Annotated in this window: 54 protein-coding genes (2 of these 54 running past the window's edge); 18 read left to right on the forward strand and 36 right to left on the reverse strand. The window is 70.8% G+C overall.

The genetic code is table 11. The features are described 5' to 3' along the window. Together ABZ386_RS23080 and ABZ386_RS23085 are read left to right on the forward strand one after the other, a co-directional pair. Positions 1 to 153, forward strand: the final stretch of a protein-coding gene (locus tag ABZ386_RS23080; protein WP_114255349.1) for an AIM24 family protein. 648 nt of this gene lie to the left of the window's left edge; only the last 153 of its 801 coding nucleotides appear in the window; its start codon lies off the left edge, out of view; the stop codon is at positions 151 to 153. 116 nt (positions 154 to 269) lie between these two features. Further along, positions 270 to 746: a MarR family transcriptional regulator gene (locus ABZ386_RS23085; protein ID WP_031116423.1), complete on the forward strand. Its 477-nt coding sequence runs from the start codon at positions 270 to 272 to the stop codon at positions 744 to 746. A 32-nt stretch (positions 747 to 778) separates the two neighbouring features. On the opposite strand, the gene ABZ386_RS23090 is transcribed toward ABZ386_RS23085, so the two are convergent. Next, positions 779 to 2209 carry a HAMP domain-containing sensor histidine kinase gene (locus ABZ386_RS23090; protein ID WP_351342513.1) on the reverse strand — a complete coding sequence of 477 codons (1431 nt, stop codon included), beginning with the start codon at positions 2207 to 2209 and terminating at the stop codon, positions 779 to 781. After that, on the reverse strand, positions 2206 to 2874 hold the full coding sequence (locus ABZ386_RS23095) for a response regulator transcription factor (RefSeq protein ID WP_114255346.1): 669 nt from the start codon (positions 2872 to 2874) through the stop codon (positions 2206 to 2208). Before ABZ386_RS23095 ends, ABZ386_RS23090 begins: the two co-directional genes overlap by 4 nt. A 116-nt stretch (positions 2875 to 2990) precedes the next feature. On the opposite strand from ABZ386_RS23095, the gene ABZ386_RS23100 reads away from it, so the two are divergent. Next, a complete protein-coding gene (locus ABZ386_RS23100) occupies positions 2991 to 3638 on the forward strand; it encodes a PepSY domain-containing protein (protein WP_358965704.1) in 648 nt (215 codons plus the stop codon). A gap of 341 nt (positions 3639 to 3979) precedes the next feature. Here the strand turns inward: ABZ386_RS23100 and meaB are convergent, their stop codons facing one another. Together meaB and ABZ386_RS23110 are read right to left on the reverse strand one after the other, a co-directional pair. After that, the gene (gene meaB, locus ABZ386_RS23105) at positions 3980 to 4936 is read right to left on the reverse strand and encodes a methylmalonyl Co-A mutase-associated GTPase MeaB (RefSeq protein WP_114255344.1); all 957 of its coding nucleotides are present in this window, start codon (positions 4934 to 4936) and stop codon (positions 3980 to 3982) included. Positions 4937 to 4985: 49 nt separating this feature from the next. After that, positions 4986 to 6185, reverse strand: a complete 1200-nt coding sequence (locus tag ABZ386_RS23110; RefSeq protein ID WP_198678287.1) for an acetyl-CoA C-acetyltransferase — start codon at positions 6183 to 6185, stop codon at positions 4986 to 4988. Between the two features lie 148 nt (positions 6186 to 6333). On the opposite strand from ABZ386_RS23110, the gene mce reads away from it, so the two are divergent. The 7 genes from mce (at position 6334) to ABZ386_RS23145 (ending at position 16314) form a co-directional block, all read left to right on the forward strand. Continuing rightward, a complete protein-coding gene (gene mce, locus ABZ386_RS23115; protein WP_094055890.1) occupies positions 6334 to 6774 on the forward strand; it encodes a methylmalonyl-CoA epimerase in 441 nt (146 codons plus the stop codon). A gap of 232 nt (positions 6775 to 7006) precedes the next feature. Then, positions 7007 to 10954, forward strand: a complete 3948-nt coding sequence (gene scy, locus ABZ386_RS23120; protein ID WP_358965706.1) for a polarized growth protein Scy — start codon at positions 7007 to 7009, stop codon at positions 10952 to 10954. A 183-nt stretch (positions 10955 to 11137) separates the two neighbouring features. After that, positions 11138 to 12073, forward strand: a complete 936-nt coding sequence (locus ABZ386_RS23125; protein ID WP_010040099.1) for a cellulose-binding protein — start codon at positions 11138 to 11140, stop codon at positions 12071 to 12073. 86 nt (positions 12074 to 12159) lie between these two features. Then, the gene (locus tag ABZ386_RS23130) at positions 12160 to 13119 is read left to right on the forward strand and encodes an ABC transporter ATP-binding protein (RefSeq protein WP_351342502.1); all 960 of its coding nucleotides are present in this window, start codon (positions 12160 to 12162) and stop codon (positions 13117 to 13119) included. Positions 13120 to 13121: 2 nt separating this feature from the next. After that, on the forward strand, positions 13122 to 13892 hold the full coding sequence (locus tag ABZ386_RS23135) for an ABC transporter permease (RefSeq protein ID WP_351342500.1): 771 nt from the start codon (positions 13122 to 13124) through the stop codon (positions 13890 to 13892). A gap of 122 nt (positions 13893 to 14014) precedes the next feature. Next, a complete protein-coding gene (locus ABZ386_RS23140) occupies positions 14015 to 15436 on the forward strand; it encodes an ATP-binding cassette domain-containing protein (protein WP_351342497.1) in 1422 nt (473 codons plus the stop codon). Then, positions 15433 to 16314 carry an ABC transporter permease subunit gene (locus ABZ386_RS23145; RefSeq protein ID WP_351342495.1) on the forward strand — a complete coding sequence of 294 codons (882 nt, stop codon included), beginning with the start codon at positions 15433 to 15435 and terminating at the stop codon, positions 16312 to 16314. Before ABZ386_RS23140 ends, ABZ386_RS23145 begins: the two co-directional genes overlap by 4 nt. 21 nt (positions 16315 to 16335) lie before the next feature. Here ABZ386_RS23145 and ABZ386_RS23150 read toward each other — a convergent pair whose 3' ends face one another. Beyond that, positions 16336 to 16665 (reverse strand): ATP/GTP-binding protein, encoded by a 330-nt coding sequence (locus tag ABZ386_RS23150; RefSeq protein WP_358965708.1) that lies wholly within the window; start codon positions 16663 to 16665, stop codon positions 16336 to 16338. 255 nt (positions 16666 to 16920) lie between these two features. On the opposite strand from ABZ386_RS23150, the gene ABZ386_RS23155 reads away from it, so the two are divergent. Beyond that, positions 16921 to 17949 carry an LLM class flavin-dependent oxidoreductase gene (locus ABZ386_RS23155; RefSeq protein WP_351342493.1) on the forward strand — a complete coding sequence of 343 codons (1029 nt, stop codon included), beginning with the start codon at positions 16921 to 16923 and terminating at the stop codon, positions 17947 to 17949. Between the two features lie 84 nt (positions 17950 to 18033). Here the strand turns inward: ABZ386_RS23155 and ABZ386_RS23160 are convergent, their stop codons facing one another. After that, positions 18034 to 18426, reverse strand: a complete 393-nt coding sequence (locus ABZ386_RS23160) for an SCO5389 family protein (RefSeq protein ID WP_010040113.1) — start codon at positions 18424 to 18426, stop codon at positions 18034 to 18036. A 252-nt stretch (positions 18427 to 18678) separates the two neighbouring features. On the opposite strand from ABZ386_RS23160, the gene nucS reads away from it, so the two are divergent. Further along, on the forward strand, positions 18679 to 19350 hold the full coding sequence (gene nucS, locus ABZ386_RS23165) for an endonuclease NucS (RefSeq protein WP_198678284.1): 672 nt from the start codon (positions 18679 to 18681) through the stop codon (positions 19348 to 19350). 56 nt (positions 19351 to 19406) lie between these two features. On the opposite strand, the gene ABZ386_RS23170 is transcribed toward nucS, so the two are convergent. From ABZ386_RS23170 to ABZ386_RS23185, 4 genes are all read right to left on the reverse strand, one after another. Continuing rightward, on the reverse strand, positions 19407 to 21890 hold the full coding sequence (locus tag ABZ386_RS23170) for an ATP-binding protein (RefSeq protein ID WP_358965709.1): 2484 nt from the start codon (positions 21888 to 21890) through the stop codon (positions 19407 to 19409). 267 nt (positions 21891 to 22157) lie between these two features. Beyond that, complete coding sequence (locus tag ABZ386_RS23175; protein ID WP_358965711.1) at positions 22158 to 22481, reverse strand: STAS domain-containing protein; 324 nt, start codon at positions 22479 to 22481, stop codon at positions 22158 to 22160. Positions 22482 to 22630: 149 nt separating this feature from the next. After that, positions 22631 to 23479, reverse strand: a complete 849-nt coding sequence (locus ABZ386_RS23180; protein ID WP_358965713.1) for a 3-hydroxyacyl-CoA dehydrogenase family protein — start codon at positions 23477 to 23479, stop codon at positions 22631 to 22633. Positions 23480 to 23604: 125 nt separating this feature from the next. Then, positions 23605 to 24246, reverse strand: coding sequence for a TetR/AcrR family transcriptional regulator (locus ABZ386_RS23185; protein WP_114255335.1), 642 nt, complete (start codon positions 24244 to 24246; stop codon positions 23605 to 23607). Positions 24247 to 24325: 79 nt separating this feature from the next. Between ABZ386_RS23185 and ABZ386_RS23190 the strand changes: the two genes are divergently transcribed. Genes ABZ386_RS23190 through ABZ386_RS23200 form a run of 3 tightly spaced genes read left to right on the forward strand, consistent with a single transcriptional unit; the run spans position 24326 to position 26451 of the window. Then, entirely contained in the window at positions 24326 to 25108 is a 783-nt protein-coding gene (locus ABZ386_RS23190; protein WP_355718425.1) for an ATP-binding cassette domain-containing protein, read from the forward strand. A 7-nt stretch (positions 25109 to 25115) separates the two neighbouring features. Then, positions 25116 to 25865: an ABC transporter permease gene (locus ABZ386_RS23195; protein ID WP_351342483.1), complete on the forward strand. Its 750-nt coding sequence runs from the start codon at positions 25116 to 25118 to the stop codon at positions 25863 to 25865. Between the two features lie 13 nt (positions 25866 to 25878). Beyond that, positions 25879 to 26451, forward strand: a complete 573-nt coding sequence (locus tag ABZ386_RS23200; protein WP_358965714.1) for a cob(I)yrinic acid a,c-diamide adenosyltransferase — start codon at positions 25879 to 25881, stop codon at positions 26449 to 26451. Here ABZ386_RS23200 and ABZ386_RS23205 read toward each other — a convergent pair. Next, positions 26448 to 26636, reverse strand: a complete 189-nt coding sequence (locus ABZ386_RS23205) for a DUF5708 family protein (protein ID WP_358965716.1) — start codon at positions 26634 to 26636, stop codon at positions 26448 to 26450. The two genes, ABZ386_RS23200 and ABZ386_RS23205, sit on opposite strands and share 4 nt — an antisense overlap. Further along, on the reverse strand, positions 26633 to 27211 hold the full coding sequence (locus ABZ386_RS23210; RefSeq protein ID WP_114255330.1) for a hypothetical protein: 579 nt from the start codon (positions 27209 to 27211) through the stop codon (positions 26633 to 26635). The genes ABZ386_RS23205 and ABZ386_RS23210 overlap by 4 nt, the downstream gene beginning before the upstream one ends. A gap of 152 nt (positions 27212 to 27363) precedes the next feature. On the opposite strand from ABZ386_RS23210, the gene ABZ386_RS23215 reads away from it, so the two are divergent. The 3 genes from ABZ386_RS23215 (at position 27364) to ABZ386_RS23225 (ending at position 31135) form a co-directional block, all read left to right on the forward strand. Then, positions 27364 to 28548: a histidine kinase gene (locus tag ABZ386_RS23215; protein ID WP_358965717.1), complete on the forward strand. Its 1185-nt coding sequence runs from the start codon at positions 27364 to 27366 to the stop codon at positions 28546 to 28548. Continuing rightward, positions 28545 to 29186, forward strand: coding sequence for a response regulator transcription factor (locus ABZ386_RS23220; protein ID WP_114255328.1), 642 nt, complete (start codon positions 28545 to 28547; stop codon positions 29184 to 29186). The genes ABZ386_RS23215 and ABZ386_RS23220 overlap by 4 nt, the downstream gene beginning before the upstream one ends. A 122-nt stretch (positions 29187 to 29308) precedes the next feature. Continuing rightward, positions 29309 to 31135, forward strand: a complete 1827-nt coding sequence (locus ABZ386_RS23225) for a glycoside hydrolase family 18 chitinase (protein ID WP_356615328.1) — start codon at positions 29309 to 29311, stop codon at positions 31133 to 31135. Between the two features lie 14 nt (positions 31136 to 31149). Here the strand turns inward: ABZ386_RS23225 and ABZ386_RS23230 are convergent, their stop codons facing one another. The 24 genes from ABZ386_RS23230 to lysA all read right to left on the reverse strand — a co-directional run. Continuing rightward, positions 31150 to 31596 (reverse strand): DUF2550 domain-containing protein, encoded by a 447-nt coding sequence (locus ABZ386_RS23230; RefSeq protein WP_351342469.1) that lies wholly within the window; start codon positions 31594 to 31596, stop codon positions 31150 to 31152. 130 nt (positions 31597 to 31726) lie between these two features. Beyond that, entirely contained in the window at positions 31727 to 32104 is a 378-nt protein-coding gene (locus ABZ386_RS23235) for a F0F1 ATP synthase subunit epsilon (RefSeq protein ID WP_033312984.1), read from the reverse strand. 111 nt (positions 32105 to 32215) lie between these two features. Further along, positions 32216 to 33652 carry a F0F1 ATP synthase subunit beta gene (gene atpD, locus ABZ386_RS23240; protein WP_351342467.1) on the reverse strand — a complete coding sequence of 479 codons (1437 nt, stop codon included), beginning with the start codon at positions 33650 to 33652 and terminating at the stop codon, positions 32216 to 32218. A gap of 3 nt (positions 33653 to 33655) precedes the next feature. Beyond that, entirely contained in the window at positions 33656 to 34570 is a 915-nt protein-coding gene (locus ABZ386_RS23245; protein ID WP_351342465.1) for a F0F1 ATP synthase subunit gamma, read from the reverse strand. A 20-nt stretch (positions 34571 to 34590) separates the two neighbouring features. Next, on the reverse strand, positions 34591 to 36180 hold the full coding sequence (gene atpA / locus ABZ386_RS23250) for a F0F1 ATP synthase subunit alpha (RefSeq protein ID WP_351342463.1): 1590 nt from the start codon (positions 36178 to 36180) through the stop codon (positions 34591 to 34593). A 124-nt stretch (positions 36181 to 36304) separates the two neighbouring features. Then, positions 36305 to 37120 carry a F0F1 ATP synthase subunit delta gene (locus ABZ386_RS23255; protein WP_351342461.1) on the reverse strand — a complete coding sequence of 272 codons (816 nt, stop codon included), beginning with the start codon at positions 37118 to 37120 and terminating at the stop codon, positions 36305 to 36307. Beyond that, complete coding sequence (locus ABZ386_RS23260) at positions 37117 to 37665, reverse strand: F0F1 ATP synthase subunit B (protein WP_031117488.1); 549 nt, start codon at positions 37663 to 37665, stop codon at positions 37117 to 37119. Before ABZ386_RS23260 ends, ABZ386_RS23255 begins: the two co-directional genes overlap by 4 nt. 41 nt (positions 37666 to 37706) lie before the next feature. Continuing rightward, entirely contained in the window at positions 37707 to 37940 is a 234-nt protein-coding gene (gene atpE, locus ABZ386_RS23265; protein ID WP_031485821.1) for an ATP synthase F0 subunit C, read from the reverse strand. A gap of 74 nt (positions 37941 to 38014) precedes the next feature. Then, positions 38015 to 38785 carry a F0F1 ATP synthase subunit A gene (gene atpB / locus ABZ386_RS23270; protein WP_351342617.1) on the reverse strand — a complete coding sequence of 257 codons (771 nt, stop codon included), beginning with the start codon at positions 38783 to 38785 and terminating at the stop codon, positions 38015 to 38017. Between the two features lie 273 nt (positions 38786 to 39058). Continuing rightward, positions 39059 to 39496, reverse strand: coding sequence for a hypothetical protein (locus ABZ386_RS23275; protein ID WP_355718395.1), 438 nt, complete (start codon positions 39494 to 39496; stop codon positions 39059 to 39061). A 298-nt stretch (positions 39497 to 39794) separates the two neighbouring features. Continuing rightward, positions 39795 to 41138, reverse strand: coding sequence for an MraY family glycosyltransferase (locus ABZ386_RS23280; RefSeq protein WP_351342456.1), 1344 nt, complete (start codon positions 41136 to 41138; stop codon positions 39795 to 39797). Positions 41139 to 41267: 129 nt separating this feature from the next. Next, on the reverse strand, positions 41268 to 42506 hold the full coding sequence (glyA, locus tag ABZ386_RS23285; protein WP_356615326.1) for a serine hydroxymethyltransferase: 1239 nt from the start codon (positions 42504 to 42506) through the stop codon (positions 41268 to 41270). 87 nt (positions 42507 to 42593) lie between these two features. After that, on the reverse strand, positions 42594 to 43274 hold the full coding sequence (locus ABZ386_RS23290) for a protein-tyrosine-phosphatase (RefSeq protein ID WP_351342452.1): 681 nt from the start codon (positions 43272 to 43274) through the stop codon (positions 42594 to 42596). Continuing rightward, entirely contained in the window at positions 43271 to 43918 is a 648-nt protein-coding gene (locus tag ABZ386_RS23295) for an L-threonylcarbamoyladenylate synthase (protein WP_114255317.1), read from the reverse strand. The genes ABZ386_RS23290 and ABZ386_RS23295 overlap by 4 nt, the downstream gene beginning before the upstream one ends. A 106-nt stretch (positions 43919 to 44024) precedes the next feature. Then, positions 44025 to 44870: a peptide chain release factor N(5)-glutamine methyltransferase gene (prmC, locus tag ABZ386_RS23300; RefSeq protein WP_114255316.1), complete on the reverse strand. Its 846-nt coding sequence runs from the start codon at positions 44868 to 44870 to the stop codon at positions 44025 to 44027. 190 nt (positions 44871 to 45060) lie between these two features. Further along, entirely contained in the window at positions 45061 to 46128 is a 1068-nt protein-coding gene (gene prfA, locus ABZ386_RS23305) for a peptide chain release factor 1 (protein ID WP_351342449.1), read from the reverse strand. A 108-nt stretch (positions 46129 to 46236) separates the two neighbouring features. Then, on the reverse strand, positions 46237 to 46458 hold the full coding sequence (gene rpmE / locus ABZ386_RS23310) for a 50S ribosomal protein L31 (RefSeq protein ID WP_003992975.1): 222 nt from the start codon (positions 46456 to 46458) through the stop codon (positions 46237 to 46239). A gap of 185 nt (positions 46459 to 46643) precedes the next feature. Beyond that, a complete protein-coding gene (locus tag ABZ386_RS23315; protein ID WP_356501857.1) occupies positions 46644 to 47780 on the reverse strand; it encodes an LCP family protein in 1137 nt (378 codons plus the stop codon). Positions 47781 to 47986: 206 nt separating this feature from the next. Next, the gene (locus tag ABZ386_RS23320) at positions 47987 to 49780 is read right to left on the reverse strand and encodes a trypsin-like serine protease (protein WP_358965719.1); all 1794 of its coding nucleotides are present in this window, start codon (positions 49778 to 49780) and stop codon (positions 47987 to 47989) included. A 135-nt stretch (positions 49781 to 49915) separates the two neighbouring features. After that, a complete protein-coding gene (rho, locus tag ABZ386_RS23325) occupies positions 49916 to 51931 on the reverse strand; it encodes a transcription termination factor Rho (RefSeq protein WP_351342442.1) in 2016 nt (671 codons plus the stop codon). Positions 51932 to 52330: 399 nt separating this feature from the next. After that, on the reverse strand, positions 52331 to 53248 hold the full coding sequence (gene thrB, locus ABZ386_RS23330; protein WP_114255312.1) for a homoserine kinase: 918 nt from the start codon (positions 53246 to 53248) through the stop codon (positions 52331 to 52333). 360 nt (positions 53249 to 53608) lie between these two features. Further along, complete coding sequence (thrC, locus tag ABZ386_RS23335; protein ID WP_114255311.1) at positions 53609 to 54667, reverse strand: threonine synthase; 1059 nt, start codon at positions 54665 to 54667, stop codon at positions 53609 to 53611. Positions 54668 to 54673: 6 nt separating this feature from the next. Then, positions 54674 to 55966: a homoserine dehydrogenase gene (locus ABZ386_RS23340; RefSeq protein ID WP_351342439.1), complete on the reverse strand. Its 1293-nt coding sequence runs from the start codon at positions 55964 to 55966 to the stop codon at positions 54674 to 54676. A 153-nt stretch (positions 55967 to 56119) separates the two neighbouring features. After that, positions 56120 to 56508, reverse strand: partial view of a diaminopimelate decarboxylase gene (gene lysA, locus ABZ386_RS23345; RefSeq protein WP_351342437.1) — the 3' end only. It continues 1003 nt past the right edge of the window; only the last 389 of its 1392 coding nucleotides appear in the window; the start codon falls outside the window, past its right edge; it ends in the stop codon at positions 56120 to 56122.

A 56508-nucleotide genomic window follows, 5' to 3' on the forward strand; every position in this document is an offset into this window, starting at 1 on the left:
TCCGAGACCCTGATGGCCGAGCAGGCCACGGGAGCCGTTCCGCACCAGGCCGGCGTGCCCGGCGGCGGGGCGCACAGCCCCCAGGCCGGGCAGTCCGGGGTACCGCGTCTTCCCGGACAGCTGGGGGACCTCCAGCGTCGCTTCGGGCTGTGAGCGGTAGTCTGCGGAGTGTGACATCGAACGCCTGCGCACCAACGTTCGGCAGGCGTGCGCCGTCACACGAAAACCCTCACTAGTTCGCCTTTCAACCTTTTAGGTAGACTTCATTCATGGAGACCGAGACGGCCACTCGCTGGCTGACCGATGCGGAGCAGTGCGCCTGGCGCACCCACCTGGAGGTCAACAGGCTGTTGACGTACCAGCTCGAGAAGGACCTGCAGCCGTTCGGCCTGACAATGAACGACTACGAGATCCTGGTGAACCTCTCCGAGTCCGAGGACCAGCGGATGCGGATGAGCGACCTCGCCTCCGCCACCCTCCAGTCCAAGAGCCGCCTCTCGCACCAGATCACGCGCATGGAGAACGCGAACCTGGTCCGGCGGGAGAACTGCGAGTCGGACCGCCGGGGGCTCTACGCCGTCCTCACCGAGCACGGCATGGCGACGATGCAGAAGGTCGCGCCCCACCACGTGGCGTCCGTGCGCAGGCACTTCATCGACCTGCTGTCCCCGGAGGCCCTGACGGAGCTCGACAAGGCCCTCAAGCCCATCGCGGAGCACCTGCGCGGCCAGCGCGGACGCCCGTAACCCGGACGGGCCACCGGCGCGCCCTGCGGCCGCTATGCGAGCGGCAGGCGGAGTTCGAACAGGGCTCCGCCTGCGGGCCCCTGTCCGGCCGTCAGCGTGCCGCCGTGCCGTACGGCCACGTCCCGGGCGATGGCGAGCCCCAGCCCGGCACCGCCGTCGTCGCGGCTGCGGGCGGCGTCCAGCCGTACGAACCGCTCGAAGATCCGCTCCCGGTCGGCCTCGGGCACACCGTCCCCGTCGTCCGCCACTCCGACGACGGCCCGGTCCCCCTCCCGCCGCACGCTCACGGTGACGGCCTCCCGGGCATGCCGCTGGGCGTTGTCGAGCAGATTGGCCAGCACCCGCCCCAACTGCCCCCGCGATCCGGCCACCTCCACCGGCTCCGCGTCCACCGTCACACCCGTCCGCCCCTCGGCCTCCTCCCGGGCCAGCCCGGCGAGATCCACCTTCGCGTCGCCCAGCCGCTCCCCGGCGTCCAGCCGCGCGAGCAGCAGCAGATCGGCGGCGAGCCGCTGGAGCCGCACGGTGTCCTCCACGGCCCCGTCGAGGTCCAGCAGTTCGGGATGGGCGGCGGCCACCTCCAGCTGCGTCCGCAGCGAGGCGATGGGGCTGCGCAGCTCGTGGGAGGCGTCGGCGACGAAGCGCCGCTGCCGCTCCACGGACTTCTCCAGGGCGGCGAGCGTCTCGTTGGTGGTGCTGGCGAGGCGGGCGATCTCGTCGTGCGTGTCGGGCTCGGGGACGCGCCGCGCGAGGTCCTCGGACTGGGTGATCGCGGCCATCTCGCGCCGGATGCCCTCCACCGGCCGCAGGGCCCGCCGGGTGACCAGCCAGGTCACGCCCGCGACGACGCCCAGCAGCAGCGGGAACCCGATCAGCATCACCGTCAGCGCGCTCTGCACGGCCCCGTGCTCGGCGGCCAGCGGGGCACCGGCGAAGACCTTGAGCTGCCCCCGGTCGTGGGTCTCCACCTCCACGGCGGCGAACCGGTAGTCCTCCGTCTCCCCGTCGACCGTCGCCGACCCGTTCCGGAAGACGCTCTCCCCGGAGATCTCCCCGGGTTCGAGGGCCTCGCCGGAGCCGGAGTCATCGGCGTCGTCATCGGCGTCGTTGTCGGCGTCCCCGCGCGGCACCGCGGCCGGCGGCTGCGCCTTCACCCGCTCGCTGTCCGTACCGCTGATCCGCTCCAGGTCCTCACTGACCGCGACCAGCCGCTTGTCCTCGTCGAGGACCTGCACCGGCCCGACGTCCCCGTCCAGGCCCGACAGCTTGTCGTACGGCGTCCCGGCGGCGAGCTCGGAGGCGACCGCCCGCGCGGAGCGCTCCGCCTGCGTACCGGCCTCGCCCATCAGGTTCGACCGCAGGGACAGCAGCACGGCGGCCCCCGCCGCGACGAGCGCCACCGCGACCACGAGCGTCGCCGCCAGCGTGGCCCGCGCCCGGACGGACCCGAACAGCCGCCTCACGGCGAGGTCTCCAGCCGGTACCCGGCCCCGCGCACGGTTCGGATCAGCCCCGGCCGCAGCTTGCGCCGCAGGGTGCTGATGTACACCTCGACGATGTTCGGGTCGCCCTCGTACGCGAAGTCCCAGACGTGCTCCAGGATCTCGGACTTGGACACCACCTCGCCGGCCCGCAGCACGAGCTGCTCCAGCACGGAGAACTCCTTGGCGGTGAGGGCGATCTCGTCCTCACCGAGGAACACCCGGCGGGCCGCGGTGTCGACCTTCAGGTCCCCGTGCACATGCACGGGCGAGGCCCCCGCGCCCACGCCGCGCCGCCGCAGCAGCGCCTTGATCCGGGCGACGAGCACGACGTACGAGAACGGCTTGGTCAGATAGTCGTCCGCGCCCGTGTCGAGCCCCTCGGCCTCGTCGTACTCGCCGTCCTTGGCGGTCAGCATCAGGATCGGCACCTCGTGCCCGGCGGCGCGCAGGGCGGCGCAGACCCGGTAGCCGTTGAGCCCCGGCAGCATGATGTCGAGGATGACCAGGTCGTACGTCCCCTCCGAGGCCCGGTGCAGCCCCTCCCGACCGTCGTGGACGACGTCCACGGCGTACCCCTCGGCCGTCAGGCCCCTGGCGAGCGACAGGGCCAGCCGCTTCTCGTCCTCCACGATCAACAGGCGCATGAGTAAAGAGTGGCAAAGGGAACCTGAAGATCCCTTCAGGGGGTTTCAGGTTCCTCTCAGCCTCGTTCAGCCAGAGTCGAAGACGTCGAAAACGAAACGACTCGGGAGGAATCCGCATGAAGCGCAACATCGTGATCGCCGCTGTGACCGCCGCCGCTCTGATCGGAGGCGGTACGGCCACGGCCCTGGCGACCACGGGAGACGACGAGGGCTCGGCGCGGCAGGCGGCCAACACCCGGCTGTCGGACGACGCCCACGACGACCAGGACGGCCCGGACGCGCAGGACGACCGCGACGACGACGCGGCGCGGGCGGCCTCCTCGGACGTCACGGCCGCCGAGGCCATCGCCTCCGCGCTGAAGCACACGTCGGGCACGGTGGTGTCCGCCGAGCTGGACGACGAGGACGACAGCGCCAAGGTGGTCTGGAAGGTCGACGTCCTGTCCGGCGACAACACCTGGCACAGCGTGAGCGTCGACCCGTCCAACGGCAAGGTCCTCGGTTCGCACGCCGACGACGAGGACGACACGGCGCAGGTGCGGGCGGCTCTGAAGGGCTCCTCGGTGACGGCCGAGGAGGCCGCGAAGGCCGCCGCCGGCAAGGGCGTGGTGACGTCCGTCGACCTGGACGAGGACGGCAGGAACAAGTCCTGGGAGGCCGAGACCCACAAGTCCGGCGGCGCCGAGCAGGACTGGAGGATCGACCTGAACACGGGCAAGGTCACGGCGGACCGTACCGATGCCCAGGACGACGACCAGGACTGACATCTCACTGCCAGATTTCAACCGCCCCGGCGTCCGTGCTGACGCCGGGGCGATGCGCGCCTCGGCGCAACGAGGTGCCGCCGCGCCCACCCGCGCCGCCCCTGGCGGCACGCATGCCCGCGGCTAAGACAGCCAGCTGGGCGGCAGCCACGACGTACCCGCACTCGCCGTACTACGGAAGGGGACGTGTCGGGGGGTGTCCGCCCGCAGCGGTTGGCGCGTCAACACCAGTGAGTCGGTGCCCCACCCCATCGCGCCGTTCCGAGGACGGACACCCCCCGGCGCGGCCCCGACCCACTCCCGGCGATCAGGCGAAGACGCGCACCCACGGTCGGCGCCGCTCAGCCCTCCGTCAACCCCGCCACCAGCTCATCAGCCGCCCGGTACGGATCCAGCTCCCCCGCCACGATCCGCTCGGCCAGCGCCCCCAGCCGCCGATCCCCGTGCAGGTCCCCGATCCGCTCCCGCAGCGCCGTCACCGCGATCGTCTCGACCTCCCTCGCCGCACGAGCGGCACGCCGCTCCGCGAGCACCCCCCGCTCCTCCATCCACGCCCGGTGCTTCTCCAGCGCCTCGACGACCTCGTCCACGCCCTCGCCCCGCGCGGCGACGGTCTTCACGATCGGCGGACGCCAGTCCCCGGGCCCTCGCGCCTCCCCCAGCCCCAGCATGTGGTTCAGCTCGCGGGCCGTCGCATCGGCCCCGTCCCGGTCGGCCTTGTTCACGACGTACACGTCCCCGATCTCCAGGATCCCGGCCTTGGCCGCCTGGATCCCGTCCCCCATCCCCGGCGCGAGCAGCACCACGGACGTGTCCGCCTGCGAGGCGATCTCCACCTCGGACTGCCCGACCCCCACCGTCTCGACGAGGATCACGTCGCACCCGGCCGCGTCCAGCACCCGGATCGCCTGGGGCGCGGCCCACGCCAGCCCGCCCAGATGCCCGCGTGTGGCCATGGAGCGGATGTACACGCCCGGGTCGGACGCGTGCTCCGACATCCGCACCCGGTCCCCGAGCAGCGCACCGCCGGAGAACGGGGACGACGGGTCGACGGCCAGCACGCCGACCCGCTTGTCCTGCTTGCGGTACGCGGAGACCAGCGCCGAGGTCGACGTCGACTTGCCGACCCCGGGCGACCCGGTCAGCCCCACCACGTACGCCCCGCCGGTCAGCGGCGCCAGCGCCGCCATGACCTCCCGGAGCTGCGGGGACGCCCCCTCCACCAGCGAGATCAGCCGGGCGACGGCCCGCGGCCGCCCCTCCCTGGCCTGGGCCACCAGCGTGGAGACGTCCTGCATCACAGCTCCGTTCAGATCAGGGACGTACCGGGAAGGGACGTACCGAAACTCAGGCCTTGGGCACGCGCACGATCAGCGCGTCACCCTGACCACCGCCACCGCACAGCGCGGCCGCACCCACGCCGCCGCCCCGCCGCTTCAGCTCCAGCGCCAGATGCAGCACGAGCCGCGCACCGGACATCCCGATCGGGTGACCCAGGGCAATGGCACCGCCGTTGACATTCACCTTTTCGGTGGACACCCCGAGGTCCTTCATGGACTGCACGGCCACCGCCGCGAACGCCTCGTTGATCTCGATGAGGTCGAGGTCCGAAACCTCCAGCCCCTCCTTCTTCAGGGCGTGCAGGATCGCGTTGGACGGCTGCGACTGCAGCGAGTTGTCCGGCCCGGCCACGTTCCCGTGGGCGCCGATCTCGGCGATCCACTCCAGGCCGAGCTCCTGCGCCTTGGCCTTGCTCATCACGACCACGGCGGCGGCGCCGTCGGAGATCTGCGAGGCGGAACCGGCCGTGATCGTGCCGTCCTTGGAGAACGCCGGACGCAGCTTCCCGAGCGACTCCACGGTCGTGTCGCCGCGAATGCCCTCGTCCTTGCTGAACAGCACCGGGTCGCCCTTGCGCTGCGGGATCTCGACCGGCGTGATCTCGGCCTCGAACAGGCCGTTCTTCTGCGCGGCGGCGGCCCGCTGGTGCGACAGCGCGGCGATCTCGTCCTGCTCGGCGCGCCCGATGCCGAGGCGCGTGTTGTGCTTCTCCGTCGACTCGCCCATGGCGACGCCGTCGAAGGAGTCGGTCAGGCCGTCGTACGCCATGGCGTCGAGCATCTGGACCGCGCCGTACTTGAAGCCCTCGCGGGACTTGGGCAGCAGGTGCGGGGCGTTGGTCATGGACTCCTGACCGCCCGCGACGACCACGTCGAACTCACCCGCGCGGATCAGCTGGTCGGCGAGCGCGATCGCGTCGAGCCCGGACAGACAGACCTTGTTGATGGTCAGCGCCGGCACGTTCATCGGGATGCCCGCCTTGACCGCGGCCTGGCGCGCCGGGATCTGCCCCGCCCCGGCCTGGAGCACCTGGCCCATGATCACGTACTGCACCTGGTCGCCACCGATCCCCGCACGGTCGAGGGCGGCCTTGATCGCGAAGCCGCCGAGATCGGCTCCGGAGAAGGACTTCAGCGATCCGAGCAACCGCCCCATGGGCGTACGCGCGCCCGAGACGATCACCGAGCTGGTCGTAGCAGAAGACATGAGCTGCGATCCCCTTACCGGCTGCACAGCCGAGGAGTGAACGAGGGTTTACTTCGAATGTACTGACCGGTACTCCACCCCGTCATCGGGCTGTCGGTGTGATCGCGCGCACGTTGCGTAACCACCCCGGGAGCGCTGCACTGAATCCATGCTGACGCGAATCGACCACATCGGAATCGCCTGTTTCGACCTCGACAAGACCGTCGAGTTCTACCGTGCCACCTACGGCTTCGAGGTGTTCCACTCCGAGGTCAACGAGGAGCAGGGCGTGCGCGAGGCCATGCTCAAGATCAACGAGACGTCCGACGGCGGCGCCTCCTACCTGCAGCTTCTGGAGCCGACCCGCGAGGACTCCACCGTCGCGAAGTGGCTGGCGAAGAACGGGGAGGGCGTCCACCACATCGCCTTCGGTACGGCGGACGTGGACGCCGAGTCCGCGGACATCCGCGACAAGGGCGTACGCGTGCTGTACGAAGAGCCCCGACGCGGTTCCATGGGGTCACGGATCACCTTCCTGCACCCCAAGGACTGCCATGGCGTACTGACAGAACTGGTCACTTCGGCGCCTGTTGAGTCACCTGAGCACTGACCCTCGTACATAGGGGCCGGTAGGGTTGGGTGCGGTCGCCGCTCAGCCAGGGTGACCGCGGTCCCGCCGTGCGACGGCAGGACCACCGGGGTCCGGGTTTCGGGGGAAGAGCGTCGGGGCAGCAGCCTCTGCTCCGCCGATGATCTGACACCATTCCCCGGGGGCCCCGTTCGGCGGATGGACGGAGCTCGTTCGGAAAGAGTTGCGACCAGGGGACGGATGGGACCGCGCAGTGCGGGGCTACGAGAGCCAGGAGCGAGAGCCGGCGGCTGACGTCGACCACCTCTCTCGGTTCGAAGCCGAGATGAAGCGGCTGAAGACCGAACGGGAAAAGGCGATCCAGCACGCCGAGGACCTCGGCTACCAGGTCGAGGTGCTGCGCGCCAAGCTGCACGAGGCGCGGCGCACCATCATGTCCCGGCCCTCCTTCGACGGGGGCGACATCGGCTGGCAGGCCGAGCAGTTGCTGCGCAACGCGCAGATGCAGGCCGACCAGATCCGCGCGGACGCCGACCGCGAGCTGAGCGAGGCCCGGGCCCAGACCCAGCGGATCCTCCAGGAGCACGCCGAGCAGGCGGCCCGCCTCCAGGCGGAGCTGCACCAGGAGGCGGTGACCCGCCGCCAGCAACTGGACCAGGAGCTGGCCGAGCGCCGCCAGACGGTCGAGTCGCACGTCAACGAGAACGTGGCGTGGGCCGAGCAGCTGCGCGCCCGCACCGAGCAGCAGGCCCGCCGGCTGCTGGAGGAGTCCCGCGCCGAGGCCGAGCAGGCCCTGGCCACCGCCCGCGCGGAGGCCGAGCGGCTGACGACCGAGGCCCGGCAGCGGCTGACGGGCGCGGCCGAGGAGGCCCGCGCCGAGGCCGAGCAGATCCTGCGCCGCGCCCGCACGGACGCCGAGCGCCTGCTCAACGCCGCCTCCACACAGGCCCAGGAGGCCACCGACCACGCCGAGCAGCTGCGGACGTCCACCGCCTCGGAGTCGGAGTCGGCGCGCCGCCGGGCCCAGGAGCTGAGCAAGGCCGCCGAGCAGCGGATGGCCGAGGCCGAGGAGGCGCTGCGCAAGGCGCAGGCCGAGTCGGAGAAGCTGGTCGCGGAGGCCAAGGAGGCCGCCGCCAAGGCCCTGGCGAGCGCCGAGGCCGCCAACGAGACACGCACGCGCACGGCCAAGGAGCAGGTCGCCCGGCTGGTCGAGGAGGCCACGAAGGAGGCCGAGAGCACCAAGTCCGAGGCGGAGCAGATCGTCGCGGACGCCCGTGCCGAGGCCGAGAAGATCGTCACCGAGGCCGCCGAGAAGGCCCGCACGCTCACCGCCGAGGAGACCGCGACCCAGCTGTCCAAGGCGGCCCGGACGGCCGAGGAGGTCCTCACCAAGGCGTCGGAGGACGCCAAGAAGACCACCAAGGCCGCCGCCGAGGAGGCTGAGCGGATCCGCAAGGAGGCCGAGGCCGAGGCGGACCGGCTGCGCGCCGAGGCGCACGACATCGCCGAGCAGCTCAAGGGCGCGGCGAAGGACGACACCAAGGAGTACCGCGCCAAGACGGTCGAGCTGCAGGAGGAGGCCCGCCGGCTGCGCGGCGAGGCCGAGCAGCTGCGGGCGGACGCCGTCGAAGAGGGCGAGAAGATCCGCGCCGAGGCCCGCAAGGAGGCCGTGGCGCAGATCGAGGAGGCGGCGAAGTCCGCCGAGGAACTGCTCGCCAAGGCCAAGGCGGACGCGGACGAGCTGCGCACGACCGCCCAGACGGACAGCGAGAAGGTCCGCACCGAGGCGATCGAGCGGGCGACGACCCTGCGCCGGCAGGCCGAGGAGACCCTCCAGCGCACCCGGCAGGAGGCCGAGCGGCACCGCGAGGAGGTCATCGAGCAGGCCGAGGCCCTCAAGGCGGAGGCCGAGCGCGCGGCGCGGGAGCTGCAGGAGGAGACCGAGCGGGCCATGGAGGCCCGCCGCGCGGAGGCCGCCGAGGAGCTGACGCGGCTCCAGACGGACGCCGAGGAGCGGCTGGCCGCGGCCGAGCAGGCCCTGTCGGACGCCCGTGAGGAGGCCGCGCGGATCCGCCGCGAGGCCGCCGAGGAGAACGAACGGCTGCGCGCCGAGGCCGCCGAGCGGATCCGTACGCTCCAGCAGCAGGCCGAGGCGGAGGCCGAGCGGCTGCGCGACGAGGCCGCGTCGGACGCGTCCGCGGCCCGTGCCGAGGGCGAGGCCGTCGCCGTACGCCTGCGGTCGGAGGCCGCGAGCGAGGCCGAGCGGCTGAAGTCGGAGGCGCAGGAGAGCGCCGACCGGATGCGCGCGGAGGCGCAGGCGGCCGCCGAGCGGCTCGGCGCGGAGGCGTCCGAGACGCTGGCCGCCGCCCAGGAGGAGGCCAACCGGCGCCGCCGCGAGGCCGAGGAACTCCTCGGCAGCGCCCGGCAGGAGGCCGACCAGGAGCGCGAGCGGGCCCGCGAGCAGAGCGAGGAACTGCTGGCCTCGGCGCGCAAGCGCGTGGAGGAGGCGCAGACCGAGGCCGTCCGGCTGGTCGAGGAGGCCGACCGGCGCGCCACGGAGATGGTGTCCGCGGCCGAGCAGCACGCGCAGCAGGTCCGGGACTCCGTCGCGGGGCTGCACGAGCAGGCGCAGGAGGAGATCGCCGGGCTGCGCTCCGCCGCCGAGCACGCGGCGGACCGTACGCGGCGGGAGGCGCAGGAGGAGGCGGACCGGGTCCGTTCCGACGCCTACGCCGAGCGGGAGCGGGCGAGCGAGGACGCCGGCCGGCTGCGCCGTGAGGCCCATGAGGAGTCCGAGGCCGCCAAGGCGCTCGCCGAGCGGACGATGTCCGAGGCGATCGCGGAGGCGGAGCGGATCCGCACGGAGGTCGCCGAGCACGCCCAGCGGGTGCGCACGGAGGCGTCGGACACCATCGCCGAGGCCGAGCAGAGCGCCGCGCGCACCCGGGCGGACGCCCGCGAGGACGCCAACCGCATCCGCTCGGACGCGGCGACGCAGGCGGACACCCTCATCACCGAGGCGCGCAACGAGGCGGAGCGGCTCACCACCGAGACGGTCCAGGAGACCGACCGGCTGCGGATGGAGACGGTCACCGAGGCCGAGCGGGTCCGTACGGAGGCCCTCTCCGAGGCCGAGCGGGTCCGTTCCGAGGCGGCGGCGGAGGCCGAGCGGCTGCGGGCCGAGTCGGTCGCCAAGGCCGACCAGCTGATCGGGGAGGCCACCGGCGAGGCGGAGCGGCTGCGCGCCGAGGCCGCCGAGACGGTCGGCTCCGCGCAGCAGCACGCCGAGCGGGTCCGCTCCGAGGCCGAGCGCGTCAAGGCCGACGCGGAGGCGGAGGCGGAGCGGCTCGTCGCGTCCGCGCGCGAGGAAACCGACCGGACGCTGGACGAGGCCCGCAAGGACGCCAACAAGCGGCGCTCCGAGGCGGCCGAGCAGGTCGACAAGCTCATCTCGGAGACCACGGCCGAGGCGGACAAGCTGCTGACCGAGGCGCAGCAGCAGGCGCACAAGACCACCGCGGAGGCCGAGGCGCAGGCCGACACGATGGTGGGCGCGGCCCGTACGGAGGCCGACCGGCTCGTGTCCGAGGCGACGGTCGAGGGCAACTCCCTGGTGGAGAAGGCCCGGACGGACGCGGACGAGCTGCTGGTCGGCGCGCGCCGGGACGCCACGCAGATTAGGGAGCGCGCCGAGGAGCTGCGCGACCGCATCACCTCGGAGATCGAGGAGCTGCACGAGCGGGCCCGCCGCGAGTCCGCCGAGACGATGAAGTCGGCGGGCGACCGCTGCGACGCGCTCGTCAAGGCGGCCGAGGAGCAGCTCGCGAAGGCGCAGGCGAAGGCCAAGGAGATCGTGTCGGAGGCCAACTCCGAGGCGGGCAAGGTCCGGATCGCCGCCGTGAAGAAGGCCGAGGGCCTGCTCAAGGAGGCCGAGCAGAAGAAGACCACGCTGATCCGGGAGGCCGAGGAGCTCAAGGCCGAGGCGATCCGCGAGGCCAAGCGCACGGTCGAGGAGGGCAAGCGCGAGCTGGAGGTCCTGGTCCGCCGCCGGGAGGACATCAACGCCGAGATCTCCCGTGTCCAGGACGTCCTGGAGGCGTTGGAGTCCTTCGAGGCCCCGTCCGCGTCCAAGGACAGCGGAGTCAAGGCAGGTGCAACCGTCGGCGCACCCCGTTCGGGTGGCAAGTCCTCGGATAGCTAGCGAACCGGGGCGAATCCGGTGTGTGCTGGGGCCTTTGACCAAGTCTTTGGCAAGCAGTCCTGCGGTCCGCCACCCAAAAGGGGTCTCATTTTGCAGACCAAACGCGCATCCGCTCGATGACACACCGTTTCGGCCCCTAGGATTCCACCTATCACCTCACCGGTCTCATTCGACAGGAACCCCATGAGCGACACTTCCCCCTACGGCTTCGAGCTTGTGCGGCGTGGGTACGACCGCGCTCAGGTGGACGAACGTATCTCCAAGCTCGTCTCCGACCGTGACAGCGCTCTCGCCCGCATCACCGCTCTGGAAAAGCGCATCGAGGAGCTCCACCTCGAGACGCAGAACGCCCAGGCCCAGATCAGCGACGCCGAGCCGTCGTACGCGGGTCTCGGCGCGCGCGTGGAGAAGATCCTCCGCCTCGCCGAGGAAGAGGCGAAGGACCTGCGCGAGGAGGCCCGGCGCGCGGCGGAGCAGCACCGCGAGCTCGCCGAGTCGGCGGCCCAGCAGGTGCGCAACGACGCCGAGTCGTACTCCGCGGAGCGCAAGGCCAAGGCCGAGGACGAGGGCCTGCGGATCGTCGAGAAGGCCAAGAGTGACGCCGCGCAGCTGCGGGCCGAGGCGCAGAAGGACGCGCAGTCCAAGCGCGAGGAGGCGGACGCCCTCTTCGAGGAGACCCGCGCCAAGGCCGCGCAGGCCGCCGCCGACTTCGAGACGAACCTCGCCAAGCGCCGCGAGCAGTCCGAGCGCGACCTGGCCTCCCGTCAGGCCAAGGCCGAGAAGCGCCTCGCCGAGATCGAGCACCGCGCCGAGCAGCTCCGCCTCGAGGCGGAGAAGCTGCGCACGGACGCCGAGCGCCGCGCCCGCCAGACGGTGGAGACGGCCCAGCGCCAGGCCGAGGACATCGTGGCCGACGCCAACGCCAAGGCCGACCGCATCCGTTCGGAATCCGAGCGCGAGCTGGCCGCCCTCACCAACCGCCGCGACTCCATCAACGCGCAGCTGACGAACGTCCGCGAGATGCTCGCGACGCTCACGGGCGCCGCGGTGGCCGCCGCCGGCACGCCGGCCGAGGACGAGCCGATCTCCCGTGGGGTTCCGGCCCAGCAGTCCCGGTAACAGCCCGGCATACGGAGTCTGAATCTCCGCAAAGCCCTCTGCCGCTCGGGTGGCAGAGGGCTTTGTCCCGTTCTAGCGTGGCGGGCATGATTGAGCTGGAGGGGCTGACCAAGCGGTACGGCGAGAAGGTGGCGGTCAACAACCTGTCCTTCACCGTCAGACCGGGCATCGTCACCGGTTTCCTCGGGCCGAACGGCGCGGGGAAGTCCACGACCATGCGGATGATCCTGGGTCTCGACCACCCGACCGCCGGCGACGTCCGGATCGACGGCAAGCACTACCAGCAGCTGAAGGACCCGCTGACGTACATCGGCGCCCTGCTGGAGGCCAAGGCCTGGCACGGCGGGCGCAGCGCCTACAACCACCTGCTGTGCCTCGCGCAGAGCAACGGCATCCCGAGGCAGCGGGTGGGCGAGGTGCTGGAGACGGTCGGGCTGACGTCGGTCGCGAAGAAGAAGACCAAGGGCTTCTCGATGGGCATGGGGCAGCGGCTCGGCATCGCGGCCGCGCTCCTCGGCGATCCGCGGATCCTGATGTTCGACGAGCCGGTCAACGGCCTCGACCCCGAGGGCATCCACTGGATCCGCACCCTGATGAAGTCGCTGGCCGCGCAGGGCCGGACCGTGTTCGTCTCCTCCCATCTGATGAGCGAGATGGCGCTGACGGCCGACCACCTCGTCGTCATCGGGCAGGGGCGGCTCCTCGCGGACACCTCCATGTCCGACTTCATCGCGCGCAACTCGCGGTCGTACGTCCGGGTGCGCAGCCCGCAGCGGGAGCGGCTGCTCGACGTGCTGCACCAGGCGGGGGTGGTCGCCGTCGAGAGCGGCGAGGGCGTGCTGGAGGTGGACGGCGACAAGGCCGAGCACGTCGGCGAGCTGGCGGCGCAGCACGGGATCACGCTGCACGAGCTGAGCCCGCAACAGGCCTCGCTGGAAGAGGCGTTCATGCGGCTGACGGCGGAGTCGGTGGAGTACCACGCACACAGCGGGACGAGCGCCGCGCCGCCACCGCAGCAGTGGGGCGACGGCTGGGGGAGGAACTGAGCATGGCGGTGACCCAGGTCGTACGGTCGGAGTGGACCAAGATCCGGTCGGTGGCGTCCACGGTGTGGACACTCTCGCTGGTGGTGGTCGTGACGGTCGCGCTCGGCATGCTGATCTCGGCCCTGTCGAAGAACGAGTTCGACTCCATGGGCGCGCAGCAGCGGGCGGAGTTCGACCCGACGTTCATCAGCTTCGCCGGGATGAGTCTCGGCCAGCTCGCGATGATCGTGTTCGGGGTGCTGGTAGTGTCGAACGAGTACAGCACCGGCATGATCCGCACCTCGCTGGCCGCCGTGCCGCAGCGCGGCTCCTTCCTGTTCAGCAAGATCGCGGTGGCCACCGCGCTCGCCCTCCTGGTCGGCCTCGTCACCAGCTTCGCCGCCTTCTTCCTGGGGCAGGCGATGCTGGGTGAGCACCGGGCGGAGATCGGCGACCCGGGGGTGCTGCGGGCCGTGTTCGGCGGCGGCCTCTACATGGCCCTGATCGCGATGTTCTCCATGGGCGTCGCCGCGATGCTGCGCTCGCCGATGCTGTCGCTGGGCATCCTGATGCCGTTCTTCTTCCTGATCTCCAACATCCTCGGGAACGTCGACGCGACGAAGAAGGTCGGCCGGTTCCTGCCCGACCAGGCCGGCAGCAGGATCATGCAGGTGGTCCCGCCCCTCGACGACGACACGCCGTACGGGCCGTGGGGCGGCCTCGGGATCATGGGGCTGTGGGTGCTCGCGGCGCTCGTCGGCGGCTATGTGCTGCTGAAGAAACGGGATGCCTAGGGGCGCAGGCTTGGCGTGACCTTTTACCTGCTCTTGGGCGGAACCGTCAGCGCCTCGATATCCTCCTAACCCTTACGGGGGCGTGTGCCCCGCTGTCCTGAACCTTGCGATGGGTGCGGAGCATGATCGAAGCAGTCGGCCTGACGAAGCGCTACGGCGACAAGACCGCTGTGTACAACCTTTCCTTCCAGGTGCGTCCCGGCGCCGTCACGGGCTTCCTCGGGCCGAACGGCTCGGGCAAGTCGACGACGATGCGGATGATCCTCGGGCTGGACAACCCCACCAGCGGTCACGTCACGATCGGCGGCTATCCGTACCGCAGGCTGCCCAACGCCCCCCGCCAGGTCGGCGCGCTGCTGGACGCCAAGGCGGTGCACGGCGGCCGCGCCGCCCGCAACCACCTGCTGTGCCTGGCCCAGCTGTCGGGCATCCCGGCGCGGCGGGTGGACGAGGTGCTCGGGGTCGTCGGGCTGCAGGACGTGGCCAGGAAGCGGTCCAAGGGCTTCTCCCTCGGCATGGGGCAGCGGCTCGGCATCGCCGCGGCGCTGCTCGGCGACCCGCAGGTGCTGCTGTTCGACGAGCCGGTCAACGGGCTCGACCCCGAGGGCATCCTCTGGGTGCGCAACCTGATGAAGGCGCTCGCGGCGGAGGGCCGTACGGTCTTCGTCTCCTCCCACCTGATGAGCGAGATGGCGCTGACCGCCGACCACCTCATCGTCATCGGGCGCGGGCAGTTGCTCGCCGACATGAGCGTGACGGACTTCATCTCCGCGAACTCCGCCGACTTCGCGCGCGTCCGGACGCCCGACACCGAGCCGCAGCAGCGCGAGAAGCTGTCGGCCGCGCTCACCGAGTCGGGCGGTCACGTGCTGCCCGAGCAGGACGGCGCGCTGCGGGTGACGGGGCTGCCGCTCCCCCGCATCAGCGACATCGCGCACGACCACGACGTACGGCTGTGGGAGCTGTCGCCGCACCAGGCCTCGCTGGAGGAGGCGTACATGCGGATGACGCAGGGCGCCGTCGACTACCGCTCCACCATCGACCAGAAGGAAGGGCTCCAGCAGCCGCTGCCGCCCGGCGCGCAGCCGCCGATGCCGGTGCCGGGCCAGGGCCAGCCCGGCTGGTACGCCCCGCCGCCGCCCCAGCAGGGCGGGCAGCCGTTCCCGATGCCACCGCAGAGCGCCCCGGGCCAGGCCCCGGCGGGCCCGTACGGCACCCCCGGGACCCCGGGCGCCCCGGCCGCCTCCGGCACGGCCACCCCCAACCCGTACGCCCAGCCTGCGCCTCAGGCACCGCAGGGCACCGCGCAGGCCGCACGGCAGGCACAGCAGGCCCCCGCGCAGCCCGCGCCCCAGGCGGCGCAGGGCGCCGCCCAGCCCGCGCCCAAGGCGTCCCAGGCACCGCAGCCGCCCGCGCAACCCGCGCCGCAGCCCCCCGCGTCCCAGCCGGGCGCCGCACCGGCGTCCGCCGGCCCCGTCCAGCCCGCCGCGGCGCCCGCCGCCGCCCCGACCTCCGATCTGACCAAGCCCGAGGACGCCCGATGAGCAGCCCCCAGCCCCAGATGCCGCAGGCCGCGCCCGCCTGGCATGCGGCGCCCGGTTCCGCCCCGTACGCCGGCGGCCCCGGCTACACCTCGCCGATCCCGGTCGTGCGCACGCACCTCGGGCACGCCATCGCCTCCGAGTGGACGAAGATCCGGTCGGTGCGCTCCACGATGTGGACGCTCGGCGTGTTCGTCCTGCTCGTCGTCGGCATCGGCACGCTGACCGGCGTGGTGGTGGCCGACTCCGACCCGGCCCTGGACGGCGACAGCCCGCTCGGCCTGGGCTTCTTCGGTCTGCTGCTCGGCAGCATGTGCATCATCACGCTGGGCGTGCTGACCACGGCCTCGGAGTACGGCACGGGCATGGTCCGCACCACGATGGTGGCGTGCCCGAGCCGCGGCCGGGTGCTGACCGCGAAGGCCGTGGTGTTCTTCCTGGTCGCGTTCGTGGTGACGCTGGTGTCCGCGTCCCTCGTCGCCTTCCTGCACGTGGCGATGCTGGAGGGAAGCGGCGCCAAGGACCCCTCCGGCGGGGAGTGGCTCAAGGGCACGGTCGGCATCGCGGCCTACGTCGCGCTGCTGGGCCTGCTCTCGCTCGCCGTCGGCTCGATCATCCGGCACTCGGCGGGCGCCATCACCATCATGATCGGCGCCGTGCTCGCCCCGCTGGTGATCGCGCTGTTCATGTTCTCCCAGTCGCTGGAGGACGTCCGTCAGGCCCTGTTCGAGTACTCCATCCCGAACCAGCTGAGCGTCTTCTACGCCAACTCCCTCAGCCAGTCCGGCCCGTCCGGCTGGGATCCGCTGTGGATCATCCTCGGCGCGACGGCCGTCGCGTTCGCCGTCGCCTTCGCCCTGCTGGAGAAGCGGGACGTCTGAGTTCCCTCGGAATCTGTTCCGTCAGAATCTGGGCGCGTTACGGGACCGCCGCACCCCGGGGGTGCGGCGGTCCCGCGCGTTCCAGCAGGCCTTGTGCCAGTGCCGGCGGTCGTCGACGCCCGCGTGCTCCGACCACGCCACCACGTGCGGCACCCCGTCCGGGATCAGCTGGTCGCAGCCGGGGCAGCGGTACGACTTGCCCTGCGCGCTCGCGCCGGCCACGTGCCGCACGCTCCAGTTCTCGCCCTGCCAGTTCTCCGAGGACTGCCAGCCGCCGTAGCGGGGGCGGTCGTCCTCGGCGCTCCGGCCGGACGAAGCGGCGCCCTTGGGTCGGTTGCGACGCGGGGACACGGGACACCTCTCGGGGCTATACAGGAAGCTCGGGCCGCGTCCAGCCTACGCGGCGCGGTCGGGGGTACGCGTACGGCACCAATCGCCACAAGTCCCGCTCGGGGCGAGGCGGGCGCTCCCCCCGGGCTCCCGGCGGAGCACCCCATTCTGCAGACAATCCGCAAAATACTCCGCCCGGCCGTGTCCTCGGCACGTGTCAGACGGTTATGCGCTGTAGGGGGAGCTCCGTGTCGGAGCCAAGGAAGCAGGAAAGCAATGCGCGTTGGAAGTTTCGTGTTGGCGGCCCAGTTCCCCGGTCAGGGCGAGGGAGAGGCGCTGCACCGCGCGGTCCGCTCGGCCGAGGTGGCCGAGGAGGCCGGGCTCGACACGGTCTGGCTGGCCGAGCACCACTTCGTGCCGTACGGCACGTGCCCGTCGGCCATCACCCTGGCCGCCCTGCTGCTGGGCCGCACCCGCCGCATCCGGGTCGGCACGGCGGTCAGCGTGCTGCCCACCACCCACCCCGTGACCGTCGGCGAACAGGCCGCGCTGCTGCACCACACGAGCGGCGGCCGTTTCACGCTCGGGGTCGGACGCGGCGGCCCCTGGGTCGACCTGGAGGTGTTCGGCGCGGGCCTGGAGGCGTACGAGCAGGGGTTCCCGGAGTCCCTGGACGTCCTGCTGCGCTGGCTGCGCGATGCGTCCGTGTCGGCGGACGGGGAGCGTTTCCGCTTCCGTGAAGTCCCGGTGGTGCCGCGGCCGTCGGAGGCCCTGACGGAGGTCGAGGGGCCCGAGCTCGTCGTCGCCTGCACCTCGCCGGCGAGCGTGCGCCTGGCGGCCGAGCGCGGGCTGTCGATGCTGCTCGGGATGCACGTGGGGGACGAGGAGAAGGCCGAGATGGTCGCGCTGTGGCGGCGGCACGCGCGGGCGTGCGGCCGGTCGCCGGAGGAGATCCGCGGCGCGTCCCATGTGTCGGCCGGCGTCTGCCAGATCGCGGACAAGCGGGTCGACGCGGCGGAGACGCTGATGAAGGCGATGCCGGGCTGGCTGAAGCAGGGCCTGGAGGCGCATGTCACGGTCGACGGGCGCACGCGCCGGATGCGCGACCCGCTGGCGTACACCGAACTGCTCTGCGGGCTGCACCCGGTGGGCACCCCGCGGCTGTGCGCCGACCGGCTGGCGGCGACCAGCGAGCGAACGGGCATCTCCCGCTTCGCCCTGCTCGTCGAGGGCTCCGGGGACCTGGCGGCGACCGAGGAGAACGTGCGACGGCTGGGCGCCGAGGTGCTGCCCCAACTCGTCTGAGGGCGGGATGGATTCCTGGGGGCTTGCCGCTCCGGTACAGAACTGCACCTCCCGCGTACGGAGCGGCAAGCAAGCGGCGCCGCGTCAGCAGTCCCGGAACTCGGGCGACTGGTTCAGCACCTGGCTGCGGACCGAGGTGAAACGGCCCAGCGTCTCGTCCACCGAGGAGTCAAGCGGGAACACGGCCACCCGGTGGCAGTTCTGGAAGGCCAGCCGCACACCGAAGTGCCGTTGCAGCGCGCCGCGTATCGCGTCACTCGCAAGCGCACGCAGCAGCTGGCCGCGTGCCTGCTCGTCCGGCGGAGGCGTCTGGTTGTCGGCGAAAGCGCCGCCGTCCACCTTCAGCTGGGCCACCAGGGAGCTGATCATCTCCCACGCATAGGGCAGGGAGGTCCGGACGCAGTCGACGAATTCCGCTTCGTCGACCTCGCCTCGCTCGGCCTGTTCGAGTAGGGCCGGTGAGACGTCGAGCGACATGAGTTCTCCTCTCGCACCCCCAACGAGCAGGGGTTGCCTGACAGATGAGGGAGCCCACGACACCGGACACGCTGCGTACACGCGCCGCGACCTCCCGTTCATACGGTAAGCAACCGACGGTGACGGCACCAGGAGAATGCGCAGATGAGGCACTCCCGGTGTGCACACCATGCACACAATCGGCCATTACCGAACACGTGTTTTCCAGGGCGAATCGCGTCGACAGGCGCCCGTCGAGTAGCGTTGCCGACCATGCGTCTCGTCATTGCCCGCTGCTCCGTCGACTACGCCGGGCGGCTCACCGCCCACCTTCCCTCGGCCCCGCGCCTGATCCTGGTGAAGGCGGACGGCAGCGTCTCGATCCACGCCGACGACCGGGCCTACAAGCCCCTGAACTGGATGTCGCCGCCCTGCACGCTGAAGGAGGGCACCGGCGAGGAAGAGGGCGTCTGGACCGTCGTCAACAAGGCGGGCGAGAAGCTCATCATCACGATGGAAGAAGTCCTCCACGACTCCTCGCACGAACTGGGCGTCGACCCCGGCCTGATCAAGGACGGCGTGGAAGCGCACCTGCAGGAGCTGCTCGCCGACCGCATCGAGACACTGGGCGAGGGCTACACGCTCATCCGCCGCGAGTACCCGACGGCCATCGGGCCGGTCGACATCCTGTGCCGGGACGCCGACGGCAAGACCGTCGCGGTGGAGATCAAGCGGCGCGGTGAGATCGACGGCGTGGAGCAGCTGACGCGCTACCTGGAGCTGCTGAACCGCGATCCCCATCTCGCCCCGGTGCGCGGCATCTTCGCGGCCCAGGAGATCAAGCCCCAGGCCCGCGTCCTCGCGACCGACCGGGGCATCGGCTGCCAGGTCCTCGACTACGACGCGCTGCGCGGCATCGAGGACGACAAGCTGCGGCTGTTCTGACAGCGCCCCCTGTTCGTCTACCGCCGCCGCGGCACTCGGCCGCGGCGGCGGGCTTATCAGATCACCGGATCCGAACTGCTCTGCGACGCACTCGCGGTGGTGCTCGTGGGCGTGGTCGGCGCCGGGCCGCTGGCCGAGTCCGAGGTGGACGGACTGGTCGTCGGCGGGGTCGTCGTCGGCGAGGGCTGGCCGGTGTCCGTGGGTGTCGGAGTCGGCGAGGACGGCGGCGGACTCGACGGCGGCTTGGTCGGCGAGGACGGCGGCTTGGACGTCGGCGGCTTGGTCGGCGAGGACGGCGGCTTCGACGACGTCGGAGGCTTCGACGGCGATGCCGAGTCGCTCGGGTCCGCCGAACCGCTCGGAGAGCCCGTGGGCGTCGGATCGTCCGACGTGCCGAGCGTGCCGTCCGGGCCCGGGTCGGTCGGGCGGCCGGTCGCCGCGCCGGTGTCGCCGTTGCTGTCGTTCACCGGCCGGTCGGCGCCCAGGCTGCCGCCGCCCGCGCCCTCGCTGGCCGAGGGATTGACCCCGACCTGCTCGGAGGGTGCGCCCGGGTCGTTGTCGGAGGTGGCGCCGAGCGTCACCACCGTGCCGAGCACGGCGACGAGCAGGGCACCCGCTCCGGCGGCCACGAGATTGCGGCGGGCCAGGCCCTTGAGGCCGCCCCGGGCCTTGCGCGAGGGCGCGGGTGAGCTGCGGTGGGTGACCAGGGCCGGGGAGGACGGCTGCTGGAGCGTCGGGAAGGCCGCCGGGACACCGCCGGGCGGGGACGCCGACTCCTCGTACCTGGCGTCGGGCACCTCCTCCCCCGCGGTCGGCCCGAGCCCGATCGGCGTGCCCGAGCGGTCGGCGACCAGGGCGAGGGCGCGGCGGCCCGCGACGGTGCCGCGCTTGTCGGAGAGGGCGCCGCGCAGGCCGATGGAGGTCTCCAGTTCGGCGCGGGCACGGTCGAGCTGTCCACCGCACAGCGCGAGGATGCCGAGCTCGTGGTGGAAGTAGGCCTCTTCGGCGACGTCCCCGGCGAGTCCGGCGGCCTCGGCGCCGGACCGCAGGGCCCGTTCCCAGGCGCTCCAGTGCAGTCCGGCGGCGAACGCGGGCGAGGCGGTGCGGGCCAGGTGCACGGCCGCGTTCTCCTCGCCCTCGGCGGGCGGCCGGGCGACCGGCCCGAGGACGGCCAGCGCGGCGAGGAGTGCGTCGGCCTCGGCGCACACGCGCTCCGGGGTGACCGAGGGGTGCCCGGCCCACCAGGAGTAGTGCTGGGCGGCGCTGCGGGCGGTGGCCTCGGCTTCGTCGGCGTATCCGGCGGCCTCCAGCTGCGCCGGCACGCCCGCGGCGAGCCGGTAGCGGGACCCGACCGGGGAGACCAGTCCGCAGGCGGCCAGTTCGCCGAGCGCGGCGTCCGCGTGGGTGTCGCCGACCAGGGCGGGCAGATGCGCCTGGTGCGGGACCTCGCCGCCGAGGGCGACGGCGAACCGCAGGGTGGCGCGGGCGGAGGCGCTCAGCCGGGAGGCGAGCAGCGGTGCCGGTGCCGCGGCCTCCCCCAGCGAGGGCAGCGGCACCTCGTCGCCGGTGGTGTCGTACGCGTCGGCCGGGGGCGCGTCCGCGAAGACGCCGAACTCGTCGACGGCGCTCTCCCCGGCGCGCAGCCGGTCGCGCTGCCGCAGCAGGGCCCCGGCCTGCACGAAACGCAGCGGCAGGCCCTCGGACTCGAACCAGAGGTCGCCCGCCCAGTTGGACTCCTCCTCGGTGAGGGGCCGGCCGACGGCGTGCTCCAGCAGGTCGAGTCCCGCCGCGCGGTCCAGGCCGCCGAGGGCGACCTCCTCGACGGCGGCCTCGGTGGAGGGGGCCGGCACGTCCGGGGTGGCGCCGAGCAGGAAGGCGCACTCGGGGGTGGCCTCCAGCAGCTCGTCGAGCGCGGCACCGCCGAACTCCAGGTCGTCCAGGACGACGACCGCGCCGACCTCACGCAGGCAGGAGAGCAGTTCCTCCTTGTCCGGGCGGTGCAGGGGGGAGTTGTACACCGCGTAGAAGAGGTCGTGCAGCAGGTCGTCACAGGAGCGGCCGAAGCCGTTGAGCCGGACGACGCCGTCGGGGGCGAGGTCGGAGCAGTCGTCGGCGACGAGGTCGAGGAGCCGGGTGCGGCCGGAGCCGGCCGGGCCGGTGAGGCGGACGGAACGGCCGCGGGCGAGCAGGCGCACCAGGCGCTCGCGTTCGTCCTGGCGGGCCAGCAGCGGCAGGGCGGGCAGCGCGGGGCCGGGCGGGACGGGCGGCCGGGAGGCGCGCGCGGCCTCGGCGCGCTCGGCCGTGGTGAGCTTCGCGGGCCGGGCGGGCCGCTCGGTGGGCGGGCAGACTTCTATCTCACTGCCGTCGACGGGGTTGACGGTCAGCAGGAAGTCGCCGGAGACGAGCTGCACCGTGCGGGCGAGCGCGGGCGCGTGCTGTCCGAAGTCGGGTGCGAGGGAGTCCCGGGGCGGGCGCTGGCGCGGCCCCTGGCCGTCGCCCTCGTGGCCGTACTCCTCGGGTCCCCGGGTGTTCGGGTCCATAGGTCAAGCCCCCCAAAAGCGTGTGTGTGCCTGGAAAAGCCCCTCCCGGCCTTGCTGCACACCGCGCTGTCGCTTCTGGTCCGGGCCCGCTCGAAGGGTGGCAAGGCAGCGGGCAGCCGAACCCTAAACCTTCGCACAGTATCTACGACAGTCCGGGGTACCGCGCCGTCCGTAACGTCACGGTCTCGTGAGGATTGTGCGCGTCGCACGATTCGATGACGTCCGTCCGGGTCTCCCCGGTCGCCCGGTTCACACCCGTACACGGCGTCACACGCGAGGTAGCGTCTCCACCCCGATGCCCCCCTCGATCGCCAGGATCCGGTGCAGGCGGGTGGCCACCAGCAGGCGCTGCATCTGCGGCGGTACGCCGCGCAGCACCAGGCGCCGGCCGCAGCGGCCGGCCCGCCGGTGGGCCCCCATGATCACGCCCAGTCCGGTGGCGTCCCAGGAGTCCAGTTCGGACAGATCCAGCACCAGGTCGCCGACTCCGTCGTCGACGGCCGAGTGCAGGACCGTACGGGCGTCCGCCGCGCTCCGGACGTCGAGGCGGCCCCCGACGAACAGCTCGGCGTGGTCGCCCCTGATGTGCATATGCGCTCCCCGTGCGTGCGTCTCGTGCTCCGCGTTCTGATGCCGGTGATGCAACCTCTGACTGTGTGGAGGACGCAGAGGTTGCTTCTTGTAAGCGAACCGATACCGAATTCACCCCGGGGTGTGATGACCCCGGGGCGTGTGCGGTTTCAGTGCTTGTAGAAGCCCTGCCCGCTCTTGCGTCCGATGTCACCGGCGTCAACCATCCGGCGCATCGACTCGGGAGCCGCGAACTTCTCGTCCTGGGACTCGGTGTAGATGTTGCTCGTGGCGTGCAGCAGGATGTCGACGCCCGTGAGGTCCGCCGTCGCGAGCGGGCCCATGGCGTGGCCGAAGCCGAGCTTGCAGGCGAGGTCGATGTCCTCGGCGCTGGCCACGCCCGACTCGTGCAGCTTCGCCGCCTCGACGACGAGGGCGCAGATGAGACGGGTCGTCACGAAGCCGGCCACGTCGCGGTTGACGACGATGCAGGTCTTGCCGACCGACTCGGCGAACTCCCGGGCCTTGGCGAGGGTTTCGTCGCTGGTCTTGTAGCCGCGGACGAGTTCGCACAGCTGCATCATGGGCACCGGCGAGAAGAAGTGCGTGCCGACGACCCGCTCGGGACGCTCCGTCGCGGCCGCGATCTTGGTGATCGGGATGGCGGAGGTGTTGGAGGCGAGGACCGCCTCGTCCTTCACGATCTTGTCGAGCGCGCGGAAGATCTCGTGCTTGACTTCCAGCTTCTCGAACACGGCCTCGACGACGACGTCCGCGTCGGCCGCGGCGTCGAGGTCGGTGGTCGCGGTGATCCGGGCGAGGGCGGCGTCGGCGTCGTGTGCCTCCAGCTTGCCCTTGGCGACGAACTTGTCGTACGACGCCTTGATGCCGTCGATGCCCCGCTTGAGCGCTTCGTCGGTGACGTCGCGCAGGACGACGTCCCAGCCCGCCTGTGCGGAGACCTGGGCGATGCCGGATCCCATGAGGCCGGCTCCGATGACGGCGAGCTTCCCTGCCACTGTGCGACTCCCCTGACGCGCTGCTATGTCTGCTTCTCGGGCGGACACTAGCGGTCGTGAGGGCCCGTGTGACCAGTAAGTAATGCGCGTCACGTCTCACATGACGGACATCACACCGGCAGGTGTCATTCCGCGCCTCGGACGGCGTAGTTGAGCACCTTCTCGCTCAACAGCTCCTCGATGTCGTCCAGCAGGACGAGCATCTCCCGGGACACTTCGTCCGGGTTGCGCCCCTGGGTCATCTCACGGCCGATGGAGACGAAGACGGTGCCGTGGACCCAGCAGATCTGACCGGCGATCAGCCTCGGCAGCGGGTCGCCGGCACCGGCGCCGGTCTCCTCGCGGAGGGTCGTCTCCAGGTTGTCCTGGACCTGCTGCTGGATGCGCCACAGCCGGGAGCGCAGCGGCGGCGCCTCGTCGATGCAGCGCATGAAGCGGTCGTAGCCCTCGATGAGGCCCATCCGGGGGGAGACGGCCTCGATCTCGGCGCGCAGTTCCCGCAGCACCGCCCGGGCGGCCGACTCCCCCGGGTCACGGCCGCGCACCCAGCGGGAGAGGCGGTCGACGACTCCCTGGGAGCGGTCGAAGAAGAGGTCCTCCTTGGCCGGGAAGTAGTTGTAGACGGTGTTGACGGAGACGTCGGCCGCGTCGGCCACGTCCGCGATCGTCACCGCCATGAAGCCGCGCTCCAGGAACAGCCCGGTGGCGATGTCCGAGATGCGCTGCCTGGTCTCGCGCTTCTTCCGCTCCCTGAGTCCCTCTGCCATACCCGAATCCTAGCTAGCTTGGGGCGACTGAAAACTTGGGGTCATTGCAAAATTTAAGAGACTCTGTTTTTCTGGGGTCATGACCATCATCAGTACGGCCGGTCTGGCCCGGACCTTCCAGACCAAGCAGGGCCCCGTGGAGGCCGTGCGCGGCATCGACCTGACCGTCCGCCGGGGCGAGATCCTCGGCTTCCTCGGCCCGAACGGGGCCGGCAAGACCACGACCCTGCGGATGCTGACGACCCTGCTGGCACCGACCGGCGGCGCCGCCACCGTCGCGGGCCGCGACCTGGCGACCGACCCGGCCGGAGTACGGCGGGCCTGCGGCTACGTGGCGCAGTCCGGCGGGGTCGACCCGCAGATCAGCGTGCGCGAGGAGCTGGTCACCCAGGGGCGCCTGTACCGGCTGACCAGGGCGCGGGCCGCCGAGCGCGCCGAGGAGCTGGCCCGCGACCTCGGGCTCACCGAGCTGCTCGACCGCAAGTGCGGCGCGCTCTCCGGCGGGCAGCGGCGCCGGCTGGACATCGCCATGGCGCTCACCCACCGCCCGGAGGTGCTGTTCCTCGACGAGCCGACGACCGGCCTCGACCCGGCCAGCCGCGCCGACCTGTGGGACCTGGTCCGGCGCCTGCGCGACGAGCACGGCACGACGGTCTTCCTGACCACCCACTACCTCGACGAGGCCGACGCCCTCTCCGACCGGCTGGTCGTCGTCGACCGGGGCGTGGTCGTCGCCGAGGGCACGCCGAGCGCGCTGAAGCTGCGCTATGGCGGCTCGATCGACGCCACGCTCCAGGACACGTTCCTCGCCATCACCGGCCGCAGCGCCGCACCCACCGACCAGACCCCCGTCGCCGTATAGGACCGCCATGCTGTTGCACGACACCGCCCTCATCTACGGCCGCTATCTGCGCCAGTCCCTGCGGTCCCGCTTCGCGCTGCTGTTCGGCGTGCTGATGCCGCTCCTCTATCTCCTCTTCTTCGGTCCGCTGCTGACCGACCTGCCGCTCGGCGAGCGGGGCAGCTCCTGGCAGGTGCTCGTCCCCGGGCTGCTGTGCCAACTCGGCCTCTTCGGAGCCTCCTTCGCGGGGTTCGCGATCATCATCGAGAAGGGGCAGGGCGTGGTCGAGCGGATGCGCGTCACCCCGGTGAGCCGACTGGCCCTGCTGCTCGGCCGGGTGCTGCGGGACGCCACGGTGTTCGTCTTCCAGGCCGTGCTGCTGGTGCTGGCGGCGGTGGCGATGGGCCTGCGGGCACCGCTCGCCGGCGTCCTGATCGGTTTCGGCTTCGTCGCCCTGCTCACGGTGTCGCTGGCCGCGCTGTCGTACGCGCTGGCGATGCGGATGAACACCCCGCAGACCTTCGGCCCGGCGATCAACGCGCTGACCATGCCGTCGATGCTGCTGTCCGGCCTGATGCTGCCGATGACCCTGGGCCCGGCCTGGCTGGACGTGCTGTCGCACTTCATGCCGTTCCGCTATCTGGTGGACGCGGTACGGGACGCTTACGTGGGCACGTACGCGAGCGCGCACATGCTGTACGGCGTCCTCGTGGCCGTCGCCTTCGCCGCCCTGTCCGTGACGGTCGGCACACGCGTGTTCCGAACGGCCGGGGCATAACTACGCTGGCCGTATGGTCAATCTGACGCGCATCTACACCAGGACCGGCGACCAGGGCACGACCGCCCTCGGCGACATGAGCCGGGTCGCCAAGACCGACCTGCGGATCGCCGCGTACGCCGACGCCAACGAGGCGAACGCGGTGATCGGCACGGCGATCGCCCTCGGCCGCCTGGACGAGGAGATCGTCAAGGTCCTCACCCGCGTCCAGAACGACCTGTTCGACGTGGGCGCGGACCTGTCGACGCCGGTGGTGGAGAACCCGGAGTTCCCGCCGCTGCGGGTCGAGCAGTTCTACATCGACCGGCTGGAGGCGGACTGCGACCGCTTCAACGAGCAGTTGGAGAAGCTCCGCTCCTTCATCCTCCCGGGCGGCACGCCGGGCGCGGCCCTGCTCCATCAGGCCTGCACGGTCGTACGCCGGGCGGAACGCTCGACGTGGGCGGCCCTGGAGACCCACGGCGAGACGATGAACCCCCTCACGGCCACCTACCTCAACCGCCTCTCCGACCTCCTGTTCATCCTCGCGAGGACGGCGAACAAGGGGGCCGGAGACGTGCTGTGGGTGCCGGGCGGGGAGCGCTAGGCCTTTCGCCGCGCCCCCTGCCACAACCCGGTGGCGGCCAGCACACCGCCGACGCACATCAGCACCACGCCCACCTTCGTGAGGGTGAGGACGGGGATCTCGACGTCACCGGTGAACAGCCACAGTCCGAGGCCGATCACGAAGGTGACGACACCTTCCACCAGGTTCCCGCGCGCCTTGCTCATCGGTGCACCTTCTCCTTCTCGAACGCCACCTCGGACTCCCCGGCGGGGGCCTTCCGCGGCCAGATCAGATAACTCAGCGCGACCAGTCCGTGGATCCCGGCCGCACGCCAGGCCACATAGCGCCAGCTCTCCAGGGAGGTCACGCGGCTCGGGTCGTCCACGTACCAGATCGCGAGCTGGAGGAGCCCGGTCGCGACGGCGGCGCCCACCACCGTGCCCATCCAGACCTTGCCCTCGTGGCGGGCCCGGGGCATGCCGTACTGCGGCGGCTTCCGGGGCGGCGGGGCCCCGCCGAAGCGGTGGGCGGCGTGCCCGTCGAGCCACTTCACGGTGCGGTGGCCGTGGCCGACGGTGTAGCCGATGTACAGCGCCGCCAGCCCGTGCGTCCAGTTCGGATCCGCGCCGTTCTTCAGGTCCAGCGCGGTGGCGACCAGCAGGACGACCTCCAGCAGCGGCTCGCACAGCAGCAGCGCCAGCCCCGTGCGCGGCATGCGCAGCAGGTAGCGGAAGGCCAGTCCGGCGGCCAGCAGCACCCAGAAGCCGATCTCACAGGCGGCGATCAAGGCGACGATCACGGTTCGCTCCTCTCGGTCACCCTTCCAGGCTCCCGGTCGGCGCGGCCGGAATCGTCGTCGCGACTGACGAACCCTCGGTACATCGAAAGATGCACTCCAGGACCCGTCGCGGGAATCAGGCGCGGGGCGCGAGGGCCGTGTTGGATGGTGCCATGGCCGTACCACTCCCCCGCCCAAGCCGCTTCGACGTCTCCGTCGCGCTGGGCGGGCTGCTCGGCGGGCTGCTCCTGTGGGGGGTCGGCCTGGCCACCCGCCCGCACACCGAGCCGTACGTGCTGCTGCCCGGGCGCTGGCCCCTGCTGCTGCCGCTGGTCGTCATGGCGGGCTGCGAACTGCTGCGCCGCGGCGCGCCCCGCACCGCCCTGCTGATCGGCACGCCCGCGCTGGTGCTGGACCTCGTCACCCAGGGCAACCTGGTCACGATCCTGATGTACACCGACCTGATGTACGCGGCTGTCCTGTACGGACCGCCCGCCTCGGCCCACCGCATCCCGCGGATCACCGGGCTGCTCTCGCTGGCCGGGGCCGTGGTGCCGTTCGCGGTCTGGCGCGAGCCCGAAGCGCTGCTCATCGGCGTGGTCACCGGCCTGGTCACCTTCGGGCCCGCCGCGACCGGCCTGATCGTCCGCAACCACCGCGACGCCGCCGAGGCGGCCCGGCTGCGCGCCGAGCAGACCGCGCTGCTCGCCGAGATGGACCGCACCCAGGCCGTCACCGCCGAGCGCGCCCGGATGGCCCGCGAACTGCACGACATGGTCGCCAACCACCTCTCCGCGATCGCCATCCACTCCACGGCCGCGCTCTCCCTGGACGACCCGAAGACCTCCCAGGAGGCCCTGGTGGTCATCCGTGAGAACAGCGTGGAGGGGCTCGCGGAGATGCGGCGCCTGATCGGCATCCTGCGCGACTCCAGCGGTGACACCGAGCCGGTCGCGGCGCCCACCCTGGACGGACTCGGCGCCCTGGTCGAGGGTGCGCGCACCAACGGCCTCGACGTCACCCTGGACGCCGAGCCGGCCGCGGTCCCGGCGCCCGTGGAACTCGCCGCCTACCGCATCGTCCAGGAGTCCCTGACCAACGCCCTCAAGCACGCCGGTCCCGGCCGGGTCGCCGTGTCCGTCGCCCAGCGGGACGGGCTGCTGACCGTGTCGGTGACCAGCCCTTACGGTGACCGGGACGGGCCCACCGCCCCCGGCTCAGGCGCCGGTCTGGTCGGCATGCGGGAACGCGCCGCGCTGCTGGACGGCACGTTCGAGGCCGGCCCCGAGGACTCGCCGGACGGCAAGATCTGGGTCGTATGCGCGACCCTGCCCGTGACCGAAGGAGAACCCGAATGATCCGCGTCCTGGTCGCCGAGGACCAGTCCGCCGTCCGCGCCGGCCTGGTCCTCATCCTGCGCAGCGCGCCCGACATCGAGGTGGTCGGCGAGGCGGCGGACGGTGAGCAGGCGGTGGCGCTGGCCCGCGAACTGCGGCCCGACCTGGTGCTGATGGACATTCAGATGCCGCGCCTGGACGGGGTGTCGGCGACCCGGCAGGTCGTCGCGGAACGGCTCGCGGACGTGCTCGTGCTGACCACCTTCGATCTCGACGAGTACGTCTTCGGGGCGCTGCGGGCGGGCGCGTCCGGTTTCCTGCTCAAGAACACCGAGGCGAGGGAGCTGCTGGAGGCCGTGCGGACGGTGGCGCGCGGGGAGGGGCTGATCGCCCCGGCCGTCACCCGGCGGCTGATCGCGGAGTTCGCCGCGAAGCCCGCGCGGGAGCCCGCGGCCGACCCGGCCGTGCTGGACCGGCTGACCCGGCGCGAGCGCGAGGTGCTGTCCTGCCTGGGCGAGGGCCTGTCCAACGCGGGCATCGCCGAGCGGCTGGAGATGGCCGAGGCGACCGTGAAGACCCACGTCAGCCGCCTGTTGGCGAAGCTGGAGCTGCGCAGCCGGGTGCAAGCGGCGGTGCTGGCGCAGGAGTTGGGGATCTGACCCGAGTCGGACGTAGTGGTCCAGACCTATTGACCGGTGGTCCAGACCTTCCTATTCTCACCGCACCATGTGTGGCGTGAGGCTCAGTCACGCCCCCCACAACTCCATCGAGGAGGCGCAGCATGCGCTTCAGACACAGAGCCGCGGCAGGGTTCGCGACCCTGTTGCTCCCGCTGGCCGGCCTCGTCGGCCTGGCGAGCCCGGCCCAGGCCGCGACGTCCGCCACCGCGACCTACGCCAAGACCCAGGACTGGGGCTCCGGCTTCGAGGGCAAGTGGACGGTGAAGAACACCGGCACCACGACCATCAACTCCTGGACCGTCGAGTGGGACTTCCCCTCCGGTACCTCCGTCACCTCCGCCTGGGACGCCGACGTCACCTCCTCCGGCTCCCACTGGACCGCGAAGAACAAGTCCTGGAACGGCACTCTCGCCCCCGGGGCCTCCGTCACCTTCGGCTTCAACGGCTCAGGCTCCGGCTCCCCCGCCAATTGCAAGCTCAACGGCGGCAGCTGCGACGGCGGCACCACCGAGCCCGGCGACAGCGCGCCGAGCGCCCCCGGCACCCCGACCGCCTCCGGCATCACCGACACCTCGGTGAAGCTGACCTGGTCCGCCGCCACCGACGACAAGGGCGTCAAGAACTACGACGTGCTGCGCGACGGCGCCAAGGTCGCCACCGTGACGACGACCTCGTACACGGACACCGGCCTGACCAAGGGCACGGACTACTCCTACTCCGTGCAGGCCCGCGACACCGCCGACCAGACCGGCCCGGTCAGCGGTGCCGTACGCGTCCGCACCACGGGCGGCACCACCGAGCCCCCGCCCACCGGCGACAAGATCAAGCTCGGCTACTTCACCGAGTGGGGCGTCTACGGCCGCAACTACCACGTCAAGAACCTGGTGACCTCGGGGACCGCGTCGAAGATCACCCACATCAACTACGCGTTCGGCAACGTCAAGAACGGCCAGTGCACGGTCGATGACACCTACGCCGCCTACGACAAGGCCTACACCGCCGACCAGTCCGTCTCCGGCACCGCCGACACCTGGGACCAGCCGCTGCGCGGCAACTTCAACCAGCTGCGCCAGCTGAAGGCGAAGTACCCGCACATCAAGGTGCTGTACTCCTTCGGCGGCTGGACCTACTCGGGCGGCTTCGGCCAGGCCGCGCAGAACGCCGCCGCGTTCGCCAAGTCCTGCAAGGCCGTCGTGGAGGACCCGCGCTGGGCCGACGTCTTCGACGGCATCGACATCGACTGGGAGTACCCGAACGCCTGCGGCCTGACCTGTGACACGTCCGGTCCGGCGGCCTTCAAGAACCTCTCCCAAGCCCTGCGCAACGAGTTCGGCCCGGACTACCTGGTCACCGCGGCCATCACCGCCGACGGCTCCGCCGGCGGCAAGATCGACGCGGCCGACTACGGCGGCGCCGCCCAGTACCTCGACTGGTACAACGTGATGACCTACGACTACTTCGGCGCCTTCGACAAGGACGGCCCGACCGCCCCGCACTCCCCGCTCACCTCGTACCCCGGCATCCCGCAGGCCGGCTTCAACTCGGCCGACGCGATCGCCAAGCTCAAGGCGAAGGGCGTCCCCGCCAAGAAGCTGCTGCTCGGCATCGGCTTCTACGGCCGCGGCTGGACCGGCGTCACCCAGTCCGCCCCGGGCGGCTCGGCGACCGGCGCGGCACCGGGCACGTACGAGGCCGGCATCGAGGACTACAAGGTCCTGAAGAACTCCTGCCCCGCCACCGGCACCATCGCGGGCACGGCGTACGCCCACTGCGGCAGCAACTGGTGGTCGTACGACACCCCGGCGACCATCGCGGGCAAGATGAGCTGGGCCAGGAACCAGGGCCTCGGCGGCGCGTTCTTCTGGGAGTTCAGCGGCGACACCGCCAACGGCGAGCTGGCGGCCGCCATCCACACCGGCCTGTCGTAAGAGAATTCGGCGGATTACGCCACGTTGACGCGCTGACCGGGCGGGGCTGCCTCGAGCCACGCGAGGAAACCGGTCAGCGCGTCTTCGCTCATCGCGAGTTCAAGACGCGTGCCCCGGTGCAGACAGGCCAGGATCACATGGTCGGAGAGGAGCGCCAGCTCCTCCTCGCCCTCCGGGACCCGGCGGCCGGCCACCTCGATCGCGGAACGCTCCAGGATGCGGCGGGGCCGCGGCGAGTACGAGAAGACGCGGAACCACTCGACGCGGTCGCCGTTGTACCGGGCCACCCCGTACGCCCAGCCCTTGCCGTTCGGGTCGCCGTCCTCCGGCGCGTCCCAGCGCAGGCTGGCGTCGAAGGTGCCGCCCGAGCGCTGGATGAGCCGGCGGCGCAGACCGAAGACGAACAGTCCCACCACCACGAGGGCCACGACAATTCCGCACACAGTCAGAGCGAGGACCATCGACACCGACCTCCTCGTCTCCTAGGTAACGGAACGTAAAAAACACCCACATCCACCTCAGCCGCGGCTGGGTCCGGATTACTCCGGTACCCAGCCGCGGCTGAGTGACGTCATCACACGGCTGACGGGGTCAGCGGGCCGCCGTCGCAGCCCGCAGCCGGACGTCCGCGCGGCGCTGGGCCTCCGCGTCGTCCTCCGCCTTCGCGCGCTCCAGCTCCTGCTCCGCGCGCTGGACGTCGATCTCGTCCGACAGCTCGGCGACTTCGGCCAGCAGGGAAAGCTTGTCGTCGGCGAACGAGATGAATCCGCCGTGCACCGCGGCGACGACCGTCCCGCCCTCGCTCGTGCGGATGGTCACCGGGCCCGACTCCAGCACACCGAGCAGCGGCTGGTGACCGGGCATGACGCCGATGTCGCCGGACGTGGTGCGCGCGACGACCAGGGTGGCCTGGCCGGACCAGACCTCACGGTCGGCCGCGACCAGCGCGACGTGCAGCTCAGCAGCCAAGGGTGGCTCCTCGGGTCACCACCCGGCGGGAGTGCCGGGTGTTGGTTACAAGTCTAGTAGGCGTGAGAGAGGGGGCGGGACGCGCCCGCCCCCTCCTCAAGAACACCGGGGTCAGGAGACGCCCAGCTCCTTCGCGTTCTTCTTCAGGTCCTCGAGACCACCGCACATGAAGAACGCCTGCTCCGGGAAGTGGTCGTACTCGCCGTCGCAGATCGCGTTGAACGCGGCGATCGACTCGTCCAGCGGCACGTCCGAACCGTCCACGCCGGTGAACTGCTTGGCGGCGTGGGTGTTCTGGGACAGGAAGCGCTCCACGCGACGGGCCCGGTGGACGACGAGCTTGTCCTCCTCGCCGAGCTCGTCGATACCGAGGATCGCGATGATGTCCTGCAGGTCCTTGTACTTCTGCAGGATGTTCTTCACGCGCATCGCGGCGTTGTAGTGGTCCGCCGAGATGTACCGCGGGTCGAGGATCCGGGACGTCGAGTCCAGCGGGTCCACGGCCGGGTAGATGCCCTTCTCGGAGATCGGACGGGAGAGCACCGTCGTCGCGTCGAGGTGGGCGAAGGTGGTGGCCGGGGCCGGGTCGGTCAGGTCGTCCGCGGGGACGTAGATCGCCTGCATCGAGGTGATCGAGTGACCGCGGGTCGAGGTGATGCGCTCCTGGAGGATGCCCATCTCGTCGGCCAGGTTCGGCTGGTAACCCACCGCGGAGGGCATACGGCCGAGCAGGGTCGACACCTCGGAACCGGCCTGGGTGAAGCGGAAGATGTTGTCGATGAAGAACAGCACGTCCTGCTTCTGGACGTCGCGGAAGTACTCCGCCATCGTCAGGCCGGCCAGGGCCACGCGCAGACGGGTGCCCGGGGGCTCGTCCATCTGGCCGAAGACCAGCGCGGTCTTGTCCAGAACGCCGGACTCTTCCATCTCCGCGATGAGGTCGTTGCCCTCACGGGTGCGCTCGCCGACACCCGCGAAGACGGAGACGCCCTCGTGGAGGTTGGCGACACGCATGATCATTTCCTGGATCAGCACGGTCTTGCCGACACCGGCACCACCGAACAGACCGATCTTGCCGCCCTTGACGTACGGGGTGAGGAGGTCGACGACCTTCAGGCCCGTCTCGAACATCTCGGTCTTCGACTCGAGCTGGTCGAACGCGGGGGCCTTGCGGTGGATGGACCAGCGCTCGCCCTCGTGGGTCTCGTCGGTGTTCAGCACCTCACCGAGGGTGTTGAACACCTTGCCCTTGGTGAAGTCGCCGACCGGGACGGTGATGCCCGCGCCGGTGTTGATCACCGGGGCCTGGCGGACCAGGCCGTCGGTGGGCTGCATGGAGATCGCGCGGACCAGGCCGTCGCCCAGGTGCTGGGCGACCTCAAGCGTCAGCGTCTTCTTCTCGCCCGCGAGCGCCGGGTCGGCGACCTCGACGTGAAGGGCGTTGTAGATCTCCGGCATCGCGTCGACGGGGAACTCCACGTCGACGACCGGGCCGATGACCCGCGCGACGCGGCCCGTCGCCGTGGCCGTCTCAACAGTGGTGGTCATTTGTCAGTCACTCCCCGCGGTCGCGTCGGCCAGGGCACTGGCGCCACCGACGATCTCGCTGATTTCCTGGGTGATTTCGGCCTGGCGGGCCTGGTTGGCAAGCCGGGTGAGGGTCTCGATGAGCTCTCCGGCGTTGTCGGTCGCCGACTTCATCGCGCGCCGCGTGGCGGCGTGCTTGGAGGCGGCCGACTGGAGCAGCGCGTTGTAGATGCGGCTCTCCACGTAGCGCGGCAGCAGGGCGTCCAGGACGTCCTCCGCCGACGGCTCGAAGTCGAACAGCGGGAGGATCTCGCCCTTGGGCTTGGCCTCCTTTTCGACCTCTTCGAGGCTGAGCGGCAGCAGCCGGGCCTCGATCGCCGTCTGCGTCATCATCGACACGAACTCGGTGTAGACGATGTGGAGCTCGTCCACGCCGCCCTCGGCCGTCTCCGTCTCGATGGCCTCGATCAGCGGGGCCGCGACCTTCTTGGCGTCCGCGTACGACGGGTCGTCGGTGAAGCCCGTGAACGACTCCGTGATCTTGCGCTCACGGAAGTTGTAGTGGGCGACACCGCGGCGGCCGACGATGTAGCTGTCGACCTCCTTGCCCTCGGCCTCGAGCTGCGCCGTGAGCTTCTCGGCGGCCTTGATGGCGTTGGAGTTGAAGGCGCCGGCCAGACCGCGGTCGCTCGTGAGGAGCAGGACCGCGGCGCGGGTCGGGTTCTCCGCCTCCGTCGTCAGCGGGTGCTTGGTGTTCGAGCCGGTCGCGACCGCCGTGACCGCGCGGGTGAGCTCGGTCGCGTACGGCGTGGAGGCCGCCACCTTGCGCTGCGCCTTGACGACGCGCGAGGCGGCGATCATCTCCATCGCCTTCGTGATCTTCTTGGTCGCGGAGACGGTTTTGATGCGACGCTTGTAGACCCGGAGCTGGGCTCCCATGAGTCAGGTCCCTTCCGTCGTCACTTGCCGGCAGCCGGAGCGTCCTCGCCGAGCAGCTTGCCGTCGGAGGTCTCGAACTGCTTCTTGAACTCCGCGATGGCGTCGGCCATGGCCTGGAGGGTGTCGTCGGACATCTTGCCGCCCTCGCGGATGGAGGTCAGCAGACCCTGCTCCTTGCGGTGCAGGTAGTCCAGCAGCTCCTTCTCGAAGCGGCGGATGTCGGCGACGGGGACCTCGTCCATCTTGCCGGTGGTGCCGGCCCAGATGGAGACGACCTGGTCCTCGGTGGCCATCGGCTGGTACTGCGGCTGCTTCAGCAGCTCGACCATGCGCTGACCGCGCTCCAGCTGGGCCTTGGACGCGGCGTCCAGGTCGGAACCGAAGGCGGCGAAGGCCTCCAGCTCACGGAACTGGGCGAGGTCCACCCGCAGACGGCCGGAGACCTGGCGGATCGCCTTGTGCTGGGCGGAGCCACCGACTCGGGAGACGGAGATACCGACGTTCAGCGCGGGGCGCTGACCGGCGTTGAACAGGTCCGACTCCAGGAAGCACTGGCCGTCGGTGATGGAGATGACGTTGGTCGGGATGAACGCCGACACGTCGTTGGCCTTGGTCTCGACGATCGGCAGACCGGTCATCGAGCCGGCGCCCAGCTCGTCGGAGAGCTTGGCGCAGCGCTCCAGCAGCCGGGAGTGCAGGTAGAAGACGTCACCCGGGTAGGCCTCACGGCCCGGCGGGCGGCGCAGCAGCAGCGACACGGCGCGGTAGGCGTCGGCCTGCTTCGACAGGTCGTCGAAGATGATCAGGACGTGCTTGCCCTGGTACATCCAGTGCTGGCCGATGGCCGAACCGGTGTACGGCGCCAGGTACTTGAAGCCGGCCGGGTCGGACGCCGGGGCGGCGACGATGGTCGTGTACTCCAGCGCGCCGGCCTCCTCCAGAGCGCCGCGCACGCCGGCGATGGTGGAGCCCTTCTGGCCGATGGCGACGTAGATGCAGCGGACCTGCTTCTTCGGGTCGCCCGAGCGCCAGTTGTCACGCTGGTTGATGATCGTGTCGACGGCCAGGGCGGTCTTGCCGGTCTGGCGGTCGCCGATGATCAGCTGACGCTGACCACGGCCGATCGGGGTCATCGTGTCGACGGCCTTGTAGCCGGTCTCCATCGGCTCGTGCACCGACTTACGGGCCATGACGCCCGGGGCCTGCAGCTCCAGGGCGCGACGGCTGTCGGTCTCGATCTCGCCGAGGCCGTCGATCGGGTTGCCGAGGGGGTCGACCACGCGGCCGAGGTAGCCCTCGCCGACCGCGACGGACAGGACCTCGCCGGTACGGCTGACCGGCTGCCCCTCCTCGATGCCGCTGAACTCGCCGAGGACGATGGCACCGATCTCGCGCTCCTCGAGGTTGAGGGCGAGGCCGAGGGTGCCGTCCTCGAACTTCAGCAGCTCGTTGGCCATGGTCGAGGGCAGGCCCTCGACCTTCGCGATGCCGTCGCCGGCAAAGGTGACCGTACCGACCTCCTCGCGCGAGGCCGCGTCCGGCTTGTACGCCTGGACGAAGTTCTCCAGCGCGTCCCGGATCTCCTCCGGCCGGATCGTGAGCTCCGCCATCTGGGTTCCCTGCTCTCCTTGTTGGGCCCGAAGTTTCTTAGGGGGTCTGGGGGCGACCCCCAGGATTCTTCTGCACGGCCCAACCAGGGCCGTCGTAAGTACGTTGTGCCTATTGAGTTGCTGCTCAGCCGGCGAGCCGGCGGCTGGCGTCCTCGATGCGGTCCGCGAGGGAGCCGTTGATGACCTCGTCGCCGACCTGCACCCGGATTCCGCCGAGGACCTCGGGGTCCACGTCCAGGTTGAGGTGCATCTGGCGGCCGTAGAGCTTCGCGAGGGCGGCGCCCAGGCGCTGCTTCTGCAGGTCGCTCAGCGGAGCCGCCGAGGTGACGATGGCCACCATGCGGTCCCGGCGCTCGGCGGCGAGCTTGGACAGGGACTCCAGTCCCGACTCCAGGCTACGTCCCCGCGGCGCGGTCACAAGGCGCGTCACCAGACGCTCGGTGGCCGGCTGCGCCCTGCCCCCGAGCAGGCTGCGCAGCAGCTCGCCCTTGGCCGAGGCGGTGGCCTTCCGGTCGGTCAGCGCGGCGCGCAGCTCGGTGCTGCCGGAGACGATCCGGCCGAACCGGAACAGCTCGTCCTCGACGTCGTCGAGCTTGCCCGCCTGCTGCGCGGCGGTGAGGTCGGCGGTGTTCGCCAGCTCCTCGATCGCGTCCACCAGGTCGCGCGAGCGCGACCAGCGGGAGCGCACCATGCCGGCGACCAGGTCGGCGGCCGGGCCGCTGACCTGGGTGCCGAGCAGACGCTGGGCCAGCTCGGCCTTGGCCTGACCGGCCTGCGCCGGGTCGGTGAGGACCCGACGCAGCGACACCTCGCGGTCGAGCAGCGCGGTGACGGCGGCCAGCTCGTCGGCGAGCGAGCCGGCGTCCACGGACGTGGAGTCCGTCAGCGCGTCGAGACGCTCACGTGCGGCTGCCAGGGCCTCGCGGCTCGCTCCGTTCATCGGCCGGCCTCGGCCTTCTCCTCGAGCTCGTCGAGGAACCGGTCGATCACACGGCTCTGGCGGGCGTGGTCCTCGAGGGACTCGCCGACGAGCTTGCCGGCCAGGTCGGTGGCGAGCTTGCCGACGTCCTGGCGCAGCGCGGACGCGGCGGCCTTGCGGTCGGCCTCGATCTGGGCGTGACCGGCGGCGACGATCTCCTCGCGCTGCCGCTGGCCCTCGGCCCGCATCTCGGCGATGAGGGCGGCACCCTGCTCCTGCGCCTCCTGGCGCAGACGCGCGGCCTCGTGCCGGGCCTCGGCGAGCTGTGCCTTGTACTGCTCAAGGACGCTCTGGGCCTCGACCTTCATGGTCTCGGCCTCTTCGATACCGCCTTCGATCGCCGCGCGGCGCTCCTCCAGAACCTTGTTGATGTTCGGAAGCAGCTTCTTCCAGAAGAAGAAGAACACGATGGCGAAGGCGATGGTGCCGACGAGCAGCTCGGGGCCCGGAGGAACGAGCGGGTTCTGCTCTTCCTCGGCCGCCAGCTGCACCAGGTTGGCGATCACATCAGTGCCTTTCGTTGGCAGGTTCGCTCGTCAGGGCTCGATCATCCGTAGACGAACGGCATGACGATGCCGATGAGCGCGAGCGCCTCACAGAACGCGAAACCGAGGATCTGGTTGGCACGGATCAGGCCGGCCGCCTCGGGCTGGCGGGCGAGGGCCTGGGTGCCGTTACCGAAGATGATGCCGACGCCGACGCCGGGGCCGATGGCGGCGAGGCCGTAGCCGATGGAACCGATGTTGCCTTCGACAGCGGCGAGGGTCTCAAGGGCAGCCATGCTGAATCTTCCTTCTTTTTCATGGACCGGCGGGGGTTGGCCACCGGACGATCAGGGGCTTGAGGGAGTGGGGCTCAGTGGTGCTCGGCGAGAGCGCCCTGAATGTACGAGCAGGCGAGGAGGACGAAGACGTACGCCTGGACCGCCTGCACGAAGAGCTCGAAGAGGATCATGACCATCGTCATGACGAAGGAGACACCGGCCGCCGGGATCATCCAGCTGTTCAGCAGGTACCAGGAGGCGACGGTGAACATCACCAGCATCAGGTGACCGGCGAACATGTTGGCGAAGAGCCGGACCGCGTGCGTGAAGGGACGGACGAGCAGGTTCGAGAAGAACTCGATGACCATCACGAGCGGCAGCACCGGGCCGAGCGTCTTGTCGTAGCCGGTGACGTTCTTGAAGAAGCCGACGAACCCGTGCCGCTTGAAGGTCAACGAGACCCACACCACGTAGACGATGGCGGCCAGCACCATGGGGTACGCGATGATCGACGACACCGGGAACTGCGCCAGCGGGATCACGGACCAGATGTTCATGATCCAGATGAAGAAGAACAGCGAGACCATGAGGGGGACGTACTTCTCGCCCTCCTTCTTGCCGAGGGTCTCGTAGACGATGCCGCGGCGCACGAAGTCGTAGCCGGCCTCGCCGATCATCTGGAGCTTGCCCGGGACCACCTTCGCCTTGCCGAAGGCGAGTGTGAAGAAGGTGACAACCAGGAGCGTGGTGATGATGGCGAGCAGCATCACCTTGTTGAACTCGAACCCCCCGACCGTGGTAATCGGCTTGAAGAGGAACGAGTGCAGGCCCGGAGCCGGAAAACCACACCCGTTGTCGGACATGATCCGACAGCTCCAGTCAAAGGCGAGCTGGGTCTGGTCAGCACTCACCGCGGGCTCCTTCGGCGTGACGCATGTGTACGGCAACCTCGTTGTGTCGGCGCGGCGCGCAGCCGCGGATCGGCACCGGACTGGTGTTACGGATGTGAGGGCGGCTGGGGGGCATCGAGCCTCGCGTTCGAGCAGGCGTCAGCTCAGATGCCCGCGCCCGCGATGCCGCAGTTGGCACCGGACGATAGCAGGAGATCTCATGCCTCTTTATCCCGGCCCTACCCCTCACGACGAGTGCCCCGACTTTTCGGGCTTCTCGCCCGTCGTCGAATCGGGCTCGACGTAAAGGATCTTGGCCTTCATATGGGCACGCGCCTGCGCGGCGATCCACGCGAGAGTGCCGGCGACGAGCGTGAGGGCGAAGGCCTTGGGATGGAACAGCGTGGTGTTCTTGAAGGCGGCCATGAAGACGAACAGCAGCAGGATCTGCGCCGCGTAGAGCATCAGGCCCATCGCCTGGAACAGATGCGGAAGCGATTTGGCAGTGCGCTGCAGGACGTAGAGGCCGATCCCCATGAAGAGGATCACAACAAGCGTCGCGACGACCGCCCCGATCGCCCCCTTGCCCCCGACGACCACACCACTGACGACGGCGGCGACAGCACCGACGGCAGCCGTGGGCACGGCGGCCTGGGCCAGAATCCGGGCGTCATTGGACGGCATGGCGGCAACTCCGCTTTCGCAGGGGGCAGGGGTGTCGTCATGGACGAGCGTAGTCCCGGGCTGAGTGGAGACCTCACGCCAATGGACCGTCGCATCACGGTCCTTCGGCTCTATCCGGGGGGTTCTCGTGAACCGTATCACAAACTATTTGATGCAGTCTTTACCTGGGGGTGTGCGGACAGTCACACATGAGAGTGAACATGCGCGTCTGAGCGTGAACGCCGCCGAGATGTCTGGTATTGGGGCGCTTCGCACCCCCATCACCACCCCACGACTTGGCAATGCTCTAGTCAGATTCTTACCTTGTCCCGGCCTTGCGCCGGTCGGCCAGCCGCGAACGGGGGCCGATGGCGGTCGCCCCGTTGACACCGGAGACCCCGGAGACCACGGGCGTGCGGCTCTCCGGCCCCACCGCGGCGGGCTGCTCGGCGGCGGACGCCGGCGTCGAGGCATCCGGCGCCAGGGCCGGGATCCCGCGGCGGCGGTAGCGCGGCGGCACGAAGCGCTCCATCCAGCGCGGGGTGCGGGGCGTGAAGCGCGGCAGCAGGAGCAGGACCAGACCGATCGCGCTGAGGAACACGACGCCGAGCACGATCCACATGGACGCCGAGTTGACCGAGTAGGCGAGCGCGCCGAAGGCGATCAGCGCCGACCAGAAGTACATGATCAGCACCGCGCGGCTGTGCGAGTGGCCGATCTCCAGGAGCCGGTGGTGCAGGTGACCGCGGTCGGCGGCGAACGGGGACTGGCCGCGCCAGGTGCGGCGCACGATCGCCAGGATCAGGTCGGCGGCCGGCACCGCGATGATCGTCAGCGGCAGCAGCAGCGGGATGTAGACGGGGACCGTCTGGTGCACGGCCTCCTTCTCGGACCCGACGTACAGGTTGAGCGCGTCCGGGTCGACCTGCCCGGTGACGGAGATCGCGCCGGCGGCCAGGACCAGGCCGATCAGCATCGAGCCCGAGTCGCCCATGAAGATCCGCGCCGGGTGCATGTTGTGCGGCAGGAAGCCCAGGCACATGCCCATCAGGATCGCCGAGAAGAGGGTGGCGGGGGCGGCGGCCTCGATGCCGTACGAGTACCAGATGCGGTAGGCGTACAGGAAGAACGCGGTGGCGGCGATGCAGACCATGCCGGCCGCGAGGCCGTCCAGGCCGTCGACGAAGTTGACCGCGTTGATGGTGATGACGACCAGCGCGACCGTCAGCAGGGTGCCCTGCCACTGGGTGAGCGCGACCGAGCCGACGCCCGGGATCGGCAGCCACAGGATCGTCAGACCCTGCACGACCATCACGCCCGCGGCGATCATCTGGCCGCCCAGCTTGATCAGGGCGTCGATCTCGAACTTGTCGTCCAGGACGCCGATCAGCCAGATCAGGGCCGCCCCGGACAGCAGCGCCCGGGGTTCGTTGGACGTCTCGAAGACCTGGTTGAGGTTGGTCAGGTGGTCGGCGACCAGCAGGCCCGCGCACAGGCCGAAGAACATCGCGATCCCGCCGAGCCGCGGAGTGGGCTCCCGGTGCACGTCACGTGCCCGGATCTCCGGCATCGCTCCGGCCACGATCGCGAACTTCCGTACCGGCCCTGTCAGCAGATACGTCACCGCGGCCGTGATGCAGAGCGTCAGCAGGTATTCACGCACGGGCTTCCCCACAGGTCTCGCTGGCCATCACAGCCCCACACCCTAGCGATGCGCGCATATGAGTGGGGACTTCCGGGTAGCGACGATGGTTGCACGAGTGGCTGTGCACCCTGGTGCGCTTACCCCGTCTCAGCGCGGATACGGCGGAAATCCACCGGCCAGCTCCCGCACTTCTTCACGGGCTCTCGCGGTCTCCGTCACGCCCCTGAGCACGCCCGCGAGCAGCTTGGCGATCCGCCCCATCTCCGCCTCGCCCATCCCCTGCGTGGTGACCGCGGCCGTGCCCAGGCGCAGTCCCCGGGCGTCGCCGTGCGGCAGCGCGCAGCAGTCCAGGACCAGGCCGGCCGCGGCGAGACGGCCCCGGGCGGTGCGGCCGTCGACACCGAGGGGCGCCGGGTCGGCGGTGATCAGATGGGTGTCGGTGCCGCCGGTGGTGACGACCAGGCCCTCGGCGGCCAGCCGTGCCGCGAGAACCCTCGCATTGGCGACCACCTGATGGGTGTACGCGGCGAACGCCGGTGTTGCCGCCTCCCCGAACGCGACCGCCTTGGCGGCGATCGTGTGCATCTGGGCGCCGCCCTGTGTGAAAGGGAACACGGCCCGGTCGACCCGCTCGGCCAGTTCCGCGCGGCACAGGATCATGCCGCCGCGGGGGCCGCGCAGCACCTTGTGGGTGGTCGCGCAGACGATGTCCGCGTACGGCACGGGGTTGGGCGCCGCTCCCCCGGCGACGAGCCCGATGGGGTGCGCGGCGTCCGCGATGAGGTAGGCGCCCACCTCGTCGGCGACCTCGCGGAAGAAGGCGTGGTCGAAGTGGCGCGGGTAGGCGATCGAGCCGCACACGATCGCCTTGGGCCGGCGCGTGCGGGCCAGGGTGCGCACCTGCTCGTGGTCGACGAGCCCGGACTCGGCCTCCACGCCGTAGCCGACGAAGTCGAACCAGCGGCCGGAGAAGTTGGCGGGCGAGCCGTGCGTGAGGTGGCCGCCGTGCGGCAGGCCCAGGGCGAGGACGGTGTCGCCGGGGCGCAGCAGGGCGGCGTAGGCGGCCAGGACCGCCGAAGAGCCCGAGTGGGACTGGACGTTGGCGTGGTCCGCGCCGAACAGGGTCTTGGCGCGGTCGACGGCGAGGCGTTCGGCGACGTCGACGATCTCGCAGCCGCCGTGGTGGCGTGCCCCCGGGTAGCCCTCGGCGTACTTGTTGGCGAGCGGCGAGCCGAGGGCGGCCAGCACGGCCGGGGAGGTGAAGTTCTCGGCGGCGATCAGCTGGAGCGTGGTCGCCTGCCGCTCCCGTTCCCCGAGCAGGACGTCGGCGAGTTCGGGGTCCTGGTGACGCAGGACGTCGGCCTCGATGGCAGGGGTGACCGTCATGGTGGGCTCCGGGCGACGTGCTTCTGGGCGGTTCGCCGTGGTGACGTACGACCAATGTAGGCCCGGGGCCCCGGAGGCGCTCGGTCGTTACGTCCGTGCGGGGACGCCCGTGAGTGCCGTGACGACCGGGTCGAGCGACTGGTGTATCTCGTCCCCGATCGACCGGAAGAACGTCAGGGGCGCCCCGTAGGGGTCGTAGACCTCGTCGGCCTCGGCGTTCGGGGCCAGGAGCCACCCGCGTAGAGCGGCCGCGGCGCGGACCAGGGCACGCGCGCGGACGACCACGCCCTCCTCCAGGGGAGGCAGGGTCGCCGGGTCGATGGCCTTGACCAGACGGGTGAACTCCTTGAGCGTGAAGGTGCGCAGGCCCGCCGAGTGGCCCATGGAGATGACCTGCGCCCGGTGGTCCCGGGTGGCGGTCAGCACCAGGTCGGCGCGGATCACGTGCTCGTCGAGGAGCTCGCGTCCGGTGAAGCCGGAGGCGTCCGCGCCGAAGTCGGCCAGGACGGTCTCCGCGTGGGCCTCCATGGGGGCGCCCTCGTGGCCCCAGGTGCCCGCGCTCTCCACGATCAGCCCGCCGCCCAGGATGCCCAGCCGCTCCTTGATGAAATGGCGGGTCAGCCGCTCGGTGATGGGTGAGCGGCACACGTTGCCGGTGCTGACGTGGAGGATGCGGAAGCTGTCGCGCGGCAGTCCCACGAAGGTCGTCGTGATCTCCGCCGCGCTTTCCCCGTTGCCTATGCCACGCCCCGCCTCAGGGGCCGTCAATTCGCCACCTCGAGGTCGGGTACGACCTTTCGCAGCTCGTCCGCCGAGAGGGCACCGGCGCGCAGGAGCAGGGGCACCTCCCGGGTGACGTCGACGATCGACGACGGGACGTTGCCGGGGGTCGGGCCGCCGTCCAGGTAGACCGAGACGGAGTCGCCGAGCATCTCCTGCGCGGCGTCGCAGTCCTCCGGCGCCGGGTGGCCGGTGAGGTTCGCCGACGACACGGCCATCGGGCCGACCTCGGTGAGCAGCTCGATGGCGACCGGGTGCAGCGGCATGCGCACGGCGACCGTGCCACGGGTGTCGCCCAGGTCCCACTGGAGGGACGGCTGGTGCTTGGCGACGAGCGTCAGCGCGCCCGGCCAGAAGGCGTCGACCAGCTCCCAGGCCAGCTCGGAGAAGTCCGTGACGAGCCCGTGCAGCGTGTTCGGGGAGCCGATGAGGACGGGGGTGGGCATGTTACGGCCCCGGCCCTTGGCCTCCAGCAGGTCGGCGACGGCCTCCGCGGAGAACGCGTCGGCGCCGATGCCGTACACCGTGTCCGTCGGCAGCACCACGAGCTCGCCACGGCGGACGGCGGACGCTGCCTCACGCAGACCGGTCACGCGGTCGGTCGCGTCGTTGGTGTCGTATCGCCGTGCCATCTTTAGCTGGCCTCCTCGTACACGTGCTGCTGGGATGAAGACTTCGAAGACTGCGGGGTCTGCGGGGTCTGCGGGATCTGCGGGGGCTGCGGGGGCTGCGGGGTGCTCACGGCAGTGCCTTGCGGGCCGTGGCGAAACGCGGGCGGTTGTTCAGGTCCGGGTGGTCGGCGGCGTCGGTCCAGCCGCGGTCCTCGGCGAAGATCCACGGCACCTGGCCGCCCTGGGTGTCGGCGTGCTCCACGACCACGACGCCGCCGGGGCGCAGCAGCCGGTGCGCGGTGCGCTCCAGGCCGCGGATCAGGTCGAGGCCGTCCTCGCCGGAGAACAGCGCCATGTCGGGGTCGTAGTCCCGCGCCTCGGGGGCGACGTACTCCCACTCCGTGAGCGGGATGTACGGCGGGTTGGAGATGACCAGGTCGACCTGGCCGTCCAGGTCCGGGAAGGCCGTCAGGGCGTTGCCCTGCCGCAGGTCGACCCTGGACCCCTCGACGTTCTTGCGGGTCCACTTCAGGGCGTCCTCGGACAGCTCCACGGCGTGCACGCGGGAGCGCGGGACCTCCTGGGCGAGGGCGAGCGCGATGGCGCCGGAGCCGGTGCACAGGTCGACGATGCACGGCTCGACGACGTCCATGGCCCGCACGGCGTCTATGGCCCAGCCGACCACGGACTCGGTCTCCGGGCGCGGCACGAACACCCCCGGCCCGACCTGGAGTTCCAGGTACCGGAAGTAGGCGCGTCCGGTGATGTGCTGGAGCGGTTCGCGGGCCTCGCGGCGGGCGATGACCTCCCAGTAGCGGGCGTCGAAGTCGGAGTCCTTGACGGAGTGCAGCTCGCCGCGCTTCACGCCGTGCACGAACGCGGCGAGTTCCTCCGCGTCGGTGCGCGGCGAGGGCACGCCGGCGTCGGCGAGCCGCTGGGTGGCCTGGGCCACCTCCGCGAGCAGCAGATTCACGCAAGTCCTCCGAATGTGCTCGTTCGTGCCTCAGGGGGTGTCTCATGGGTCGAGCCGGGGTCGCGGGGTCTGGCACGCACGTCATCGCGTCGACGCCCTCCTCCGCCTTGCAGCTGCACGCAGCAGACCCCGCTCGACTCAGCTAACCAGGTACCGCACCTCTCCTCCGGCCCGACCCATGGGACACCCCCTACGCAGCCGCCAGCTTCGCCGCCGAGTCCGCGTCGACGCAGGCCTGGATCACCGCGTCGAGGTCGCCGTCCAGGACCTGGTCCAGGTTGTACGCCTTGAAGCCGACGCGGTGGTCCGAGATGCGGTTCTCCGGGAAGTTGTACGTGCGGATCTTCTCGGAGCGGTCGACGGTGCGGACCTGGCTGCGGCGGGCGTCGGCGGCGTTCCTCTCCGCTTCCTCCTGCGCCGCGGCGAGCAGCCTGGAGCGCAGGATACGCAGTGCCTGCTCCTTGTTCTGCAGCTGGCTCTTCTCGTTCTGGCAGGAGGCGACGACTCCGGTCGGGATGTGCGTGATGCGCACGGCGGAGTCGGTGGTGTTGACGGACTGCCCGCCGGGTCCGGAGGACCGGTAGACGTCGATGCGCAGGTCGTTCGGGTTGATCTCGACGTCGACCTCCTCCGCCTCGGGCGTCACGAGGACACCGGCCGCGGAGGTGTGGATACGGCCCTGGGACTCCGTCGCGGGGACGCGCTGCACGCGGTGCACGCCGCCCTCGTACTTCAGCCGCGCCCAGACGCCCTGGCCGGGTTCGGTCTGCCCCTTGGTCTTCACGGCGACCTGGACGTCCTTGTAGCCGCCCAGCTCGGACTCGGTGGCGTCGATGATCTCGGTCTTCCAGCCGACGCGCTCGGCGTAGCGCAGGTACATGCGCAGCAGGTCGCCAGCGAACAGCGCCGACTCGTCGCCGCCCGCGCCCGCCTTGATCTCCAGGATGACGTCCTTGTCGTCGCTGGGGTCGCGGGGGACCAGCAGGAGGCGCAGCTTCTCGGTCAGCTCCTCGCGCCGCTGCTCCAGCTCCTTGACCTCGGCGATGAAGTCGGGGTCGTCGGCGGCGAATTCGCGCGCGGTCTCGATGTCGTCGCCCGTCTGCGTCCAGGAGCGGTAGGTGGCGACGATGGGGGTGAGCTCGGCGTAACGCTTGTTCAGCTTGCGCGCGTTGGCCTGGTCGGCGTGGACCGACGGGTCGGCGAGCTTCTTCTCCAGGTCGGCGTGCTCGGCGACGAGTTCCTCGACGGCCTCGAACATCTTGGGCTCCTGTGTGCGGGCGGGGGTGAAGGGGCGGGCGACCAAAAACGCCGGTCCCGGAGCGCCCGGTGAAGGGGGCGCTTCCGTGGACCGGCGGTTCGGGGCTCGCTACTTCTTGGAGCCGGCGGCCTTGCCGAAGCGGGCCTCGAAGCGGGCCACACGGCCACCGGTGTCGAGGATCTTCTGCTTGCCCGTGTAGAACGGGTGGCACTCGGAGCAGACGTCGGCCCGGATGGTGCCGGACTCGATGGTGCTGCGCGTGGTGAACGACGCGCCGCAGGTGCAGCTGACCTGCGTCTCGACGTACTCGGGGTGGATGTCGCGCTTCAAGGTGTCTCCTAGGTTTCGGGAGGGCGCCGGGTCGCTGCCGCGGGGTGCGGGAGCGTGAACCGGAGCCGACGTACCAGTCTGCCAGGACTGGGGCCATCCCCCAAAACCGGGGGTTGCCGTTGTTTGTTCCCCGCGGGCCGGTGGGGGTGTTCGCGCAGTTCCCCGCGCCCTTGAGGACGTGCCCCTCAGGGCGCGCTCACGACACCCTTGGCTTCACCTGTGGCCGATCCGGTGGTCGCCGACTTCGGGATCGGCTTGTCGTTCTCCAGGGCCTTCCAGATCTGGTCGGCCTTCTTCTTCTGGAGGAGGACGCGGTTGGGATCGGCCGGGTCGTACTGGACCGGCATGGTGACCATGTGCATGTTGGCGGGGCTGATGCCCTGCAGGCCGCTCGCGAAGGACGCGAGCTTGTTGACCGAGCCGAGGTCGGAGTCGGTGGTCACCGTCTTCGTCGCGGTTTCCGCGAGGTCGAGCAGCTTCTTGGGGTTGGTGAAGACGCCGACGTCCTTGACCTGGTTGACCAGGGCCTTGATGAAGGCCTGCTGGAGCTGGATGCGGCCCAGGTCGGAGCCGTCGCCGACGCCGTGCCGGGTGCGGACCAGGCCGAGGGCCTGCTCGCCGTCGAGTCTGTGGGTGCCGGCCTTGAGCTTCAGGTGGCTGTCGGGGTCGTCGATGCTCTTCGTCGTGGTGACCTCGACGCCGCCGAGGTCGTCGATGAGCTTCTGGAAGCCGGCGAAGTCGACCTCCAGGTAGTGGTCCATGCGCAGGTCGGTGATCGACTCGACGGTCTTCACGGCGCAGGCGGCCCCGCCGGTGGAGTAGGCGGAGTTGAACATCACGCCGTTGGCCGCGGGGTACTCGTTGCCTTTGGTGTCCGTGCAGGCGGGGCGGTCGATGAGGGTGTCGCGCGGGATGGAGACGACGCTGGCCTTCTTGTGGCCCTTGTAGATGTGCACGATCATCGCCGTGTCCGAGCGGGCGCTGCCGTCGTCGGTGCCGCCGCCGAGCTTCTTGTTGCCGCCGGCGCGGGTGTCGGAGCCGAGGACCAGGATGTTCTCGGAGCCGTTGTCGGCCTTCTTGGGGCGGTCGGTGCCGAGTGCCTGGTCGATGTCGACGCTCTTGAGGTTGCCGTTGAGCTTGAAGTACACGTACCCGACGCCCGTGCCCCCCAGGACGACGATGCCCGCGGCGGTCCAGCCCATGATCATCATGCCCTTGTGGCGCTTGCGGGGCTTGCGGCGGCGGCCCTTGGCGCGGTGACGTGCTCCGGTGGTGCCGGTCTCGCCCGGTATGCCCGGGCCCGGCGTGCTCTCGGCAGACATGGGCTCCTCAGCTCGTCTACGGTCGGTTACCCCCTGCGGTCAGTGCCAGGCGTGGTCGGCCGAACCCTTCCTCGCACCATCGTCGCTCCGCCTGGTCAGACGGAGAAACTCGGGAAAGGGTTGCACAACGGACCGTGCCCACCGCGTGCGGCGGTGGACACGGTCCGTGTTCATAACGGCGAGGTATACCTCCCTCACCTGCGGTTTCAGCCGAAGATGTCGTACTGCTTGAAATCGGTGCCCACGGACTGCCTTGTGGCAAAGATCTCGCTGGTGGCCTTGCCGGTGCCCTTGTACAGGTAGAGCGTGCCGCCGGGGGTGCGGGCCAGGAAGTCGGCCTTGCCGTCGCCGGTGATGTCGCCGGTCGCGTCGAAGGCGTTGTACGTGGTGCTGCTCCAGGTGCGGACCTTGATCCGGCCGGAGAACGCCCCGGTGCCGGCCTTGCCGGTGCCCTTGTACAGGTAGATGTAGCCGCCCGTCTTGCTGCGGGCGATCAGGTCCGTCTTGCCGTCCCCGGTGAAGTCGCCGTGGCCGCGCACGGAGTTGTACTGGTTCCAGCCGGAGCCGACCTTCACGCGCGGGGCGAAGGTGCCGTTGCCCTTGCCCGGGTAGATCCACAGCACGCCCGCCGAGTCGACCGAGAGCAGGTCGGGCAGGTAGTCGCCGGTGACGTCACCGGGGGTGATGATGCGGGTGCGGGTCGCCCAGTTGTCGGCGATCTGCTGGGTGGACCAGGTGCCGCTGGAGATGACGTAGTGCGCCCAGTAGACGTCGCCGGTGGAGCTGACCCGGTAGACCAGGTCCTGGTAGCCGTCGCGGTCGAGGTCGGTCTGCAGGACGAGGTTGACGCCGTTCCAGTTGCCCCAGGACTCACGGGCGGCGAAGGAGGTGCCGTTGGAGTTCTTGGAGTAGCCGGTCTTGGTGGAGGCGTTGCGCACCCACAGGTCGGCCTTGTGGTCGCCGTTGACGTTGGTGTCGTCGAGCCGCGGGTAGGCGGCGCCGACATACGTGCTGACCTTGCTGAAGACGCTGTAGGCGCCCTTCTCGACGCAGTCGGCCACGCCCCAGGACACGACACCGACGATGCGGTTGGCGACGACCAGAGGGCCGCCGGAGTCGCCGTTGCAGGCGGAGGTGGTGCCGGTGTCGCTGCCGGTGGCGGGCGGGCCCGCGCAGACCATGTGGCCCTTGATGAAGTCCGCGCCGTAGTAGCCCGCGCAGGTGGTGTCGGACTGGATCGGCAGCGTGGCCGTCTTCAGCGTCTCGGAGATGTCGTCGCTGGTGGAGCTGGTGCGGCCCCAGCCGTAGAGCTGGGCGCTGGTGCCGGCCGCGTAGGAGGCGGTGTCCCCGGACGTCGTCATGCGGATCGGCGTGGCCTTCACCGGGACGGGCAGGGTGAGCACCGCGATGTCGTTGTCGATGGTCGTCGCGTTGTACGAGGGGTGGTTCCACTGCCGCCAGACGCCGGTGACGGTGCCGCCGTGCAGGTCGGTGCCGTCGGCGGAGGGCAGCTGGGAGGTGCCGGTGACAACGGCGCCGTTGGCGTGCCAGTCGTAGCCCTTGACGCAGTGCGCGGCGGTGAGGATCTTCGTCGGCGCGACCACGGCGCCGCCGCAGAAGAAGCCGATGTCGTCGCTCGTGCTGGAGGTGCCGCGGTCGTCGTAGTAGTGGAGCTGCGCCATCCACGGGGCCGAGGTGATGGTGGTGTCGGTGCCGCCGATGACCTTCGGGTCGATGCGGCTCGTGGTGGTGCCGGCGCTGAGCGAGGCCTTGCTGGTCTTCCCGGCGGTGTCGTCACCGGCCATGGCGCCGGCGACGCGCTTCTCCAGCTCGGCGAGCGACGGGGAGCTGGTGGCGGGCTTGACCGTGGGCTGCGGCAGCGGCGTGGCGGCGTCGGCGGACGAGGTCAGCAGTGCGGCGGCCAGAGCAGCGGCGACGCCCAGGGCTCCGAGGGGCAGGGCGAGGCGTATCCGGCGTCTGTGACGACCGGCGCCGGACATGGACGTGTGCAAGAAAGTCCCCCAGGGGTGCAAAGGTGGAGGGGCAACCGGAAGTGCCCGTTCCCTTCTGCGCCGAAGGGCCGTTTCTCGTCACTGGGTGGCGAGAAACGGCCCTTCGAGGGACTGCGTCGACGACTAGTCGCCGTTACCGGGCGTCGGCGTCGTCTTCTGGATCTGCATCAGGAACTCGACGTTCGACTTCGTCTGCTTCATCTTGTCGAGGAGCAGCTCGATCGCCTGCTGCTGGTCGAGCGCGTGCAGCACCCGGCGCAGCTTCCAGACGATGCCCAGCTCCTCGCTGCCGAGCAGGATCTCTTCCTTACGCGTGCCGGACGCGTCGACGTCGACGGCCGGGAAGATGCGCTTGTCGGCGAGCTTCCGGTCGAGCTTGAGCTCCATGTTGCCGGTGCCCTTGAACTCCTCGAAGATCACCTCGTCCATGCGGGACCCGGTGTCCACCAGGGCGGTGGCGAGGATGGTGAGCGAGCCGCCGTCCTCGATGTTCCGCGCGGCACCGAAGAAGCGCTTCGGCGGGTACAGCGCCGTCGAGTCGACACCACCGGACAGGATGCGGCCGGAGGCCGGGGCGGCGAGGTTGTACGCACGGCCCAGACGCGTGATCGAGTCGAGCAGCACGACCACGTCGTGACCCAGCTCCACCAGGCGCTTGGCGCGCTCGATGGCCAGCTCGGCGACGGTGGTGTGGTCCTCGGCGGGGCGGTCGAAGGTCGAGGAGATGACCTCGCCCTTCACCGACCGCTGCATGTCGGTGACCTCTTCCGGACGCTCGTCGACCAGGACGACCATCAGGTGGCACTCGGGGTTGTTGTGCGTGATCGCGTTGGCGATCGCCTGCATGATCATGGTCTTGCCGGTCTTCGGCGGGGCCACGATCAGACCGCGCTGGCCCTTACCGATCGGCGACACGAGGTCGATGATGCGGGTGGTGAGCACGCCCGGGTCCGTCTCCAGGCGGAGGCGGTCCTGCGGGTACAGCGGGGTGAGCTTGTTGAACTCCGGGCGGCCGCGGCCGTGTTCGGGCGCCATGCCGTTGACGGAGTCCAGGCGGACCAGCGCGTTGAACTTCTCGCGCCGCTCGCCTTCCTTGGGCTGCCGCACCGCACCGGTGATGTGGTCGCCCTTGCGCAGGCCGTTCTTGCGGACCTGGGCGAGGGAGACGTACACGTCGTTCGGGCCGGGCAGGTAGCCGGACGTGCGGATGAAGGCGTAGTTGTCGAGGATGTCCAGGATGCCCGCGACGGGGATCAGGACGTCGTCCTCGTTGATCTGCGGCTCGGTGGCCATGTCGTCGCGGCCGCGACGGCCCCGGCGGTCTCGGTAACGCCCGCGACGGCCGCGACGGCCGCCCTCGAAGTCGTCGTCGTCCTGCTGCTGCCCACGGTCCTGGCGGCCGCCGCCCTGCTGGCTCTGCTGCTGGCCGCGGTCCTGGCGGCCGCCGCCCTGCTGGTCGTCGCCCTTGCCGCCACGGCGGTCACGGTCGCGGTCGCGGTCCCGGCCGCGGTCACGGCGGTCGCGACGACGGCCCTCGCCGCCGTCCCCGTCGGACTTGGCCTCGTTGCCCTGGGACTGCTGCGCCGGCGTCTCGGCCTTGGGCTCGCTCTTCGCCTCGGCGGCGACCGTCTCGGGAGCGGAAGCAGGGGATCCGGCATCGGCGGTGGCGCGGCGACGGCGGCGCTCGGAGGGAGCGTCGTCGGAGGCCGGCTGGCCGGGGATCTCGATCTGCTGCTGGGCCGTGGCCTTCTCGGCCTTCTCCGCGGGGGCCTCGGGGGCCTCCTTCGCGTCCGCCTTCTTCTCGGCCTTCTCACCGTTGTCGCCCGTACGGGCCCGCGAGGTGGCGCGGCGCTTGGGCTTGGTCTCGGCGGGGGCGTCGGCCTTCGCGGCCGGAGCGGCGCCGCCGGACGCCTGCGCCTCCTTGATGACCTCGATCAGCTGGCTCTTGCGCATGCGCGCGGTGCCCCTGATGCCGAGGCCGGATGCGACCTGCTGCAGCTCGGCCAGCACCATGCCCTCGAGGCCGGTACCGCGGCGCCGCCGGGAGCCGGCACCGGTGGCAGGCGCGGAGGCGTCCGTGGCGGGCGCGGCAGCGGTCTCCTCGACACGTGCGCCCATCAGATCGGTGGTGTCGCTCACGAAGGGTCCTTCCCTGGAGCGGACGTCGGCCTGTCTGGCTCGGCGACCGGTTGTGCTGTCCGGCTTCGGTCCGTGTGGTGTGAACCGTGCCGGGGCGGTGGTCCGCCTAAGCGGCGGAGGAATCTGGTGATGGCGCTTCCTTGAGTCGTGGCACCCAGTGTCAGTGTCACGCGGCGTGGTAGCACCGGTTCCGGAGCGTGCCCTGCGGCCCGCTCAGTGTCCTCGTACGGCGTACGGTCCGACGTACGGAACACAGTGCGGCTTGGGGGGCTCCCGGAAGAATGTCTGTCCCGGACGGGGACACGAGGCACCTCGCCATGGTGGGGTCGGGTGCAGACTTGAGGTTAACACTACCGGATCCAACAAACATTCCCCCTCTCCAATTCCGGCAAGCGTGTGTCAGGTCGCGAGCGGAAGCACGCTCGCGCCGTACGCGTCGAGGCTCAGCCGGTTCGCGGCCCAGTCCGCGCCGGCCAGGGCCTCGACCTTGTCGGCGGTGTCCGCGTCGGCCAGCGCCATGACCGTCGGCCCGGCGCCGGAGATGACCGCGGGGATGCCGTCGCTCCGCAGCCGCTCCACCAGCGCCGCGCTCTCCGGCATGGCCGGGGCGCGGTACTCCTGGTGCAGACGGTCCTCGGTGGCGGGCAGCAGCAGCTCGGGGCGCCTGGTCAGGGCCTCGACGAGCAGGGCGGCCCGGCCGGCGTTGGTGGCCGCGTCGACGTGCGGAACGGTGCGCGGGAGCAGGCCGCGCGCCGTCTCGGTGAGTACCGGCTTTCCGGGCACGAAAACCACCGGAACGATGGAATCGGCGGGGTCCATCCTGATCGCGCGGGCCGCGCCGCCCTCCATCCAGGACAGCGTGAAGCCGCCCAGCAGGCACGCGGCGACGTTGTCGGGGTGGCCCTCGATCTCGGTGGCGAGCTCGAGCAGCGCCGTGTCGTCGAGCTTGGCCTCGGCGCCTATGGTCACGGCGCGGGCGGCGACGATGCCGGCGCAGATGGCGGCCGAGGAGGAGCCCAGGCCCCGGCCGTGCGGAATGCGGTTGGCGCAGACGATTTCCAGGCCGCGCGGCTGTCCGCCCAGCAGATCGAAGGCGGTACGCAGGGAACGCACGAGAAGGTGCTGCTCGTCACGGGGGAGGGTCTCGCTGCCCTCACCCGCGATGTCGATGTGCAGCCCGGAGTCGGCCACCCGGACGACCACGTCGTCGTACAAGCCCAGCGCCAGGCCGAGGGCGTCGAAGCCCGGGCCGAGGTTGGCGCTGGTGGCGGGGACGCGCACCCGGACGGCGGCGGCGCGGAACGCTGGACCGGCCATCGCTCGATGACTCTCCTTGAGCTGCGGTGATTGTCGAATGACGTTCAACGGACATTCGATGACGTACGAGAACCCGGGGGGCCGCTGCCGACCGGGGTGGCCGGCCGCTGTCCCGGCCGTGGAGACGACGCGGAACCGCTCCATGCGGAGGCATATGCGGCGGGCGGGTTCAGTACAGCCTATCGAAGGAAGGTTCTGTGGCGACATAGGGCGCACAGGAGGCGCACGATGCGTGTCGTAAGCCCCCTGTGCACCCCCCGTAGGGATTCTCCCCGGCCCGACGCCGTCTTACGCCGGAACATGTCGGGCGTGACACCGGCGCTCGGTGCGTCCGCGCACGTCAGGCCGGTTCGAGCGCCGTCAGACGAGACCCAGGCGCTCCGCCGCGGCCGCCGCGTCGACGGGGACGGTGACCGGCTGCGGAGCACCGGCGACGGCCCAGTCGGGGTCCTTCAGCCCGTTGCCGGTGACCGTGCACACGATGCGCTGGCCCGGGTCGACCTTGCCCTGCTCGGCGGCCTTCAGCAGACCGGCGACGGACGCGGCGGACGCGGGCTCGACGAAGACGCCCTCCTGCGAGGCCAACAGCCGGTAGGCGCGCAGGATCTCACGGTCCGTCACCTCGTCGATGGAGCCGCCCGACTCGTCGCGCGCGGCGATCGCGTACTGCCAGGACGCCGGGTTGCCGATGCGGATGGCGGTGGCGATGGTCGAGGGGTCCTTGACGACCTCGCCGCGCACGAGGGGCGCGGAACCGGAGGCCTGGAATCCCCACATGCGGGGGGTCTTCGTGGCGACGCCGTCGGCGGCGTACTCCTTGTAGCCCTTCCAATAGGCCGTGATGTTGCCCGCGTTGCCCACCGGCAGGACGTGGATGTCGGGCGCGTCCCCGAGCATGTCCACGATCTCGAACGAGGCCGTCTTCTGGCCCTCGATACGGACCGGGTTGACCGAATTGACCAGTGCGACGGGGTAGTTGTCGCTGAGGCCGCGCGCGAGGGTGAGGCAGTCGTCGAAGTTGCCGTCGACCTGGAGGATCTTCGCGCCGTGCACGAGGGCCTGGCCCATCTTGCCGAGCGCGATCTTGCCCTGCGGCACGAGCACGGCGCAGACCATGCCCGCGCGGACGGCGTACGCGGCGGCGGAGGCCGACGTGTTGCCGGTGGAGGCGCAGATGACGGCCTGCGCGCCCTCCTCCTTGGCCCGCGTGATGGCCATGGTCATGCCGCGGTCCTTGAAGGACCCGGTCGGGTTCGCGCCCTCCACCTTGAGGTGGACCTCGCAGCCCGTGCGCTCGGAGAGCACCTGCGCGGGCACGAGGGGCGTGCCGCCCTCGCGGAGCGTCACGACCGGCGTGGTGTCGGATACCGGCAGCCGGTCCCGGTACTCCTCGATGATTCCGCGCCACTGGTGGGTCATTGCTGGTTACTCTCCTTCAACCCGCATGATGCTGGCGACACCACGCACGGTGTCGAGCTTGCGCAACGCCTCGACGGTCCCGGTGAGGGCGGCGTCGGACGCGCGGTGCGTGACGACGACGAGGGACGCCTCGCCGTCCTTCCCCTGCTGGCGAACCGTATCGATCGAGACTCCGTGCTCGGCGAAAACGGTCGCGACCTGGGCGAGAACACCCGGTTTGTCGGCCACGTCCAGGCTGATGTGGTAGCGCGTGACCACGTCGCCCATCGGCGACACCGGCAGCGCGGCGTAGGCGGACTCCCCCGGCCCGGTGGCGCCGCCGATCCGGTTGCGGCAGACGGCGACGAGGTCGCCGAGCACGGCGGACGCCGTCGGGGAACCGCCCGCTCCGGGCCCGTAGAACATGAGCTGCCCGGCGGCGTCGGACTCGACGAACACGGCGTTGTAGGCGCCGCGCACGGAGGCCAGCGGGTGGCTCAGCGGGATCATGGCCGGGTGCACGCGCGCGGTGACGGACCCGCCGTCCGCGGCCCGCTCGCAGATGGCGAGCAGCTTGATGGTGCAGCCCATCTCCTTGGCGGAGGCGAAGTCGGCGGCGGTGACCTCGGTCATACCCTCGCGGTAGACGTCGTCGAGGCGCACGCGCGTGTGGAAGGCGATGCCGGCGAGGATGGCGGCCTTGGCGGCGGCGTCGAAGCCCTCGACGTCGGCGGTGGGGTCGGCCTCCGCGTAGCCGAGAGCGGTCGCCTCGTCGAGGGCCTCCTGGTAGCCCGCGCCCGTGGAGTCCATCTTGTCGAGGATGAAGTTGGTGGTCCCGTTGACGATGCCCATCACGCGGTTGATCTTGTCCCCGGCGAGGGACTCGCGCAGCGGGCGGATCAGCGGGATGGCACCGGCGACGGCGGCCTCGTAGTAGAGGTCCGCGTCGTGCTCCTCGGCGGCGGCGTGCAGGGCGGCGCCGTCCTGGGCGAGCAGCGCCTTGTTGGCGGAGACGACGGAGGCGCCGTACTCGAAGGCGGTGGTGATGAGGGTCCGGGCGGGCTCGATCCCGCCGATCACCTCCACGACGACGTCGATGTCGCCGCGTTTGACGAGGGCGGTGGCGTCGGTGGTGACGAGGGCCGGGTCGATGCCCTCACGCACGCGGTCGGGCCGCCGTACGGCCACGCCCGCGAGCTCCACCGGGGCCCCGATCCGGGCCGTGAGGTCGTCGGCGTGCGTCGTCATGATGCGCGCCACCTCTGAGCCGACCACTCCACAGCCCAGCAGCGCCACCTTCAGCGGACGCGTACGCATCATCCGACCTCGTTTCCTCTTTACCGTCTACGGTGGAACCAGTCTCACTCACCGGACGGGACTTTCTGCCCTCGGTCCGAATTTTGAGACGTCTATTTCATTTGCGCGGAGGCGGAAGACAGGAGATCTTCCGCCCCCGCTCGCACGGCTCTTCGCTCAGCCGACGTCGAGACGCAGCAGGTCCTCCTCCGTCTCCCGGCGGACGATCACGCGCGCTTCTCCGCCCTCGACGGCGACGACCGGCGGGCGGAGCACGTGGTTGTAGTTGCTGGCCATGGACCGGCAGTAGGCGCCGGTGGCGGGTACGGCGACGAGGTCACCCGGTGCCAGGTCGCTCGGCAGGAACGCGTCCTTGACCACGATGTCCCCGCTCTCGCAGTGCTTGCCGACGACCCGGGCGAGCATCGGCTCGGCGTCGGACGTCCGGGACACCAGGGCGACGCTGTACTCGGCGTCGTACAGCGCGGTGCGGATGTTGTCCGACATGCCGCCGTCGACGGAGACGTACGTGCGCAGCCCGTCGAGGGGCTTGATGGTGCCGACCT

The organism is Streptomyces sp. NPDC006140, assembly GCF_040628815.1.
Lineage (GTDB): Bacteria > Actinomycetota > Actinomycetes > Streptomycetales > Streptomycetaceae > Streptomyces.

Coding starts and splice junctions, on each gene's coding strand:
- ABZ386_RS23085 (WP_031116423.1), top strand. CDS start 270: ATGGAGACCGAGACGGCCACTCGCTGGCTGACCGATGCGGAGCAGTGC.
- ABZ386_RS23095 (WP_114255346.1), bottom strand. CDS start 2,874: ATGCGCCTGTTGATCGTGGAGGACGAGAAGCGGCTGGCCCTGTCGCTC.
- ABZ386_RS23100 (WP_358965704.1), top strand. CDS start 2,991: ATGAAGCGCAACATCGTGATCGCCGCTGTGACCGCCGCCGCTCTGATC.
- meaB (WP_114255344.1), bottom strand. CDS start 4,936: ATGCAGGACGTCTCCACGCTGGTGGCCCAGGCCAGGGAGGGGCGGCCG.
- ABZ386_RS23110 (WP_198678287.1), bottom strand. CDS start 6,185: ATGTCTTCTGCTACGACCAGCTCGGTGATCGTCTCGGGCGCGCGTACG.
- mce (WP_094055890.1), top strand. CDS start 6,334: ATGCTGACGCGAATCGACCACATCGGAATCGCCTGTTTCGACCTCGAC.
- ABZ386_RS23125 (WP_010040099.1), top strand. CDS start 11,138: ATGAGCGACACTTCCCCCTACGGCTTCGAGCTTGTGCGGCGTGGGTAC.
- ABZ386_RS23130 (WP_351342502.1), top strand. CDS start 12,160: ATGATTGAGCTGGAGGGGCTGACCAAGCGGTACGGCGAGAAGGTGGCG.
- ABZ386_RS23135 (WP_351342500.1), top strand. CDS start 13,122: ATGGCGGTGACCCAGGTCGTACGGTCGGAGTGGACCAAGATCCGGTCG.
- ABZ386_RS23140 (WP_351342497.1), top strand. CDS start 14,015: ATGATCGAAGCAGTCGGCCTGACGAAGCGCTACGGCGACAAGACCGCT.
- ABZ386_RS23145 (WP_351342495.1), top strand. CDS start 15,433: ATGAGCAGCCCCCAGCCCCAGATGCCGCAGGCCGCGCCCGCCTGGCAT.
- ABZ386_RS23155 (WP_351342493.1), top strand. CDS start 16,921: ATGCGCGTTGGAAGTTTCGTGTTGGCGGCCCAGTTCCCCGGTCAGGGC.
- ABZ386_RS23160 (WP_010040113.1), bottom strand. CDS start 18,426: ATGTCGCTCGACGTCTCACCGGCCCTACTCGAACAGGCCGAGCGAGGC.
- nucS (WP_198678284.1), top strand. CDS start 18,679: ATGCGTCTCGTCATTGCCCGCTGCTCCGTCGACTACGCCGGGCGGCTC.
- ABZ386_RS23170 (WP_358965709.1), bottom strand. CDS start 21,890: ATGGACCCGAACACCCGGGGACCCGAGGAGTACGGCCACGAGGGCGAC.
- ABZ386_RS23175 (WP_358965711.1), bottom strand. CDS start 22,481: ATGCACATCAGGGGCGACCACGCCGAGCTGTTCGTCGGGGGCCGCCTC.
- ABZ386_RS23185 (WP_114255335.1), bottom strand. CDS start 24,246: ATGGCAGAGGGACTCAGGGAGCGGAAGAAGCGCGAGACCAGGCAGCGC.
- ABZ386_RS23190 (WP_355718425.1), top strand. CDS start 24,326: ATGACCATCATCAGTACGGCCGGTCTGGCCCGGACCTTCCAGACCAAG.
- ABZ386_RS23195 (WP_351342483.1), top strand. CDS start 25,116: ATGCTGTTGCACGACACCGCCCTCATCTACGGCCGCTATCTGCGCCAG.
- ABZ386_RS23200 (WP_358965714.1), top strand. CDS start 25,879: ATGGTCAATCTGACGCGCATCTACACCAGGACCGGCGACCAGGGCACG.
- ABZ386_RS23205 (WP_358965716.1), bottom strand. CDS start 26,636: ATGAGCAAGGCGCGCGGGAACCTGGTGGAAGGTGTCGTCACCTTCGTG.
- ABZ386_RS23215 (WP_358965717.1), top strand. CDS start 27,364: ATGGCCGTACCACTCCCCCGCCCAAGCCGCTTCGACGTCTCCGTCGCG.
- ABZ386_RS23220 (WP_114255328.1), top strand. CDS start 28,545: ATGATCCGCGTCCTGGTCGCCGAGGACCAGTCCGCCGTCCGCGCCGGC.
- ABZ386_RS23225 (WP_356615328.1), top strand. CDS start 29,309: ATGCGCTTCAGACACAGAGCCGCGGCAGGGTTCGCGACCCTGTTGCTC.
- ABZ386_RS23230 (WP_351342469.1), bottom strand. CDS start 31,596: ATGGTCCTCGCTCTGACTGTGTGCGGAATTGTCGTGGCCCTCGTGGTG.
- atpD (WP_351342467.1), bottom strand. CDS start 33,652: ATGACCACCACTGTTGAGACGGCCACGGCGACGGGCCGCGTCGCGCGG.
- ABZ386_RS23245 (WP_351342465.1), bottom strand. CDS start 34,570: ATGGGAGCCCAGCTCCGGGTCTACAAGCGTCGCATCAAAACCGTCTCC.
- atpA (WP_351342463.1), bottom strand. CDS start 36,180: ATGGCGGAGCTCACGATCCGGCCGGAGGAGATCCGGGACGCGCTGGAG.
- ABZ386_RS23255 (WP_351342461.1), bottom strand. CDS start 37,120: ATGAACGGAGCGAGCCGCGAGGCCCTGGCAGCCGCACGTGAGCGTCTC.
- atpE (WP_031485821.1), bottom strand. CDS start 37,940: ATGGCTGCCCTTGAGACCCTCGCCGCTGTCGAAGGCAACATCGGTTCC.
- atpB (WP_351342617.1), bottom strand. CDS start 38,785: ATGTCCGACAACGGGTGTGGTTTTCCGGCTCCGGGCCTGCACTCGTTC.
- ABZ386_RS23275 (WP_355718395.1), bottom strand. CDS start 39,496: ATGCCGTCCAATGACGCCCGGATTCTGGCCCAGGCCGCCGTGCCCACG.
- glyA (WP_356615326.1), bottom strand. CDS start 42,506: ATGACGGTCACCCCTGCCATCGAGGCCGACGTCCTGCGTCACCAGGAC.
- ABZ386_RS23295 (WP_114255317.1), bottom strand. CDS start 43,918: ATGGCACGGCGATACGACACCAACGACGCGACCGACCGCGTGACCGGT.
- prfA (WP_351342449.1), bottom strand. CDS start 46,128: ATGTTCGAGGCCGTCGAGGAACTCGTCGCCGAGCACGCCGACCTGGAG.
- ABZ386_RS23315 (WP_356501857.1), bottom strand. CDS start 47,780: ATGTCTGCCGAGAGCACGCCGGGCCCGGGCATACCGGGCGAGACCGGC.
- ABZ386_RS23320 (WP_358965719.1), bottom strand. CDS start 49,780: ATGTCCGGCGCCGGTCGTCACAGACGCCGGATACGCCTCGCCCTGCCC.
- thrB (WP_114255312.1), bottom strand. CDS start 53,248: ATGGCCGGTCCAGCGTTCCGCGCCGCCGCCGTCCGGGTGCGCGTCCCC.
- thrC (WP_114255311.1), bottom strand. CDS start 54,667: ATGACCCACCAGTGGCGCGGAATCATCGAGGAGTACCGGGACCGGCTG.
- ABZ386_RS23340 (WP_351342439.1), bottom strand. CDS start 55,966: ATGATGCGTACGCGTCCGCTGAAGGTGGCGCTGCTGGGCTGTGGAGTG.